The sequence below is a fragment of the Mycolicibacterium komossense genome, assembly GCF_025822605.1.
Lineage (GTDB): Bacteria > Actinomycetota > Actinomycetes > Mycobacteriales > Mycobacteriaceae > Mycobacterium > Mycobacterium komossense.
Genome location: NZ_JACKTY010000020.1, coordinates 281767 through 338219, shown reverse-complemented (window position 1 = coordinate 338219; position 56453 = coordinate 281767). Strand labels below are relative to the sequence as shown.

General features: G+C 66.8%; 58 protein-coding genes (2 of these 58 only partly in view). 28 read left to right on the top strand and 30 right to left on the bottom strand.

Features of this window, described 5'->3' with window-relative positions; translation table 11 throughout:
* Positions 1–341 carry the 3' portion of a hypothetical protein gene (locus tag H7J73_RS09260; RefSeq protein ID WP_264067023.1) on the top strand. The gene continues 106 nt to the left of window position 1, outside the view, so 341 of the gene's 447 nt are visible here — the last part of the coding sequence; its start codon lies off the left edge, out of view; the stop codon is at positions 339–341.
* Here the strand turns inward: H7J73_RS09260 and dinB are convergent.
* Together dinB and H7J73_RS09250 are read right to left on the bottom strand one after the other, a co-directional pair.
* Entirely contained in the window at positions 338–1543 is a 1206-nt protein-coding gene (dinB, locus tag H7J73_RS09255) for a DNA polymerase IV (protein ID WP_264067022.1), read from the bottom strand. The two genes, H7J73_RS09260 and dinB, sit on opposite strands and share 4 nt — an antisense overlap.
* 23 nt (positions 1544–1566) lie before the next feature.
* The gene (locus H7J73_RS09250; RefSeq protein ID WP_264067021.1) at positions 1567–2208 is read right to left on the bottom strand and encodes a TetR/AcrR family transcriptional regulator; all 642 of its coding nucleotides are present in this window, start codon (positions 2206–2208) and stop codon (positions 1567–1569) included.
* A gap of 76 nt (positions 2209–2284) precedes the next feature.
* Here H7J73_RS09250 and H7J73_RS09245 point away from each other — a divergent pair, with 76 nt between their 5' ends.
* On the top strand, positions 2285–3760 hold the full coding sequence (locus tag H7J73_RS09245; protein WP_264067020.1) for a flavin-containing monooxygenase: 1476 nt from the start codon (positions 2285–2287) through the stop codon (positions 3758–3760).
* On the opposite strand, the gene rraA is transcribed toward H7J73_RS09245, so the two are convergent.
* The 4 genes from rraA to H7J73_RS09225 all read right to left on the bottom strand — a co-directional run bounded on the left by rraA (position 3757) and on the right by H7J73_RS09225 (position 6326).
* The gene (rraA, locus tag H7J73_RS09240) at positions 3757–4236 is read right to left on the bottom strand and encodes a ribonuclease E activity regulator RraA (protein ID WP_264067019.1); all 480 of its coding nucleotides are present in this window, start codon (positions 4234–4236) and stop codon (positions 3757–3759) included. The genes H7J73_RS09245 and rraA overlap by 4 nt on opposite strands.
* Positions 4233–4766 (bottom strand): nucleoid-structuring protein H-NS, encoded by a 534-nt coding sequence (locus H7J73_RS09235; protein WP_264067018.1) that lies wholly within the window; start codon positions 4764–4766, stop codon positions 4233–4235. The genes rraA and H7J73_RS09235 overlap by 4 nt, the downstream gene beginning before the upstream one ends.
* A gap of 225 nt (positions 4767–4991) precedes the next feature.
* Positions 4992–5648 (bottom strand): DUF6474 family protein, encoded by a 657-nt coding sequence (locus tag H7J73_RS09230; RefSeq protein ID WP_264067017.1) that lies wholly within the window; start codon positions 5646–5648, stop codon positions 4992–4994.
* A 201-nt stretch (positions 5649–5849) separates the two neighbouring features.
* Positions 5850–6326, bottom strand: a complete 477-nt coding sequence (locus H7J73_RS09225; RefSeq protein WP_264067016.1) for a hypothetical protein — start codon at positions 6324–6326, stop codon at positions 5850–5852.
* Between the two features lie 522 nt (positions 6327–6848).
* On the opposite strand from H7J73_RS09225, the gene H7J73_RS09220 reads away from it, so the two are divergent.
* A complete protein-coding gene (locus tag H7J73_RS09220; protein WP_264067015.1) occupies positions 6849–7340 on the top strand; it encodes an ImmA/IrrE family metallo-endopeptidase in 492 nt (163 codons plus the stop codon).
* Positions 7337–8464, top strand: a complete 1128-nt coding sequence (locus H7J73_RS09215) for a hypothetical protein (RefSeq protein ID WP_264067014.1) — start codon at positions 7337–7339, stop codon at positions 8462–8464. The genes H7J73_RS09220 and H7J73_RS09215 overlap by 4 nt, the downstream gene beginning before the upstream one ends.
* Before the next feature lie 74 nt (positions 8465–8538).
* Here the strand turns inward: H7J73_RS09215 and H7J73_RS09210 are convergent, their stop codons facing one another.
* From H7J73_RS09210 to sodN, 3 genes are all read right to left on the bottom strand, one after another.
* Positions 8539–8937, bottom strand: a complete 399-nt coding sequence (locus H7J73_RS09210; protein WP_264067013.1) for a transcriptional regulator — start codon at positions 8935–8937, stop codon at positions 8539–8541.
* Positions 8938–9472: 535 nt separating this feature from the next.
* Positions 9473–10006 carry a peptidase gene (locus tag H7J73_RS09205; RefSeq protein WP_264067012.1) on the bottom strand — a complete coding sequence of 178 codons (534 nt, stop codon included), beginning with the start codon at positions 10004–10006 and terminating at the stop codon, positions 9473–9475.
* Positions 10007–10186: 180 nt separating this feature from the next.
* Positions 10187–10609 carry a superoxide dismutase, Ni gene (sodN, locus tag H7J73_RS09200; RefSeq protein ID WP_264067115.1) on the bottom strand — a complete coding sequence of 141 codons (423 nt, stop codon included), beginning with the start codon at positions 10607–10609 and terminating at the stop codon, positions 10187–10189.
* 114 nt (positions 10610–10723) lie between these two features.
* Here sodN and H7J73_RS09195 point away from each other — a divergent pair, with 114 nt between their 5' ends.
* The gene (locus tag H7J73_RS09195; protein WP_264067011.1) at positions 10724–11017 is read left to right on the top strand and encodes a S26 family signal peptidase; all 294 of its coding nucleotides are present in this window, start codon (positions 10724–10726) and stop codon (positions 11015–11017) included.
* On the opposite strand, the gene H7J73_RS09190 is transcribed toward H7J73_RS09195, so the two are convergent.
* Positions 11004–11162: a hypothetical protein gene (locus H7J73_RS09190; protein WP_264067010.1), complete on the bottom strand. Its 159-nt coding sequence runs from the start codon at positions 11160–11162 to the stop codon at positions 11004–11006. The two genes, H7J73_RS09195 and H7J73_RS09190, sit on opposite strands and share 14 nt — an antisense overlap.
* A gap of 502 nt (positions 11163–11664) precedes the next feature.
* Here H7J73_RS09190 and H7J73_RS09185 point away from each other — a divergent pair.
* The 3 genes from H7J73_RS09185 (at position 11665) to H7J73_RS09175 (ending at position 14061) form a co-directional block, all read left to right on the top strand.
* The gene (locus H7J73_RS09185; protein ID WP_264067009.1) at positions 11665–12006 is read left to right on the top strand and encodes a rhodanese-like domain-containing protein; all 342 of its coding nucleotides are present in this window, start codon (positions 11665–11667) and stop codon (positions 12004–12006) included.
* 188 nt (positions 12007–12194) lie between these two features.
* Positions 12195–13241, top strand: coding sequence for a DUF4328 domain-containing protein (locus H7J73_RS09180; RefSeq protein WP_264067008.1), 1047 nt, complete (start codon positions 12195–12197; stop codon positions 13239–13241).
* 4 nt (positions 13242–13245) lie between these two features.
* A complete protein-coding gene (locus H7J73_RS09175; RefSeq protein WP_264067007.1) occupies positions 13246–14061 on the top strand; it encodes a glycerophosphodiester phosphodiesterase in 816 nt (271 codons plus the stop codon).
* A 6-nt stretch (positions 14062–14067) separates the two neighbouring features.
* On the opposite strand, the gene H7J73_RS09170 is transcribed toward H7J73_RS09175, so the two are convergent.
* From H7J73_RS09170 to H7J73_RS09145, 5 genes are all read right to left on the bottom strand, one after another.
* Positions 14068–14613, bottom strand: coding sequence for a ferritin (locus H7J73_RS09170; RefSeq protein ID WP_264067006.1), 546 nt, complete (start codon positions 14611–14613; stop codon positions 14068–14070).
* A gap of 128 nt (positions 14614–14741) precedes the next feature.
* A complete protein-coding gene (locus H7J73_RS09165; RefSeq protein WP_264067005.1) occupies positions 14742–15284 on the bottom strand; it encodes a ferritin in 543 nt (180 codons plus the stop codon).
* 39 nt (positions 15285–15323) lie between these two features.
* Complete coding sequence (locus H7J73_RS09160; RefSeq protein ID WP_435405452.1) at positions 15324–16574, bottom strand: LCP family protein; 1251 nt, start codon at positions 16572–16574, stop codon at positions 15324–15326.
* 35 nt (positions 16575–16609) lie between these two features.
* On the bottom strand, positions 16610–17347 hold the full coding sequence (locus H7J73_RS09150) for a CPBP family intramembrane glutamic endopeptidase (RefSeq protein WP_264067114.1): 738 nt from the start codon (positions 17345–17347) through the stop codon (positions 16610–16612).
* Between the two features lie 81 nt (positions 17348–17428).
* A complete protein-coding gene (locus H7J73_RS09145; RefSeq protein ID WP_264067002.1) occupies positions 17429–18199 on the bottom strand; it encodes a DUF2470 domain-containing protein in 771 nt (256 codons plus the stop codon).
* Positions 18200–18377: 178 nt separating this feature from the next.
* Here H7J73_RS09145 and pheA point away from each other — a divergent pair, with 178 nt between their 5' ends.
* On the top strand, positions 18378–19259 hold the full coding sequence (gene pheA, locus H7J73_RS09140; protein WP_264067001.1) for a prephenate dehydratase: 882 nt from the start codon (positions 18378–18380) through the stop codon (positions 19257–19259).
* Positions 19256–19942 (top strand): histidine phosphatase family protein, encoded by a 687-nt coding sequence (locus H7J73_RS09135; protein WP_264067000.1) that lies wholly within the window; start codon positions 19256–19258, stop codon positions 19940–19942. Before pheA ends, H7J73_RS09135 begins: the two co-directional genes overlap by 4 nt.
* On the opposite strand, the gene H7J73_RS09130 is transcribed toward H7J73_RS09135, so the two are convergent.
* From H7J73_RS09130 to H7J73_RS09120, 3 genes are read right to left on the bottom strand one after another with little or no spacing between them, the layout of a single operon-like run.
* The gene (locus H7J73_RS09130; protein ID WP_264066999.1) at positions 19879–20109 is read right to left on the bottom strand and encodes a hypothetical protein; all 231 of its coding nucleotides are present in this window, start codon (positions 20107–20109) and stop codon (positions 19879–19881) included. The two genes, H7J73_RS09135 and H7J73_RS09130, sit on opposite strands and share 64 nt — an antisense overlap.
* 53 nt (positions 20110–20162) lie before the next feature.
* Positions 20163–20513, bottom strand: coding sequence for a metallopeptidase family protein (locus H7J73_RS09125; RefSeq protein ID WP_264066998.1), 351 nt, complete (start codon positions 20511–20513; stop codon positions 20163–20165).
* A gap of 5 nt (positions 20514–20518) precedes the next feature.
* Entirely contained in the window at positions 20519–21997 is a 1479-nt protein-coding gene (locus H7J73_RS09120) for a septum formation family protein (protein WP_264066997.1), read from the bottom strand.
* A 95-nt stretch (positions 21998–22092) separates the two neighbouring features.
* Between H7J73_RS09120 and H7J73_RS09115 the strand changes: the two genes are divergently transcribed.
* Genes H7J73_RS09115 through H7J73_RS09105 form a run of 3 tightly spaced genes read left to right on the top strand, consistent with a single transcriptional unit; the run spans position 22093 to position 24579 of the window.
* The gene (locus H7J73_RS09115) at positions 22093–22512 is read left to right on the top strand and encodes an ankyrin repeat domain-containing protein (protein WP_264066996.1); all 420 of its coding nucleotides are present in this window, start codon (positions 22093–22095) and stop codon (positions 22510–22512) included.
* Positions 22513–22522: 10 nt separating this feature from the next.
* Positions 22523–23776: a serine--tRNA ligase gene (gene serS / locus H7J73_RS09110; protein ID WP_264066995.1), complete on the top strand. Its 1254-nt coding sequence runs from the start codon at positions 22523–22525 to the stop codon at positions 23774–23776.
* Positions 23773–24579: a DUF5718 family protein gene (locus tag H7J73_RS09105; RefSeq protein ID WP_264066994.1), complete on the top strand. Its 807-nt coding sequence runs from the start codon at positions 23773–23775 to the stop codon at positions 24577–24579. The genes serS and H7J73_RS09105 overlap by 4 nt, the downstream gene beginning before the upstream one ends.
* On the opposite strand, the gene H7J73_RS09100 is transcribed toward H7J73_RS09105, so the two are convergent.
* From H7J73_RS09100 to H7J73_RS09070, 7 genes are read right to left on the bottom strand one after another with little or no spacing between them, the layout of a single operon-like run.
* The gene (locus tag H7J73_RS09100) at positions 24558–26555 is read right to left on the bottom strand and encodes an acetoacetate--CoA ligase (RefSeq protein WP_264066993.1); all 1998 of its coding nucleotides are present in this window, start codon (positions 26553–26555) and stop codon (positions 24558–24560) included. The two genes, H7J73_RS09105 and H7J73_RS09100, sit on opposite strands and share 22 nt — an antisense overlap.
* The gene (locus H7J73_RS09095) at positions 26552–28024 is read right to left on the bottom strand and encodes an APC family permease (protein WP_264066992.1); all 1473 of its coding nucleotides are present in this window, start codon (positions 28022–28024) and stop codon (positions 26552–26554) included. Before H7J73_RS09095 ends, H7J73_RS09100 begins: the two co-directional genes overlap by 4 nt.
* Positions 28021–29832, bottom strand: a complete 1812-nt coding sequence (locus H7J73_RS09090) for a hydantoinase B/oxoprolinase family protein (protein WP_264066991.1) — start codon at positions 29830–29832, stop codon at positions 28021–28023. Before H7J73_RS09090 ends, H7J73_RS09095 begins: the two co-directional genes overlap by 4 nt.
* Positions 29829–31913, bottom strand: coding sequence for a hydantoinase/oxoprolinase family protein (locus tag H7J73_RS09085; protein ID WP_264066990.1), 2085 nt, complete (start codon positions 31911–31913; stop codon positions 29829–29831). Before H7J73_RS09085 ends, H7J73_RS09090 begins: the two co-directional genes overlap by 4 nt.
* A 15-nt stretch (positions 31914–31928) precedes the next feature.
* The gene (locus tag H7J73_RS09080) at positions 31929–32306 is read right to left on the bottom strand and encodes a RidA family protein (RefSeq protein ID WP_264066989.1); all 378 of its coding nucleotides are present in this window, start codon (positions 32304–32306) and stop codon (positions 31929–31931) included.
* A 12-nt stretch (positions 32307–32318) separates the two neighbouring features.
* Positions 32319–33629, bottom strand: a complete 1311-nt coding sequence (locus H7J73_RS09075) for an aspartate aminotransferase family protein (RefSeq protein WP_264066988.1) — start codon at positions 33627–33629, stop codon at positions 32319–32321.
* Positions 33626–34312: a GntR family transcriptional regulator gene (locus H7J73_RS09070; RefSeq protein ID WP_264066987.1), complete on the bottom strand. Its 687-nt coding sequence runs from the start codon at positions 34310–34312 to the stop codon at positions 33626–33628. Before H7J73_RS09070 ends, H7J73_RS09075 begins: the two co-directional genes overlap by 4 nt.
* Positions 34313–34475: 163 nt before the next feature.
* On the opposite strand from H7J73_RS09070, the gene H7J73_RS09065 reads away from it, so the two are divergent.
* On the top strand, positions 34476–35336 hold the full coding sequence (locus H7J73_RS09065) for a hypothetical protein (RefSeq protein WP_264066986.1): 861 nt from the start codon (positions 34476–34478) through the stop codon (positions 35334–35336).
* A gap of 35 nt (positions 35337–35371) precedes the next feature.
* Here the strand turns inward: H7J73_RS09065 and H7J73_RS09060 are convergent, their stop codons facing one another.
* Genes H7J73_RS09060 through H7J73_RS09050 form a run of 3 tightly spaced genes read right to left on the bottom strand, consistent with a single transcriptional unit; the run spans position 35372 to position 37973 of the window.
* A complete protein-coding gene (locus H7J73_RS09060; protein ID WP_264066985.1) occupies positions 35372–35710 on the bottom strand; it encodes a hypothetical protein in 339 nt (112 codons plus the stop codon).
* Complete coding sequence (locus tag H7J73_RS09055; protein ID WP_264066984.1) at positions 35707–37257, bottom strand: MBL fold metallo-hydrolase; 1551 nt, start codon at positions 37255–37257, stop codon at positions 35707–35709. The genes H7J73_RS09060 and H7J73_RS09055 overlap by 4 nt, the downstream gene beginning before the upstream one ends.
* Before the next feature lie 38 nt (positions 37258–37295).
* Entirely contained in the window at positions 37296–37973 is a 678-nt protein-coding gene (locus tag H7J73_RS09050; RefSeq protein ID WP_264066983.1) for an aminoglycoside 3'-phosphotransferase, read from the bottom strand.
* 76 nt (positions 37974–38049) lie between these two features.
* On the opposite strand from H7J73_RS09050, the gene H7J73_RS09045 reads away from it, so the two are divergent.
* From H7J73_RS09045 to H7J73_RS09035, 3 genes are read left to right on the top strand one after another with little or no spacing between them, the layout of a single operon-like run.
* Positions 38050–38826, top strand: coding sequence for a lysophospholipid acyltransferase family protein (locus tag H7J73_RS09045; RefSeq protein ID WP_264067113.1), 777 nt, complete (start codon positions 38050–38052; stop codon positions 38824–38826).
* A 5-nt stretch (positions 38827–38831) separates the two neighbouring features.
* Positions 38832–39578, top strand: coding sequence for a lysophospholipid acyltransferase family protein (locus H7J73_RS09040; RefSeq protein ID WP_264066982.1), 747 nt, complete (start codon positions 38832–38834; stop codon positions 39576–39578).
* Positions 39575–40390 carry an HAD family hydrolase gene (locus tag H7J73_RS09035; protein WP_264066981.1) on the top strand — a complete coding sequence of 272 codons (816 nt, stop codon included), beginning with the start codon at positions 39575–39577 and terminating at the stop codon, positions 40388–40390. The genes H7J73_RS09040 and H7J73_RS09035 overlap by 4 nt, the downstream gene beginning before the upstream one ends.
* A gap of 13 nt (positions 40391–40403) precedes the next feature.
* Here H7J73_RS09035 and H7J73_RS09030 read toward each other — a convergent pair whose 3' ends face one another.
* Positions 40404–42002, bottom strand: coding sequence for an N-acetylmuramoyl-L-alanine amidase (locus tag H7J73_RS09030; protein ID WP_264067112.1), 1599 nt, complete (start codon positions 42000–42002; stop codon positions 40404–40406).
* Positions 42003–42260: 258 nt separating this feature from the next.
* Positions 42261–43211, bottom strand: coding sequence for a hypothetical protein (locus H7J73_RS09025; RefSeq protein WP_264066980.1), 951 nt, complete (start codon positions 43209–43211; stop codon positions 42261–42263).
* Positions 43212–43397: 186 nt separating this feature from the next.
* On the opposite strand from H7J73_RS09025, the gene glf reads away from it, so the two are divergent.
* From glf to fadD32, 11 genes are all read left to right on the top strand, one after another.
* On the top strand, positions 43398–44627 hold the full coding sequence (gene glf / locus H7J73_RS09020; RefSeq protein WP_264066979.1) for a UDP-galactopyranose mutase: 1230 nt from the start codon (positions 43398–43400) through the stop codon (positions 44625–44627).
* Positions 44627–46570 carry a glycosyltransferase gene (locus H7J73_RS09015; protein ID WP_264066978.1) on the top strand — a complete coding sequence of 648 codons (1944 nt, stop codon included), beginning with the start codon at positions 44627–44629 and terminating at the stop codon, positions 46568–46570. The genes glf and H7J73_RS09015 overlap by 1 nt, the downstream gene beginning before the upstream one ends.
* A complete protein-coding gene (locus H7J73_RS09010) occupies positions 46563–47102 on the top strand; it encodes a phosphatase PAP2 family protein (protein ID WP_264066977.1) in 540 nt (179 codons plus the stop codon). The genes H7J73_RS09015 and H7J73_RS09010 overlap by 8 nt, the downstream gene beginning before the upstream one ends.
* A gap of 30 nt (positions 47103–47132) precedes the next feature.
* Entirely contained in the window at positions 47133–48047 is a 915-nt protein-coding gene (locus H7J73_RS09005) for a decaprenyl-phosphate phosphoribosyltransferase (RefSeq protein ID WP_264066976.1), read from the top strand.
* A 133-nt stretch (positions 48048–48180) separates the two neighbouring features.
* Positions 48181–50145: a terminal beta-(1->2)-arabinofuranosyltransferase gene (gene aftB / locus H7J73_RS09000; protein WP_264067111.1), complete on the top strand. Its 1965-nt coding sequence runs from the start codon at positions 48181–48183 to the stop codon at positions 50143–50145.
* Between the two features lie 244 nt (positions 50146–50389).
* Complete coding sequence (locus tag H7J73_RS08995; protein ID WP_276031083.1) at positions 50390–51364, top strand: alpha/beta hydrolase; 975 nt, start codon at positions 50390–50392, stop codon at positions 51362–51364.
* A gap of 129 nt (positions 51365–51493) precedes the next feature.
* A complete protein-coding gene (locus tag H7J73_RS08990) occupies positions 51494–52558 on the top strand; it encodes an esterase family protein (protein ID WP_264066975.1) in 1065 nt (354 codons plus the stop codon).
* A 173-nt stretch (positions 52559–52731) separates the two neighbouring features.
* Positions 52732–53595 carry an alpha/beta hydrolase-fold protein gene (locus tag H7J73_RS08985; protein ID WP_435405457.1) on the top strand — a complete coding sequence of 288 codons (864 nt, stop codon included), beginning with the start codon at positions 52732–52734 and terminating at the stop codon, positions 53593–53595.
* 91 nt (positions 53596–53686) lie between these two features.
* A complete protein-coding gene (locus tag H7J73_RS08980; RefSeq protein WP_264066974.1) occupies positions 53687–54208 on the top strand; it encodes a DUF732 domain-containing protein in 522 nt (173 codons plus the stop codon).
* Positions 54208–55245, top strand: coding sequence for a carboxylesterase Culp6 (gene culp6 / locus H7J73_RS08975; RefSeq protein ID WP_264066973.1), 1038 nt, complete (start codon positions 54208–54210; stop codon positions 55243–55245). The genes H7J73_RS08980 and culp6 overlap by 1 nt, the downstream gene beginning before the upstream one ends.
* A gap of 212 nt (positions 55246–55457) precedes the next feature.
* Positions 55458–56453, top strand: the 5' portion of a protein-coding gene (fadD32, locus tag H7J73_RS08970; protein WP_264066972.1) for a long-chain-fatty-acid--AMP ligase FadD32. The gene runs 894 nt beyond the window's last position; 996 of the gene's 1890 nt are visible here — the first part of the coding sequence; the start codon lies at positions 55458–55460; its stop codon lies off the right edge, out of view.

Genomic DNA, 56453 nt, shown 5'->3' with positions numbered 1-56453 from the left:
ACCGGCAGATGGCGACATCGGATAATCACCTTGCCCACCCTTATGTCGACATCGCGCACCGCGCCGCTCTGCTCTATTCGTTCGCGACCATGCTGGTGGCAGTCTTCGTCGAGCTCAGTGGCTGGCCAACCTGGGTCAATCTCACCGCGGCAATGGTATTGGTGTTCTTCTTCGTGATTGCGATCGTCGAGTACATCGTCCACGGTGCGCGCCGCGATACCACGAACCAGTTCGAGCACGCTACGCCCGCACTGACCGCGGGAATGTTCGCCCTGATCGTCGGGGAAGTAGGCGGTTTCGGCGTGCTCCTCGCCGGATTTGTTGCCGGACAGCTCTTTTAGTCCGGCAGCATAGGCATTTCCAGTCCCGGGTCACGGCCGACGAGTACCCCGCGGGTCAGCGCAGCATTGCCGTAGCGGCGGCGGACGTCGTCCATGGCCAGATCGACGGCAGTCGGGTCGCCCCGCGCGTCGAATGGCAGCTCCAATTGTAGGGCTCCCTCGCGGTCGATATTGGACACCGCGAACCCGATCAGGGTGAGGCCACGTTCGGCGAACATCGGGCCCGCCGCGACGATCAGTTCCCGGGCGGTGGCCAGAATCGGCTCGGTGGCCGAGGTGGCCCGCGGCATGGTGTGGCTACGGGTGGCGCGACTGAAATCGTCGAACCGCAACCGCAGCGTGACCGTGCGGCCGGTGCGGTCCGCAGAGCGCATGCGGCGGGTGATCCGGTCGACCAGGTTGATGACGACGATGTCGATCTCGGCGGCCGACATCCGGTTACCCGCTCGGCCCAGGGCGTGCTGCGCTCCCACCGAGCGGCGGCGCGCGCCGGTGACGACGCGGCGCCGGTCGATATTGCGTGAGAGGGCGTAGAGCTGACGGCCCATCGCGCCACCGACCATCGCCGACAGTGTGGTCTCGCCGAGCTCGGCGACCTGCGCGACGGTCTCGATCCCGTGGGCGTGCAGCTTCTCCGCCGTCTTTGCGCCCACCCCCCACAACCGGCGGACGGGCAGGGGATGCAGAAACGCCAGCTCGCGCCCGGGCGGGACGAGCAGCAGCCCGTCGGGTTTGGCTTCTTGGCTGGCGACCTTGGCCAGGAACTTGGTGCGTGCGATGCCAACCGTGATGGGCAGTCCGACCTGCTCGCGCACCCGCTCGCGCAATCCGGCGGCGATCTGCACGGGCTCGCCGGAAACCCGGCGCAGTCCGCTGACGTCGAGGAAGGCTTCGTCGATCGACACCGGCTCGACCAGGGGAGTGGTGTCACCGAAGACCTCGAAGACCGCCTCGCTGGCTCGCGAATATGCCGACATCCGCGGCGGGACCACGATGGCACTCGGGCACAGCTGCAGCGCCTGTCGACCACCCATCGCCGTGCGCACGCCGTACGCCTTGGCTTCGTAGCTGGCCGCGAGCACCACTCCGCCGCCGACGATCACCGGCCGCCCCCGTAGCGTCGGGTCGTCACGCTGCTCGACGGATGCGTAGAACGAATCCAGGTCGGCATGCAGGATCGTAGCCGCGGCTGACACGAACATATGTTCGCATCGAAGTCCGACAGCTACCCGGTTTCGCTGTAGATGCTGGTGACCCAGATATGTACGAGCGTGTCCAGCACGCGGGCGTCGGGCACCGCCGGCTGATCTTCGGCGTAGGCGGCCCACATGACGCGCTCGTTCATCAGATTCAGGGCAGTGGACAACTCGCGAGCGGGCAGAGTCGCCGGTGCGGCACCCGCCGTGCGTTCGACCTCGATGACGGTGGCGATGTGGTCGATCCACTTCTGCATGAAAGTGGACCAGACCGTCCGCACCTCGGCGTTCGACGTTCGGGCGACCTGGGCTGCCAGGGTGACTGCGCGATGTGCGCCGAAGGTCTCGAAGAACAGACTGATCCCGGTGCGCCAGAGGTTTCGCAGTTCGGCGGGTGGGTGCGCGACGAGATCCTGCAGCGCGGAGTCCGCCTCGACGATGACACGCTCCCAGAGCGTCAGCAGTACCGCGTCCTTGGAGGCGAAATAGAAGTAGAACGTCGGCCGCGACAAGCCGGCGCCTTTGGCGAGGTCATCCACCGAGATCTCGGAGAAGGGTCTCTCGCCCATCAGCCGCTCCGCGGTCTCGAGGATGGCGGTCTCGCGGTCCTCGCTCGTCGGCCGCAGCGATCGGCGGCCTCGGGGCGCTCCGGCCCGGCTCAACGCTGTCACTCCAGGTACTTTACAGCTTGTCGAACTTTTCAACACACTGTTGACGGGTTCGACACAGTGTTGATAGCTTTACATCATGACTGAACATGTCGATGTTGTGATCGTGGGAGCGGGTATCTCCGGCATCAGTGCCGCGTGGCACCTGCAGGACCGCTGCCCCGGCAAGAGCTACCTGATCCTGGAGCGCCGCGAGAATCTCGGTGGTACCTGGGACCTGTTCAAATACCCCGGCATTCGGTCCGACTCGGACATGTACACCCTCGGCTTCCGGTTCAAGCCATGGACCAATGAAAAGGCGATCGCCGACGGCCGGTCGATCTGGCAGTACGTGCACGACGCGGCGACCGAGAACGGTATCGACAAGCACATCCGCTTTCGCCACCGCGTTATCTCGGCGGATTGGTCGGACGCGGACAACCAATGGACCGTCAAGGTGGAGCGGGACGGCGAACCTGCCGAGATCACGGCCTCGTTCGTGATGGTGTGCAGCGGTTACTACAACTACGACGAGGGTTTCTCACCGGTGTTCGCCGGAGCGGAGGATTTCACCGGGACGATCATCCACCCGCAACACTGGCCGGAGGATCTCGATTACACCGACAAGAAGATCGTGGTCATCGGCAGCGGGGCCACGGCAGTCACTCTGATTCCCGCACTGGTTGATTCGGGCGCGGGGCACGTGACCATGTTGCAGCGCTCACCGGGCTACATCGGGTCGCTGCCCGACGTCGATCCCTTCGCGGTCCAGACCAACAAGTACCTGCCCACCAAAGTGGCGTTCGTCGCCAACCGGTGGAAGGCAATCCTGTTCTCCACGTTCCAATACCAGTTGGCGCGCCGTTTTCCCGGCTTCATGAAGAAGACGCTGAAGACGATGGCGACTCGGCGACTGCCTGCGGACTTCGACGTCGACAAGCACTTCACCCCGAGTTACAACCCGTGGGACGAGCGACTCTGCCTGGCGCCCAACGGAGATCTGTTCCGCGCTATCCGGCACGGCAAGGCCGACGTCGTGACCGACACCATCGAGCGGTTCACCGAGAGCGGTATCAAGCTCACCTCGGGTGAGGAATTGCCGGCTGACATCATCGTGACGGCCACCGGACTGAACATGCAGCTGTTCGGTGGGGCCTCCATCACCATGAACGGCGAGCCGGTCGATCTCACTCGGTCGATGACCTACAAGGGCCTGATGCTCTCGGGCATCCCGAACGCGTCGATCACCTTCGGTTACACCAACGCCTCCTGGACACTCAAGGCGGATCTGGTGTCCGAATTCGTCTGCCGCTTACTGAATTACATGGACTCGCACGGTTTCGACAGGGTGGTGGCCGAACATCCCGGCGGCTCGGTGGACGAGATGCCGTTCATGGACTTCACCCCCGGTTACTTCCGGCGCGCGATGGATGAGCTCCCGAAGTCGGGCTCAAGGGCGCCGTGGCGCCTCAAACAGAACTATCTGCTCGATCTGCGACTGATTCGGCAGGGCCGCGTTGACGAAGAGTCGCTGCGCTTCACCAAACACCGTGTGGCGAAGCCGGTTAACGCCTAACGCGCAACCACCACGATGCCGTCGTCGTCGCTGTAGGCGATCTCGTCGGGCAGGAACGTGACCCCGCCGAAGGTCACCGCGACATCGCGCTGGCCGGCGCCGGTCTTGGTGCTTTTGCGGGGGTTGGTGCCCAACGCTTTGATGCCGATGTCGAGGGTGCGCAGCGTCGAGGCGTCGCGCACCGCGCCGTGCACGATCAGTCCAGCCCACCCGTTGGAGCGGCCCAGCTCGGCGATGACGTCACCGACCAGGGCGGTGTGCAGCGAGGCGTCGCCGTCGATCACCAGCACCCGGCCGTCACCAGGTTCGGAGAGCACCGATTTCAGCAGAGCGTTGTCCTGGAAGCACCGCACGGTGCTGATCGGTCCGGCGAACATGGCCCGTCCGCCGTACTGGCACAGCTGCAGGTCACAGCTGCGGACCTCCGGACCGATGTCGTCGACGAGGTCCGCCGTTGCGCGCGGGGTGGCAGTCACTCGTCGTCCGCGTTGCGCAACCGGCGCACCAGGTACGTCGCGAGCAGGGCCACCGCAAGGGCCACCGCCAACGGTGTCGCCGCCCGGCGCGAACCGGCAACAGGTGCGGCCACGGGCCGCGCGACGCTGTCACTGGCATGTTCGACAGTGGACTTCGCTTGTGCAGCAGCCGCTTTCGCACCTTCGGCGAGGTTGCCGGCGCCATTGGTGTCGGGCCGTGGGGCCGGCGTCGGCAGGGCGGGCGGTTCAGCAGTCGCAGCCGACGGTGCCGCTGCGCGCGGAGGGGGTGGTGGCGCAGGTGCCTTCTTCGCCGGCGGTTGGGCAGCGGCTGGAGTGGCTTTACTCGCCTTCTTCGCCGGCGCCTTCCTGGGCTCGGCCTTCTTCACTGTTTTCTTGACAGCCTTGGCCGGGGCTTTTTTCGCGGGAACCTTCTTGGCCGGCTCGGCAGTCGTCTCGTCTGCCGGCGGGCGTGCAGGTATCGCAGGTGCGCCCTCGGGACGGTCGTCGGGCTGATCCTGCTGGTCGGCCATGGGGGCTGCTCCTTCGCAGTTCGTCGTCGCGGTTCGGCGTTTCAGCGGTTCGGCGGTTCGGCGGTCGGGCGTTGCAGTGCAGGCGGCTGGCTGGTGCACACCATCATGCCAGCTCGAGGGTCAGCGGCTGCGACCTGTCAGACCGTTACGGTGAGCTCGGCAGCTAACGTCAGCGCTGCCGCGAGTTGGCCCGGCGGAGACGTCGCGACAGTCAGGCCAGCCGGGTCACAGCACGCCGAGGCGCGCCATCAGGTCGGCGTCGACACCGTCGAGTTGCTCGGCGATCGCGGCGTGCGCGGCCCGTCTGCGCGTCGCCGGCATGCTCTCGGCGGCGGTGACCGCGGCGGCGAGGTCGGTCAGCCGCCCGGTCAGCGCTGCCACGAACAGTTTCGTCTCGGGATCTTTGGGCTTCTTATCGGCGACCCCACGCAGGGAGCGTTCGGCACCGGCGATCCGCGCCGACAGCGGCCCGCCATGACCGGAGAACTGGCCGACCTGGCTCAGCGGCACTCCCAGGCGCTCGGCGCGGCGTTCGTCGAGCATCCCCCGTGCTGTCGTCGCCGCCCGGTAGACGATGGGGACCAACACGGGTGCCAGCAAGCGTGACACGGTCATCGCCCGCCTGATGCGCGCGGGCGAGAGAAGTTTGCCATCCCGCGCGGCTTTGAGTTGGGTCTCGGCCACCTTGATCGCGGCCTTATCGCTGTCCTTCTGTGCTTTGAGCTGAGCTTTGACAGTCTTGGTTTCGGCGCGTAACGCGGATTTGATCCGCCGCTTCTCGTTCTTGGCGCCCAGCTTTGCCTCGAGCTTGGCCTTGGCCTTGATGGCCTTTGCCTCAGCGCGACGTGTTGCTCGGCTCTTGCGCTTCGTGAACAGGCCCATCCCGGCCGCCTTCCGGTGCTCTTGTCGACTCGCGCGAGGTACACCCGCGATCGGTGTCGCCAACCCTATCGCCTATCTCGACGGCGGAAATTGCCACCTGGGAATATGCGAGAATGTCCCTACATAAGCGAGGCGCACGCCGCAGTCTCGGACGTGACTGCTGGTGACGCCGCCTAAGGGAGCAGGGCAATAGTGGACGGCTCACGGGTGCGGAGCGCGGCGATCAGCGGTCTGATCGCTTGCGGTTTGCTGGTGGGCGCTGCCGGCGGCTTTGGGGTGTCCGTGGCCACAGCCGGACCCGGCTGGGGCGGTGGTCAGGGCAAGGCCGGCGACGGGCAGGATCGCGGCCCGAAAAATGACAACCCCGGACCCGGCGGTGGCAGTCGGCCCGGCGGGAGGCACGGCCCCGGCGGGGGCAACCCGAACGGTCCGGGAGGCGGCGACGGCGATAGCCACGGGCACGGGGATGGGCACCACGGTCCGCCCGGTCACTGGCCAGGTGGCCACCACGGCGACCCTGGCGGCGGTGATCCCTGTGGCGGCGACGGCGGGCCCGGTGGCGTCGGCGGAGGTAAAGGCTCGGGCGGTAGCAGCGGCAACGGCAAACCGCCGCCCGCGTCGCCACCCAGTGGCGGGAACGGGGGCAGCGGTGGCGGCATACCGTCGACCGGTAAACACTCGCTCCAGCGGCCAACCGCCACCGCATCGGGTGTACCCGTTGGACCTGCTGAGCCTATTGCCGTGGACGGCGGCGGAGCGTTGCTGCCAGCCCTGGCGCCTCTCCCGGTTGCCTTGCCGGTGATCGTGGTGTCGCTGCCGGCCATCAACGTGCCGGTACGAGCCGTTCCGCCGCCACCGGCAGCACCGCCGCCTGCGGCCCGTGCACCGGTCCAGGAGGCACCGACGAGCCGCGTCACCGTGCCGGCTGCAGTGCCCGCCCGGGGCGCGCTGCCGGAGACATTCCGCGCGGGGTATCCCGAATACCTTCGATCAGCGAGAATGGTCGAGGTTGCAGGCTTGGCGGTCCCGGGTGTGGCGGGGATTTTGGCACTAACCGCCGCGGGGGGCTTAGTAGGGTATCGCCAGGCCAAAGCTGGTCTTGCGGTGCGCGCCGGCGGGACCTCGCGGTTCCTCCATTGATCGTGCTGGAGTCGCTGTCTTCGCTACCCGATGAGACAGCACAACGGAGAAGGGGGGGACATGCCAGCTAGCCGAAGCGTGACTCGGGCGGTGAGCGATGTGCTGGAACTGGCGCCCCGCCGAGGCGAAGTCACCCTGCATCGATTGCTGACCGCAGTGAGCGAGAGCCGGGGTCGAGCCATCGAGCTCACGACGGCGGACCTGCCGCCCGGCGTGTGCGGTCAGTGGCGGCAGTACGCCGACCGCGACGTGTTTCTGATCCAGCAGGGGCTGCCGACCTGGGAGCGGACGTTGGCGCACGAACTCGGGCACCTCGTGCTTGGTCACGAGGGTATGCCCGTCGCCCAGGCGGCCATGGACACCGCCGAGTTCGCCAGTGACGACCTGATCGGCTACATGCTCAACCAGCGGACAGGCTGCATGGGTCCCAGCGGCGAAGACGCCGAACAGGAAGCCGAGGATTTCGCGGCGTTGCTGATCTATCGCCTCGGCCGGATGCCATCAGACCGCGCCTCGATTGTGCAGGTCCGCCTGGGAGAGGCATTTGGTTGACCGTCTGGGTGATCGCCGGGCTCCTTGGGATGGCGACCGGAGTGCGCGTCGGCTGGGCACTGGTCAACAAGCAGTCGCTGGTCAGCGCCGCGATGATCATCGCTCTCGGCAGCCTGGCGATTGTCGCGGCACTGAACTGGCAGCCGCTGTCACTGCTGCTTGACACTGCGCTGCACTGGCCGAACATCTCGGTCGGGCTCAGCCAGGTCGCGTTGGTGGCCTGCGCGGCCGGCAGCTGCGTGATGATCACCAGCGTCGCGTCCGCTCGTACGCCGACCGTGGTGCGCCGAATTGCCATGGCACAGTACGGCATTGCCACCGTGATCGCCGTCGTCAGCTTCGCCCTTTTCTTCGCCGGGGGTCAGCAACCGGAGATGTCGGCCGAGCAGTATCTGGCGCGCAACCTGGGCACCTCGAAGACGTCGCTGCCCTGGCTGCTGCCGCTGTTGTACGTGCTGCTCGCGCTGACCCTGGTGACCTGGGCCGGTATGCGGCACTCGAACCGTAGCCGGCGCGGTCGCGCACTTTTCGTCTTCACCGTCGGCATCGTGCTGATCCTGCTCGCCAGCGCGTTCTTCCTGATCCGGGCCACCGGCACCACCCATCTCGTCGGCGTCGGAACGGCTGCGGCCCTGCTCGGCTGCGCGATGGCGGTGGTAGCGGCGGGCTCGCTGTTGCCTACAGTGGAGGACTGGTTCACGGGCCGGCGAGAGCTGCGGCTCATCGAGCCGCTGCTGGCGGAGCTGGAAAAGCGTCAGCCCGATATCGGGATCGGTGTACGCCCGCGCGGTCCGCTGGTGTTCCGGGTCGCCGAGCGGCTGTCACTCATCTCCGACGCCCTTTTTCTGGAGGCGACCGCCACCCAACGGGCGCAGCGCAGCCATGGCGGCGGCCCGGCCGATTTCGACCTCCCGGGCACCTTGACCGATGTCGAGCAGCCCGCCATCTCACCGGACGAGCAGGCACGCAGGATCGCGAAATGGATCTACGCCGGCCGGGATGGCAGACAGCATGCAGCCGAGGGAGATTTCCCGGGTCTGGGATGGCTACGGCAGCCGGACAGCTACTCCGACCGCGAATGGATCATCGCGATCGCACGGCAGTACCGCAAGCTGACGCGTTAATCGTTCACCGGGCGTCGACGGAGGAATCTCCGTTTACCAGCCGTGTGACCTGCTGCGGCGGGCTGACCGCCGGGCTAATCGTCGAGGTGTTCCCGGCGACGCAGCTCTTCGGCCTTCTGGACCAGGTCCTGCTGGGCCTCGACGGACAACCCGACGGTGCGGGCCGCAATGCGACGCACACCCTCGTCACGCATGTTGGCGAGCCACGTCAGCTCCTTGTCGAGCTTCTCGTAGTACTCGTCATCGGTGAAGTAAGCGGGCTTGATCCGGAAGAAGTTGGCAAGCGCCGCCATCGTCGTCGATGACGGGTTGGTCCGGTTGCCCGACCGCAGCTGGGACAGGTACGGAGCCGACATGGTGACGCCCTCTGACTTCAGGGCGGCGATCACCTCGGCGGACGTATGCGGCCCGCGTCCGGGCGGGTACACGGTGTCGAACAGGCGATTCAATCGCGCAGCGAACGTCGTGCTCATGGTTTTGACCTCCACTTGCTGGCAGAGCGAACGTACCCGTAGGCGTATTTGCTGATTATCGTAGCGACTGTTATCGCCACAACCAAGTGCAAACGACTGCGAAATTGACGGCCAACGAGATTTCGGGCCCTGACCGGGCCCGTCGCGGGCACTCCTGCGAAATCCGTAGCATGCGCGTACCTTGCACCAAGGCAAATGTCAGGGGCCTGTGCAACACCGCCGAGAGCCGCCAACCTTGACGGCTGTCCACTGACAAACAGTGCCGTTACCGGGCAACGACCGCCCGAGCTCAGTGTAAACGCGCGTATCTTTGCTGCCGGTGAAACGCCGCAGCGCAATCCGAAGGATGGCTCACCGACTCGTCACAGTGTCGCAGGCGCAGGCATGGCCAACCCTGGCAATGTCGAGTTAAGCCATCAGCGAAACTGTGCCCGCGGTATCCGTAGGTGGCGTGAACCGTACCCGGTCAACACCGGGGGATTCCGACGACCGGCCTGCCGACGGCTGCAATGCAGGCCAGTGGCCCCTCGGGGCCTCAGGCAGCGAGCAGCATCGCCAGGATCGCGGTGTCGGGATGGCTGATCGGGTCGACGCCGACGCGGCTGACCATCGACGTGATTGTCCCGTCGGATTCCGCCTCGACCCACGCCGCACGGTGCTCAAGGCCCAGATGCGGTAGTCCCGGCAGCAGCACGCAGCCCGATGCGGCGCCGGCGCACTCGGGCAGCGAGGGCATGGTCTCTGAGGGCGGATGGAGCATCAGCAGGGCGGGCGGCTGATGGTCGGCGAAATACCCTGCAGAGATTGCCGACTCGCCCACCACGGTGCCCTCGGCCAAGACCAGGCCGACCGTGCCGGGCTCCGGAGCGTCGGGTAGTTCCTCGCGTACGCCGAAAATCGTTGTGGTGGAGAGCAATCCAGGCAGGGATGCGACGCGGACCGCGACGATCAGCAGCTGCGCCCATTCTTTGGTCGAGTCCGGCCACCGACCGGATACCACGAAACCCTTGAGGGCACCTCGGGAATGAAAGGGGGCGAGTCCGATTGCCCGCCCTGACCCTGTTTCCATCTGCCCTCCGCGACTGCTCGGTTCGGACTTGCGTGCGACACGCCTGCGGGCCGTGAGCTCAGGATGGGGCACAACACCGTTGGCACGCAAGAGGACACGAGTGCTAATGGTCCGGACATAGAGCGGGGCGCCGTGCATGACGCACGGCGCCCCGGTATCCGGTCGAGACTCGGTGGCAGATCAGGCAGGCGGATAAACGCCCATGCCCTTGGCCTTTTCGGTCTGCCAGAAGATGTCGGAGATCTCGTCGATGGTCTTCAGCAGCTTCTCGGCGACGGCGATATCGAGCGACTTCTTCACATCGCCTGCGCCATGCACGCCGTCCCAGAACAGCTGGTGCAGGTTGGGGAACTGCTCGAAGTGGTCCTTGGTGAAGAAGTCAGCCCACAGCACGGTCAGGTGGTGCTTGACCTCTTCAGCGCGCTGCTCCTTGATGATGATGGCGCGCGTCTTGAAATGGTCGTCGTCCGAGTCGTGGTATTTCTGAAGCGTCTTGAGGCAGGACAGCGCCTCGATCTTCGCCTGCGCTGGGTCGTAGACACCGCAGTACAGGTCGCAGTGGGCGTGGGCGGGGGTCGCGTTGGAGAAGAGTCGATGCAGCAGCATGGCCCTAAACTACCCCGCCACACGCGGCACGAAAACCTACACTTCCCGGTTGTGCCGTCCCGTTCACCACGTCGTTGGCCAGTACGGCGATTCGCTGTCGTCGAGGATTCGATGCGTCCCACGCTGAATCCGGGCGACGGGCTGCTGGCGTTGCGCGGCGGCCGGGTACGCAGCGGGCAGTTACGGGTGTTCCCTGATCCGACGTTGCCATCTCGGTGGCTGATCAAACGTGTCGGAGAAGTGCGAGGCAGCGGCCGGACCGCGACGTTCGAGGCCTGCTCGGACAATCCGCACGCGCCGGGAGTGGTGGATTCACGGCGATTCGGCTGGATACCCGCCGCCGGCTCGTATCGCGTGGTGTGGACGCTTTCCTACCGCGACGACGGCTCGGTTACGTCAGGATGATGAGCGCGAGCACCCCGAGCAGCAGCAGGGCGATCACGACGGCGCGCAGACCCGCCAGCAGGTAGGACCGGTTGCAGGTCGACGAGGGTACGGACCAGTGCGGTGTCGCCGCAGCGATTCGCGGTCCAGTCGGTTGAATAGCCATCACGCGCTCCCCATCTGCCTAGTCAACACTCGCGACCCCCAGTGAGATGTATCACAACACGCCTAGTGACGGCGATCATAACCCTTCCGGATAGCTGGGGAAAATCGGACCCGTACTGCCCGGTCGGATAGTTTTCGCCGGGCGTGTTTGCATCTCGGAATACCGGGGAATCCGGAGGCGTTGGTGCGGCTTGCGGTCAGTTTTCACGAGGTGACCAGTGCGCGTCGCCCGCGTTGCACGGTCGAGTGTTCGATTTCGCTCCGCTGTCCGTCGCCTTGTTGATCGCGCCCTCACAACGGCCCTCGGTTATCCACAGTCCGCTTCGCCCGCATGCCCCTTCTGCTCGGCTTTGCCCCATCGCCGGGCTCACACCGCCTGTGGATAAACCTGTGGAAACTGTGGATAGTCACGGGATTGCTGGAGCGCACAGCTCATACGTAACCGCCACGTTCACCGCCGTTCATAGTGGAGCGGTCCGCCGTCGCGTGACAGGATCGACAGCATGGATGACGCAGCTGTGCCAGAGGAGCAGGTAGCGGGGATTCCCGTCGAATTCGGCGCGTCGGCGGTTCTGCTCGACGTCCGCGAAGACGACGAGTGGCAGCGCGGTCACGCGCCAGGGGCTCAGCACATCCCCATGGGTGACGTCCCTGCCCGGATGGGTGAGATCGATCCCGAGAAGCCGCTGTACGTCATCTGCCACGCAGGCGGCCGGTCTCTGCGGGTGTCGCAGTATCTGCAGCGCAACGGCTACGAGCCCGTCAATGTCAACGGCGGCATGTTGGCCTGGGCTGGTGCAGGGCGCCCGGTGATCACCGACGGAGGCTCCCCGGGGACCGTCTGACCCCTCCGCCGAGGCTGTTGCCCGCCTCCTGAGCCGTCTCGTTCCTCGCCGCATCGGTCGCCTCGCGCCTTTATTTCTCGGCTCCTCAGCGGAGGAAAGCGCTCCGCATCGGTCGCCTCGCGCCTTTATTTCTCGGCTCCTCAGCGGAGGAAAGCGCTCCGCATCGGTCGCCTCGCTACTCTGGTCGGGTGATCCAGGTGTGTTCGGCGTGCGGCACGCGATGGAACGTGCGTGACAAGCAACGCGCATGGTGCCCGCGGTGCCATGGAACGCTGTTGCCGCCGTCCAACGAAGTGCGCCCCGCCCCTGACCCCAACTGGGGTCGACCGGGTGGTGCGCCCCCGCTGCCGGCCGAACAACGCGGCGGTCAGCGCCCAGACATCCGCCTGCCACCGGGCTACCGGTGGATCGCCGTGCGGCCAGGGGCCGCGCCGGTACCGCACCGTCGGCGCCGCCAACTTGGTCCGACCCCGCGGTATGACGTCATCCCGCGGTGGGGTCTGCGCGACTACATCGATCCCAACGCCGCAGCGCCACCGGCACCCCCGCGAGGCGGCCCCCCGGCGACGGTGGTGCGCCTGGCGTTGGTGACAGCTGCCGCCATCCTGGCTTTCGCGGCGCTGGTGCATGTGCTGCGGTACGTCCTGCTGATCGTCAATCGGACGACCCTGCTGAACCCGTTGCTGGCGGGTGCCGCACTCTGGATCGGCGTTCTGGCCAGCGTGCTGGCCATCTTCGCCGTCATCGGCTGCGCACTGGTCCTGATCAACTGGCTGATCGCCCGGCGGGTGGCGGTCTATACGCATCACCTGGTGACCGAACCCCGACCGACGTGGGCGCTGTGGGTCGGCTGCCTGGTGCCGGTGGTCAACCTGTTCTGGGCGCCTGTGTACGTCATCGAGATGGCGACCATCGAAGGTGTCTACACACGACTGCGTAAGCCCGTCATCGTCTGGTGGGTGCTGTGGGTGCTGAGCACCGTGGTGTCGATCTGGGCGCTGGCGACCAGCTTCACCAATGATGCGCAGGGTATTGCCGACAACACCGTGACGATGACCCTCGCGTACCTGCTCGGCTTGGCGGCAGCGGTCTCACTGGCCCGGGTATACCTCGGATTCGAGCGCAAGCCGGTGGAAAGGCCGGCGCACCGCTGGGTCGTCGTTCCCGCTGACCAGCGGGAAACCCCCGAATCCGGCGCAGCGGTTGAGCGAGAAGGCCAGGAACCGGCAGCATAGGCCTATGAAGTCGGTCGACGGGCACCCCTTCGTCGTAGCCCATCGTGGCGCGTCGGCGGACCGTCCCGAGCACACTCTGGCCGCGTACCAGCTGGCCCTGGAGGAGGGTGCCGACGGTGTCGAGTGCGACGTCCGGCTCACCCGTGACGGTCACCTGGTGTGCGTGCACGACCGGCGTGTCGACCGCACCTCGACGGGCACCGGCTTGGTCAGTGAGATGACGCTGGCCCAACTACGCGAGTTGGACTACGGCTCCTGGCACGGCAGCTGGCGCCCCGACGGGAGTCAGGGCGATACCGGGCTGCTCACCCTCGACGACCTCGTCACGCTGGTGCTGGACTGGAACCGCCCGGTCAAACTCTTCATCGAAACCAAGCATCCCGTCCGCTACGGCGCACTGGTCGAGAGCAAGGTGTTGGCGCTGCTGCATCGCTACGGCATCGCCTCACCGGCGTCGGCGGACCTGTCCCGCGCGGTGGTGATGTCTTTCTCGGCCGCCGCGGTATGGCGGATCAGACGTGCCGCGCCGCTGCTGCCCACTGTCCTGCTGGGCGACACTTCGCGCTACCTCAACGGCAGCGCCGCGACAACCGTCGGGGCCACCGCCGTCGGACCGTCGATCGCCACCCTGCGTGAGCATCCTGAGTTGGTCGACCGCGCAGCCGCACAGGGCAGGGCCCTGTACTGCTGGACGGTCGACCACTACGAGGACGTCGGGTTCTGCCGAGACGTCGGGGTGGCGTGGATCGCCACCAACCATCCCGGCCGGACCAAGGGATGGCTACAGGACGGGCTGACAGGCGCGGGCCGTGACGGCTGACCGGTCCTAGATCGCGCCGCCGGCAGCGCTTGGTGCGGTGGGATCGGCTGCAGCCCCGGTCATTTCGCGGGCGACGAAATCCTCCAGCTCGAACAGGTTGGCACCGGCCCGGTCGGCGATCCGCAACAGGGTGGTCATCGAGGCGACCTCTTCGACCTGCTCCTTGAGGAACCACTGCATGAACTGCTCGCCGAGGAAGTCGTGCTCGTCACGGGCGGCGGCCGCCAGTGCCGTGATCTGCTCGGTGACCGTGCGCTCCTGATCCAGCGCCAGGCTCAGGGCTTCCCGCGGAGAGTCGAAATCGTTGCGCACCGCGTCGATACCGGTGATGTCCACCTTGATGTCGCGGTCGAGTAGATGGCGCACCAACATCATCGCGTGGTTGCGCTCTTCGATGGCCTGCCCGTAGAAATGCGCGGCTAGCTGCGGCAGGTCGTCACCGTCGAAGTGCACGGCGATCGCAATGTATTGCTGCGACGCGGTGAATTCGTGGCGGACCTGCTCCTGCAGCAGGGCCTGGAATTTGGTGTCGGATGCGCCGTGATTAAGCATACGAATGACAATACTGCAGCTCAGAAGGCATGTCATCGAAGGTGATGCTAACTGAGGCGAGCCTGACCGAAGTAGGGTGAATCGTGGCCGCCGCCTTACGGTGACGCCAGACACAGTTTGCTGCGGGCTTAGACGGCACCGCCTGCGACGGCGGGCGCCGTCGCATCGGTGGTCGCTGCGGTGTTGAGTTCGCGGGCGACGAAGTTCTCCAGGTGGAAGAGGTTGTCGCCGGCGCGGTCGACGATCGTCAGCAGGGTGGTCATCGAGGCGACCTCTTCGACCTGCTCCTTGAGGAACCACTGCATGAACTGCTCGCCGAGGTAGTCGCCGCTGTCGCGGGCGGCCCGCGCCAACCGCGTGATCTGCTCGGTCACGCCGCGCTCCTGGTTCAGCGCCAGTTCGACGGGTTGGCGCACCGAATGAAACTCGGTCACCACGGCGGGCACCCCGGGAATGGCGACCTGCACATCCTTGTCCAGTAGATACCGGACGATCATCATGGCGTGATTGCGCTCCTCGAGCGCCTGCCGGTAGAACCGGGTGGCCAGTTGTGGCAGATCCTCGCCGTCGAAGTACACCGCGACGGCGACGTACTGCTGTGAAGCGGCGAATTCGTTGCCGACCTGCTCGATGAGTAGATCTTGGAACGACGGGGAGTCCTCTGAAGTCACGAGGACTCACCTTAGCGATTTCGGGGTCGAAATCGGTGCCTACGGCTGGGCGTCCAGCGCGGCCTGCGGCACCGGTCGGTCGGCGGCCAGTGCCTCGAACAGTTGGCCGGCGGCGGAGTGGTCCCATACGACGACCGAACCCACGTCACCGGTGGTGAATTCGCCGATCGGCACTGTAATGGCGGTGGTGTTTCCGTGCAGGGCCCAACCCAGTCGAGCCAGGTCCCAGACATGGTCGCCGTCGTTCACGGTGAGTGCATCCACGGCGGCATGCGGCACCGAATACCAGTGCCACGGGTTGAGCCAGACCGCCGGACTGGTGGCCCTGCTCAGGAGATCGGCCATGAACCGACGCTGGTTGGTCATCCGGTCGAGATCGGCGCGGGGGGTGGCGCGAGAGCGGACGTACCCCAGCGCGCTGCGCCCGTCCAGCGTCTGGCAGCCGGCGGGCAGGTCGATGCCGGCGAGGGGGTCGTCGATCGGGTCGGCAGGGCATGCGGTCACGCCGCCGAGCGCGTCGACCAGAACGGCGAAACCGTCGAAGCCGACTTCGGCGTAATGGTCGAGCCGCAGTCCCGTCGCTTGTTCGACAGTCCGGGCCAGTAGCGGCGCACCACCGATGGCGAAGGCCGCGTTGATCTTGTCTTCGCCGTGGCCGGGTATCGGCACGTACGAGTCGCGGGGGATGGACACCATCGTGGTGGGGGTGCTGGACCCGACGCCGGGCACGTGCACCAGCAGGATCGTGTCGGTGCGGCCGTTGCCGAGATCGCCGCCGGTGCTCAGCTCGGCTTGCTGCGCTTCGGTCAGGCCGGCCCGGCTGTCGGACCCGACAAGTAGCCAAGTGGTCCCCTGGCCTGCTGCGGGACGGTCCGGATAATCCGCCAGCGCAGCGGTGTGGTGCAGCGAATGCTCGATCCAGTAGGTGGTCCCGGCGAGAGCCAGAACCACCACCAGCAGCATGGTGAACAGGATGCGCAGCACAGGCGGACGGCGTCGCTTGGTGCGGACCGATGGCCGCGGTGGTGCGACGGGTTGGGCAGGAAGCGCCGCGGGCGGCGGCCGACGAGGTGGTGGTGGCCGACGAGGTGGTGGTGGTGGGGGCGGCGGTCGGCGTTGCGGAGGTGGCGGCAGCGGTTGCGCCTGCGGATGCCGTGGCGGGGGTGGCGCCGGCCGGCCGGTCTGTGGCCGGTAGGCCGGATCGCGGCGAATGAACTGCGTCGGCTCCGAGGCTGGCTCGGGCCGACGGGAGCGGGGATCCCCGGGCGGGACCCGCCGATCGTCATTCACCAGGACAATTTACGCGCTGGCCGACAGTGCCAGGCTCACGTCGGCTTGGTCGGTGTCGCCCAGCCCAGGCGCTGCGCCAGCAGCGCGTAGCCGACGAATGCGACGGTGTCGATGACGCCGTGCGCGATGATCAGCGGCCACAGCCGGCCGCTGCGCCGCCAGGTGTAACCGAACACCAGGCCCATTGCCAGATTGCCGACTCCGGCGCCGAACCCTTGATAGAGGTGATAGCTGCCGCGCAGCACGCTCGACCAGATCAGCGCCTTGGTACGACTCACCTGGAGTTGGTCGAGCCGGGTCAGCAGATAGCCGACGACGACGACTTCCTCGGCCCAGCCGTTGGCGAACGCGGACAGGATCAGCACTGGTACCCGCCACCACGAGTCGGTCAGCTCGGTCGGGACGACCTCGGCGCTGAAGCCCAGGTACCGCGCGACGAGGTAGAGGCCGAGGCCGGGGATGCCGATCAGCGCGGCCAGACCCAGGCCGCCGAGGAGGTCTGGTTTCACGCGAAACCGTCGCAAACCGATACGGGCCGGGCTCAACCCGGTGCGCCATAACAGGTAGACGGCGAGCCCGCCCCAGGCGACGAGTTGCACGATGAACGCCAGGTTCAGGCCGAGGTCGATCAGGTCGTAATAGGAGCGGCGCGGATTCAGGGCGACGCGCTGGCCGGCCAGACCGCGCAGCACGAAATCGATCAGCTGCAGCGTCGCCGTCACCGCGCTCATCCCGAACGTGACCGCCAGGACGACGACGATCTCGATGCGCATCGCCCGCCGCTCGGGCGGGGGCAGCCCGCCAGGATGCGGATCGACCGGCCGTGTCACCCCGCCACGGTAGCGGCAGCCCGATCAGGTTCGTCGGGCGCGCAGTCCGTTCACGAACGGGCAGCCCATCAGAATGCGGATCGCCTGGCTCAAACCATGAACGTCGTCGACCGGCTTACCGAAGGGCAGCCGGACGTCGTGATCGCCGTCTTCCCCCTCGACCCGCAGCCGCACCCCGTAACGGTCCAGGCCCAGCGGGCGGACCCGTCCGCGGCGCAGCTGGCCCGGCAGCTTGGAGGCCAGGCGGTCCACCATGTCGTGGTGGTCGGCGTCGATATGGCGCAGCCAGCAGGTCTCCATGGCGCAGAACGGGTCCGGCTGCGCCTCGAGCAGGGTGCTGACGCCCACCGATTCGGCTCCGGTCGCGTCTGCGACCACCACCGATTCGATCTCCAGCCGAAGCAGGGTGTAGTCCGAACCCACTTGCAGCAGAGCGGGATTGGGGTTCTCGATGGCGACGAGGTCGAGCACCTCTCGCACGGAGGACGACGGCACCGGGTAGAGCCGGCCGCGGATCCACACCAGCGAGCGCACGGGTTCCCGCAGGGGCAGCGGCGCATAGTCGGTCAGCTCGAGCACCGCTTGGACGCCGGCATGGCCGGAGCTGACGACAGTGGCGGCGGCCACCCCGATGGACGGCACGGTGATCGCGAACGAACCGTCGGCCAATAGGTGGTGCACAGCGGTGGTCTCGGGCTCCGAACCTTCCAGCGCCAGGATCGCACTGCCGGCACGCACGCAGGCGCTGCGGATCCGCTCAGCTGTCGTGGGTCCGTGCAGCGTCGCCAATGACATAGGAGTGACCTTCCGCCTGATTCGGGTGAGGAGTCTGTAACTGAGGTAAGCCTAACTTAACTAAGTCTGCGTCGGCTGCGCAAGGCGTTCCACTGGACCACTGCCGGGCATCTCTGCATCACTCGTACCTTGTTCTGCATCGGCGTCGTTCTGCATCGGCGTCCGGCTAGGGTTGGCTGTGGTCTCCATCGCCTACCTGGGTCCCCGGGGGACCTTCTCGCAAGCGGCGCTGATCGACATGTCGCGCGCCGGCCTGATCCCCGGCGACATCCGCACCGAGTGCGACGAGAAACCGACCGACAGCACACCGGCCGCGCTGGCGGCAGTGCGCAGCGGCGCTGCCGACTACGCCTGCGTGCCGATCGAGAACTCCATCGACGGGTCGGTCCTGCCGACGCTCGACAGCCTCGCGGTCGACCCCGAACTCCAGATCTTCGCCGAATTGACCCTTGATGTGGCGTTCAGCATCGTCGTCGCACCAGGCACGACAGCTGACGACGTCCGGACAGTCGCCGCCTTCCCGGTCGCGGCGGCCCAGGTGCGGCGCTGGCTGAGCGAGCACCTGCCGCACGCCACCGTCGTGCCGGCGATCTCCAATGCCGGTGCCGCCGAAGACGTCGTGGCCGGCCGGGCCGACGCGGGGGTGAGTACCGCGCTGGCCGCGCAGATCTACGCTCTGCCGACACTCGCGGACGGGGTGGTCGACGAACCCAATGCGCGCACCCGGTTCGTCCTCGTCGGCCGGCCGGCGCCCGCGCCGGCGCGAACCGGAGCCGACCGGACATCGGTGGTGCTGCGCCTGGCCAACGTGCCGGGTGCCCTGGTCGGCGCGCTGAACGAGTTCGCCGTCCGGGATATCGACCTGACCCGCATCGAATCCCGGCCGACCCGCGTCGAGCTGGGCACATACGTCTTTTTCCTCGACTTCGCGGGCCATCTCGACGACGAACCGGTCGCGGAGGCACTCGAGGCGCTCGACCGGCGTTGTACTGCAGTGCGGTATCTCGGATCGTGGCCGATGGATTCGGCCCCAGGCGCGGACGGTGAGGCAAAGTCATGAGCGGGCGGTTGGTACTGGTCCGGCACGGGCAGTCGTACGGCAACGTGGACAAGCGGCTCGACACCCGCCCGCCGGGTGCCGAGTTGACGCCGCAGGGCCGCGAACAGGCCAGGACATTCGCCAGGGGCGTCGCCCAGGCGCCCGGACTGCTGGCCCACTCGGTTGCCACCAGGGCGCTGCAGACGGCTGGGGAGATCGGTGCCGAGCTCAACGTGCCCACCCATGAGCTGGACGGCATCTACGAGGTGCAAGTCGGTGATCTGGACAATCGCAACGACGACGCGGCGGTGGAAGAATTCGATCGTGTCTACCGGCGCTGGCACGACGGCGACCTGGACGTGTCGATGCCGGGCGGGGAGTCCGGGACCGAGGTGCTCGAGCGGTATGTGCCGGTGCTGACCGATCTGCGGATGCGCTATCTCGACGACCATGATTGGACCAGCGATATCGTCGTCGTCAGCCACGGCGCTGCGATCCGGTTGGTCGGCGCGATCCTCGGCGGCGTCGAAGCACATTTCGCGCTGGAGCACCATCTGGCCAACACGGAGTCGGTGGTGCTGGCGCCGATCACCGACGGGCGATGGAGCTGCCTGCACTGGGGCTCGCAGTCGCCGCCGTTCTATCCCGAGCGGGCCGCCGATCCGGTCGAGGACGTGAAGGCCGCATCGGACCCGATGGGCTGAGTGCATTCGCACCCGACGACATCGCAGTCGATGACGAGGGTGTGCACGATCACCTCGGGGGTGGTGCAGTCCTCATCGGTGCACTCGCTGCGCCACAGCGCATGCCGGATGAGAGTGCCGTGGCAGTGTTGCAGCCCTGCCTCGCACTCCCGACACCGCACGCCCATGGGCCGTTCCTACCACTGCCGGCGGACAATCCGGTGGCGCCGCGCCACGGAAGTCAGGCCCAGCCGAGTTCGTGCAGGCGGTCGTCGCCGATACCGAAGTGGTGGGCGATCTCGTGGACCACGGTGATCGTGACCTCTTCGACCACCTGTTCCTCGCTGTCACAGATATCGAGAATCGCGTCACGGTAGATGGTGATCGCGTCCGGCAGTGAACCCGCATAGAAGGAGTCGCGCTCGGTCAGCGCGATGCCTTCGTACAGACCCAGCAGGCTGGGCTCTTCGGGGTGCCGGGCCTCGACCAGGATGACGACATTGTCGATCGCCGCGGCAAGACGCTGCGGAATCTGGTCGAGTGCGTCGGAGACCAGCTCGTCGAACTTCTGCGGGCTCATCTGAACCGCCATGCCGATCAGGCCGGGGGCGGCAGGATGACCGGGCCCGGCGCTGGGCCGGGTATCGGTGCTTCCATCGGCGGTCCGCCGGCGGGCGGCGGTGCATCAGCGGGCGGCGGTGCATCGGCGGGCGGCGGCGCGAGGGGATCCACCGGCGCAGGCGGTGCGCCGGGCGGCAGCGGGTTGAACGTATTGCCCTGCGTCGGAGGCACGCTCTGCCCGGTCGTCGGGGCCACCGAAGTGGTGGCACTGGTGGAGGGCTGGCCCGGCAGATGCTGGTTGCTGCCGGTCTGGCTCGACGACGACGACGACGACGAGGATGAGGACGAGGACGAGGACGAGGATCCGGAACCCGACGAGTCGTACGTCGAGTCGTAGGAGGGCTGCTGCGCAGACGACGGATCGGGCAGCGGGATCGGCGGCATGTTGAGCCGCTCCTGCGGGATGTCCGGCGGTGCGACCGGCGGCTGGCCGTTGATCAGCACCGGGCCCTTGGCGCTGTTGAGCAGGGTGGCCCAGCCGCCGTTACCCAGCGTCGCGCCGATACTGCAGGCCACCTGGTGGCTGCCCGCTGCCCAGCTGGGCAGCGAGATCGTGTTGTAGGTCAATGTCAGCGTCGTGGCCCGCAGCTGGACTGGTGCCAGATAGGCGTCGGTCATCTTGGTGCAGCTGTCCTTGATGAACGCATCCTGGTCTGGTTCCGCGGGCAGACCGCCCGGGAACTTCTCGGCCAGGTTCACCGCGCCGGTGACCTCCATGGCGTGCGGCGCGGCACAGTCCACCGGTGTGTCGGTCGGTTGGTTACTGGCGGGATCGATCCCGACGCAGGTTCCTGCGGGCCACACTTTGGACTGGTCGATATCGGCTACCTTGCCCTTGAACGGCAGCTGCTGGCCGTCGGGGCCGGCCAACTGGAGTCCGCACAGGATCCGCCGTTCGCCGGACTGGCGCCACGCTTTGTCGCCTGACCAGAGCATGCTGACGACGAACCGGCTGTTGGGGTCGAATTTCGGGCCGAGGTACTGCCGCACGGCGGCCTGGCACTGCTCCTGGGTGATCTGCTGGATTCGGGCCGGCGAGGGCGGCGCGGCGTCGGGGCCGTACTCGGCGCCGGGGAAGGTGCGCATGTCCACCGCTTCGGCGACCTCGAAGCGGTGGTCGTCCTTGCAGTCCACGAGTGTGGCGCCGTCGGGGTCCTTACCGGTCCAGTTCAGGCACTTCCCGGCCTCGGCCTGATCGAAGGTCTGGTTGCTGCCACCGCCGGTGCCGACACCCTTTTTGGGCTCCAGATACGCCACCAGACCGCTCTGGGTTCCGTTGACCGGAATCGCGGTGATGATGCCGGCGATCAACAGCCCGCCGAGTGCGGTCAGCAGCAGCGCGCGGCGCGTGGACGTGGCCCGGAGAGTGCGCAGCCAAGAGAACCGTTCAGGCCGGCGCTCGGGCTGGTCGTCGACGGATTCGGCCTTCTCAGGTGCGTCCAACATCGGCTCCATTGTGACAGGCGTGTCCGGTGCTGTGACAAGTGATGCAGTTGTAACGTTACGTGGTTGTGCTGTAGTGGCGCTGGTCCGGAGCTACGTTGGTGCTCATGACGGATCCGGTTGACGATCTGGACGACGAGGTGCTCGGCCTCGCCCAGCGGCTCTTCGAGATGGCCCGGGCCGGGGAGGCGATCTCCCTGGCGGCCTACCTCGACGCCGGAGCGCCCGTCGATCTGACCAACGCCGCGGGGGACACACTGGTCATGCTGGCCGCCTACCACGGTCATGCCGACACCGTCCGGACACTGGCCGACCGCGGCGCCGACGTGAACCGGGTCAACGACCGGGGCCAGTCGCCCCTGGCCGGCGCGGTGTTCAAGGGCGCGGACGACGTGGTCCGAGTGCTGGTCGATGCCGGTGCCGATCCGACCGGCGGGGCACCGAATGCCATCGACACCGCGCGGATGTTCGAGCGCGGCGGCTACCTCGAGATGTTCGGCGAGTCCGGGCCAACCCGAGGTAGGTAGTGTTCTCGCCGTGATCGACCTGAAGTTGCTCAGGGAAGACCCCGATGCTGTCCGCCGCTCGCAGACCAGTCGTGGCGAGGATCCAGCCCTCGTCGATGCGCTGCTGTCCGCCGACACGGCGCGTCGGGCTGCCATCTCCACTGCCGATACCCTGCGCGCCGAGCAGAAGGGCGTGAGCCGCGAGGTCGGCGCCGCCTCGCCTGAGGACAGACCGGCGGTGCTGGCGCGCGCCAAAGAACTCGCGGCCGGCGTCAAGGCGGCCGAGGTTCAGCAGGCTGAGGCCGAGGCGGCGTTCACCGCGGCCCACCTGGCGATCTCCAACGTCATCATCGACGGTGTGCCCGCAGGCGGCGAGGACGATTTCGTCGTCCTGGACACCGTCGGCCACCCGCCGGTGATCGAGAATCCGAAGGATCACCTCGAGCTCGGTGAGGCGCTGCACCTGATCGATATGGAGCGCGGCGCCAAGGTGTCGGGCTCGCGGTTCTACTTCCTGACCGGCCGCGGTGCGCTGCTCCAGCTCGGGCTGCTACAGCTGGCGGTTCGGCTGGCCACTGAAGCCGGCTTCACCCTGATGATCCCGCCAGTGCTGGTTCGGCCCGAGATCATGGCCGGCACAGGCTTTCTCGGTGCCCACGCCGACGAGGTCTACCATCTGGACGACGACGATCTGTACCTGGTCGGGACCTCGGAGGTGCCGCTGGCGGGTTACCACTCCGGTGAAATCCTCGACCTGTCGGCCGGGCCGATGCGCTATGCGGGGTGGTCATCGTGTTTTCGCCGCGAGGCGGGCAGCTACGGCAAGGACACCAGGGGCATCATTCGGGTGCACCAGTTCGACAAGGTCGAAGCCTTCGTCTACTGCAAGCCCGAGGAGGCCCAGGCCGAGCATCAGCGGCTGCTCGGCTGGCAGCGAGAGATGTTGGCCCGCATCGACGTTCCCTACCGGGTCATCGATGTCGCCGCCGGTGATCTCGGGTCGTCGGCGGCCAGGAAGTTCGACTGCGAGGCGTGGGTACCCACCCAGCAGACCTACCGCGAGCTGACCTCGACATCGAACTGCAGCACGTTCCAGGCGCGGCGGCTGGCCACCCGCTACCGCGACGAGAACGGCAAACCGCAGATCGCCGCGACACTGAACGGCACACTCGGCACCACCCGCTGGCTGGTGGCGATTCTGGAGAACCACCAGCAACCCGATGGCAGCGTCAAGGTGCCGGAGGCGCTGGTTCCCTACGTCGGCACGGAGGTGCTGGAGCCATGATCGACATCGACCTCGACGAACTGCATTCGTGGTTCGGCTTCGGAGTTGCCGGTAACTTCGCCGGACATCTCGAACAGGCCGGCGAGGCAGTCGATTTCGTGAACGTCGCATCGGAAGGTGTTGCCCCCAAGGGAATCTTCCCCTGGTACGCGCCCGGATCCGACAGCTTCCTCGGTGAATTCCCGTTGTCCTCCGACGCGATCATCCTGCCCGAGAGCGACGAGCCGCTGAACCTGCAGATCGAGCCAGAGGTCGGGCTGGCCTGCAAGGTTGCGTGGTCCGGTGACACGGTCGCCTCGCTGGAACCGTTCGCGCTCGGCGCCTTCAACGACTGCTCGATCCGCCGCCCCGGTGCGCCGAAGATCAGCCATAAGAAGAACTGGGGACCGGCGTCGAAGGGTGTTGCCCGTGAGTTCTTCGACATCAGCGATCTGACCCCCGACGGCCCGACCGCCACGCTGCGGCTGGTCTGTCATCTCCAGACCGCTGACGGTCAGGTGCACGAATACGGCGTCGACAGCCCGCTACTCGGTTACTCGTACTACGGCGAGGTGCTGCTGGACTGGATCGTCGAGCGGCTGGCCAACCAGAAGGGTTCTGCGGAAACGCCGTTGGAGGATGTCGGTGCGCTGATGGCGGCGGCCGGGCACCCGAAGAACGTGCTGATCGGTATCGGTGCGACGCGCTACACCGCGCTGGGGGAGTCGACGTTCCTGCAGTCCGGTGACGAAGCCATCGTCCGCGTCTACGATACCGAGTCCGACGCCTTCTCCGAGTTGCGTCAGAAAGTGGCCACCCGCTGAGGTGATTGTCCGGCGGTCCTGGCGATCTCGGCGAAATCGTCGAACAATGAGGCATCGTCGACGGCGTCCGGGGACACCACCGCCGCAGCCGCCGCGCCCTGCAGCATCCGTTTGACGGGGACTTCCAGCTTCTTGCCGGTGCGGGTGTGGGGGATGCCGCGGACTGCGATGATGTCGTCGGGGATATGCCGTGGGGAGGCTCGCTGCCCGATGGCGAGCTTCATCTGCGCTATCAGGGATTCGTCGAGATGGCACTGCGGCGCCAATGTCACGAACAGTGGCATCCAGTAGCTGCCGTCGGTCCGATCCACCCCGACCACAAGGGATTCCGTCACCTGCGGGAAGGTCTCGACCGCGGCGTAGATGTCGGCGCTGCCCATCCGGATACCGTTGCGGTTGAGGGTGGCGTCGGAGCGGCCGTGAATGACGACCGAGCCCCGCGCGGTGATGGTCACCCAGTCGCCCTGGCGCCAGGCGTCGGGAAACATGCCGAAGTAGGTGGTGCGGTAGCGCTCGCCGGTGGTGTCGTTCCACAGCCGGATCGGCATGCTCGGCATCGGCCGGGTGATGACGAGTTCGCCGACCTCGCCGGCGGCCACGGGGGTGCCCCGCTCGTCCCAGGACTGTGCGGCGACGGCCAGGCAGCGGGTGGACAGCTCGCCTGCCCAGACCGGCGCGTTCGGCGCGCCACCGGCGAACGCGCTGGCCACATCGGTGCCCCCACTCATCGACCAGACTGGTTTTTTGCCAACGTGTTCCAGGGCCCAGCGGTGCACATCGGGAGCCAGCGGTGAACCGGTACAGCCCAGCGCCCGCAGCGCCGTGAGGTCGAAGTCGGTACCCGGTGTCAGTCCGGCCTTGGCGCTGGCGTGGAGATATCCCGGGCTGGTGCCGAAGAAGGTCACCTGGTGGGCGGCGACCAATCGCCACATGGCGGCGACGTCAGGATAGGTGGGCGACCCGTCGTAGCAGACGATGCTGCCGCCCAACAGAAGGGTGGAGACCTGCAGGTTCCACATCACCCAACTCGTCGAGGTGTACCAGAAGACGCGATCGGAAGCTGTGACATCCCAGTGCAGCGCAAGCTGTTTGAGCATCTCGACGAGGATGCCTCCGTGACTGTGCACCAGGCCCTTGGGAATCCCGGTCGTACCCGAGGTGAACAACACCCACAACGGGTGATCGAAGTCCACGACGAGGGGTGTGACGGGATTCGGCGACGGGACCGTCAGGTCATCCCATTGCAGCACCCGCGTCGCGGGCAGGCGACACCCTTCGCGCCCGACGACAACCGTGGCGATCACGCTGTCGGCCAGCGCTGACGCCAGGGTGTCGATCGCGTCGGCGCGGTCGTGCAGCACGCCGTTGTAGCGGTACCCGGTGGCGGCGATCAACACTGTAGGGCGAAGCTGGGCGAACCGGTCGACGACAGCGGGAGCCGCGTAGTCCAAGCCCACCACCGACCACACCGCCCCCAACGACGCGGCGGCCAGGAAAGCGATGACCGCCTCTGCGCTGTTGGGCAGGTAACCCGCGACGACATCACCGGCGGCGACACCGAGCCCGTCGAGGGCAGTGGCCAACGCGGACACCTTCTGGCGCAACTCATCCCACGTCAGCGTGGTCGTGTTACCGGACTCGTCGACCACGATCACCGCAGGGGTGGCCCGAGATCCGCCGCGTAGCAGATGGTCGGCGAAGTTGATCCGCGCCCCGGAAAACCACTGCGCCCCGGGCAGCGCGTCTACTGACAGGACCTCGTCGTAGCCGCTGACGCAATCCAGATCGAAATACTCCCAGATGGCCGCCCAGAACTCGGCGATCTCTGCGACCGACCACTCCCACAGACCTTGGTAGTCACTGATGTCCAGCCCTCTGGTGACACGGAGGTGGTCGATGAAGGACTCCAGATTGCTCGGTGCCCCGCAGCCCTGCTCCGGTGACCACAGCGGCTGTTCGGCGCCGGCGGTGCTCACGCGGTCACTGCTGCGGCGCGTCGGCTCCGCGGCAGGATCCACACCAGGTACCAGATCCCCCCCAGTCCGATGAAAATCACAGCGGTCCAGGCAGTCTGGTGATTGGCCGACGGGAACGTCAGCGTGCCTACGACGAACAGCTGCCACAGGAAAGCGACAAGAGCGACCGGCTTGGCCCACCGGCCCAGGGAGAACTTCCCGAAGCTCTGCGGCAGCTCGCCTTTGTACGCTTTGTACAGGAAGATCGCCGCCACCAGTGTGTACACCAGGTTGTAGCCCACCGATGCGGTCCCGAAGATGGTGTTCTGCACATTCGCCGAATAGAGCTGCGGCACAGTGAACATGACGATGGCGAACACGCCGACGCAGATCGTCGCCGCAGCGGGGGTCTTACGCGAGTTGACCTTCTTGAACAGCGATGAGCCCGGCGGCAACCCGTCGCGGGCCATGGAGAACAGCAGTCGGGTGGCGCCGGCGGTGATCAGCAACGCGACGGCGAAGAACGTGACCAGCAGCAGCGCGTTGTAGACCTCGGCGACGGTCTGGCCGAACTGGTACTCGACGACGGACAGCGCGGGGGTGGCGGACTGTAGGGTCTCCGCCAGGCCGGGTGAGGCGTAACTGAAGGCGACCACCATGACGATGCCCGAGATCGCGACCGCACCGATCGACCACAGCATCGTGCGGGCGGCGGTGTTGGGGGCGTCCTTGGTCTCCTCGGCCATGTCAGCCGGCAATTCCCAGCCCGCGTAGAGGAATGCGCCGAGCAGGAAGGCCAGCAGGAACGCGTAGCCGTAGGGCTGGCCTTCGGTTCCCGGCGCGGCCTGGAACAGCACCGACACCGGTTGGGGATGCCGAACGACGGCGACGATCAACAGCACGACGGCGGCGACGATGCCGCACAGCACCTCCACGAAGACCGCCACGTTGTTCACCCAGGCAGCGAACCGGGTGCCGACGATCAGCACGGCACAGACGACGGCCGTCAACACGATGCCACCGACGACGTTGGAGTTCCGTGTGGTCTCGATGCCCAGGATGGACAGGAAGTACGGTGTTACCCCGTATATCGTTCCGGCAGAGCCGATCCCGAATCCCATAAAGCCGACGACCCCGGTCATCCAGCCGATTGGCTTGTTCGTCAACCTGCTGGACCACTGGTAGGCGTAACCGGCGATGGGCAGCCTGCCGACCAGATCGGCGAAGATGAGACCGACGAGCAGGGCGCCGACACTCGAGGGCAACCAGGACCAGATCCCCATGGTGCCCGAACTCGCCCAGATCACCGGCAGGGTGATGAAGATGCCGGCCGAGATACCGACCCCGCTGAACGACACCGCGAAGGAGGAGAACTTGCCGAGGGCGCGCGAGAGTTCCTGCTTGTAGCCGAACTGGTTCAGCTGGCCGTCCGCTGCCTCGCTCGAATCAGGTTGAGTGGGTTCGGTATTCGCGGGTTTGGCAGTGGTCATCGCGGACTCCTGGCTCTGAGGGTTCGGGTTGCTTCTTCGTTCACGCGGTAGTGGCCGTCCGCGTCGCGGATGAGTGCGACGCCGTAACTGCCGGCGGCCGAGTCTGCGCTGATCCAGCCTTCGACGACGTCGTCGAGTACCAATGCGGGGTCGCGCAGGTACGGGTCGCCGTACCCGCCGCCGCCGGCTTCCGCCCCGACCACGATGTCGCCGGCTCCCAGTGTGGTGTCGCCGATCGGGTCGAGGTCGACAGAACTCCCGTCGGCGTTATCGCGTCGCAACGTGACCGGACTGCCCGGCGCCCCACCGAGCACACCGAGGGCGGGGTGCTGGGCGAAGTCGGCGAAATAGTAGACCGTCATGTCGGTGTCGGTCGGGCCGAAGGCGACTTCGGTGGCGGGCGCACCGCGGAACTGTCCCGCGCCGCCGCTGTCGGTCAGCAGGCGGATGTGGCTGACCCGCATCGGGAATCGCTGTTCGAGCACCTCGACGCTGTCGCTGTAGACCACCATGGCGGCGTCGGGCATGCAGTAGGTCACCCAGCCGTCGCAGGTGGGTGTGCCCGGTCCGCCGTTCGAGCCGACGACGAGCTGGTTGACGTACGGCCGGTCGGTGTCGTTTCGCCGGTCCACGCCGCTGATCACCGCGAACCCGGCGCCGCAGGCTCCGCCACCCTCGGCGAGACCGTGTCCGAAACCCAGCTGGGCGAAGGCGCGTTGCACCGGATTGATGACGCGCTCAAGCACATTGGTGGTGGCCAGCGAGGTGGACATCGGCTCGGGTGGTATTCCGACGATGCAGCCCTCGCGCAGTTCGACCTCGATCCGCCGGAAGGCGCCGGAGTTGCGGGGCACATCCTCGGGGATGGCGTTGAGGATCCCGATGATGGCACCGCTGGTGGCCGTGGCCTGGGAGAGGTTGAACCCCGCCGGAATACAGTCCGGGTTGTCGCGCAGGTCGACCACGATCTTGCCGTCGGCGGGCTTGATATCGAGCTTCACGGTGATCGGGATGCCCTCGGGCGCGCAGTCGATCGGGTCATGCGTGCTCGAGGCGGTCAGCTGCCGCTCGGGTAGCCGGGCGATCGCGGCCGCCATCGACCGTTCCGAGTAGTTCAGCCACTCGGTGACGAACTGCTGAACTGTCTCGGGGCCGTACTTGTCGACCAGTTCGATGATGCGGCGTTCGCCGACCCTGGCGGCGCCGAGCGTCGCAAGGTAGTCGCCATACCAGATGTCGGGCACCCGGATTCGGCGCCGGCACATCCTGATGATGTCTTCGACGTCGGAGTAGTCCCGCTGGATCGCCACGCAGGGGAAGTTCAGCCCGCCCTCGGCGTAGATGTCCTCGGCGAACGCCATATACGTGGTCGGTTCCGCGTTACCGCAGTCGCCCTGGTGGGCCTTGGCAGCCGCGGTGAACAGATGTTGTCCGCCGTAGAACACCGGTACCAGGATGGTGTGGTCCGCGGTGTGGGTATTGCCGAGGAACGGGTCGTTGTGCAGGTAGGCGTCGCCGGGGGCGAGCTCGGGGTGCAGCCTGGTCATCGATTCGGTCTGCATTCCCGCGCCCAGGACGTGCACCTGCAGCCCTTCGGCGCAGGCCAGAAGCTCGTTGTCGGCGGTCACGATGCAGCAGGAGAAATCGCGGGCCATGTTCAACACCGAGGATCGGCCGGTTCGGAACAGGGTGTTCGTCATCTCGCGCACGATCGTCTCGAACCGACCGGCCAGCACTGGCAGCAGGACCGGGTCGAAATCGATCTTCTCAGTGGGGTTTTCGGTAGGGGTTTCGATGAGCTCCGTCACGAGTTCTCCTTGCTCAGGATGAAGCTGCCGCGGTCGCTGATCTGCAGAGTCCAGCGTGGCGGTACGACGATGGTCGTGGTGGCGAGCTGGACCAGCAGGGGTCCGGCTGTCGACTGTCCCGGGGTGAGATCGCCGCGGTCGAGCACAGGGGTGTCGACGGTGTGGTCGTCGAACACCGCGGCGCGGCGCCGGCCCGGGGCGGGCCGGGTAGGGGGTGCGGCGACGATGTCGGGGTGGTGCAGTATCCCGCGGGCGCGGATCTTCCACGCCAGGAACTCCACTGTCTCCGTCGGATCGGACACGGTGAAGATCCGATGGTGCTCGGCGTCGAACGCGCTGCGCAGTTGTCGCTCGACATCCGGGGCATTGAGCAGCTCGTCGTCGAACGGCACCTCCAGATCCCAAATCTGTTCTGCGTAGCGGGCTTCGACGACGTAGTCCCATTCGAATCCGATGACGCCGGTGCCGTCGAGGCGGTCCCCGAAGGCGCGGGCCCGCGCATCCAGTTCGCGTTTGGCGGCCAGCACGCCGGCGTGGTCGAAAGCGGCCGATGTGGTGGGGTAGCTGCGGGTGAATTCGCGCAGCACGTCGGAGAAGTGTGCCCCGGCCGCGCTGAGCGCACCGGCGGTGGGCGGGATCAGCACCCGGCTGCACCCGATCGCCTCGATGATGGGCACGATCGTCATGCCCGCGGCGCCGCCGCCTGCGACGATGACCGCCTCCCGCGGATCCACCCCCTGGTTGATGGTGATCTCGCGGATGGCGTCGGCCATCCGTTCCCCGGCGACGGTGAGGATCGCCGCGGCGGTGCGAGTCGGGTTCAGCCCGATCTGCTCGCCGAGCTTGCCGACCGCGTCGTGGGCGGCGGCGATGTTCAGCCGGACCCGCCCGCCCAGGAACGATTCCGCGTCGAGGTAGCCGAGCACCGCCGCGGCGTCGGTGACTGTCGGCTCCACGCCACCGAGGCCGTAGCAGGCCGGCCCTGGGTCGGAGCCGGCGCTACGCGGCCCCACCTGCAGCAGACCACCCGCGGCGATTCTGGCGATGGAGCCGCCGCCGGCGCCGACACTGCGGACGTCCAGCGACGCGAGCCCGGTCAGATGACCGGTATGCGTTTCCCCGAGCCAGGTTTCGCGGGTGACTACGGGTCGGCCACCGCGGACCAGGCTGACATCGAAACTGGTCCCGCCGGTGTCGCAGACGACGATGTCGTGCCCGTCCTTGACGTCAGGGCCGACTTCGGCCGCGGAGTACGCGAGGCCGGCCATCGGCGCCAGGGCGGGGCCAGATTTCGCCAGATAGATCGGTCGCTCGATGATGTCCTCGAAGAACAGGACACCGCCCAGCGACGTCGCCGCGACCAGTCGCCCGTGATACCCGACGCTGCGCAACCAGTCCTCGATCGCCTTGAGGTGGCGTTGCATCAGCGGCTTCAGTGAGGCGTCGAGCGAGACCGACGAGGCGCGCCGGAATTCGCGGATGACCGGGTTGAGGCGATGGGACACCGACACTGCGATCTCAGGCAGCCCGGCTTGAATCCGGTGTGCCAGCAGCTCCTCGTGTTCGGGGTTGACGATCGACCAGACCAGCGCAATGGCAACAGCTTCCACGCCGGCGCGCGCGATCTGGGCGACGACGGCGTCGGCGGCCGGCTCCGTCAGCGGCCGCACCACTGCGCCCGTCGCGGCGATGCGCTCGGGCACTTCGAAGGTGAGGTGGCGGGGGATGTACGGTTTCGGGAACGGTGTGGCGAAGTCGTAGGGCCGCAGCCGGCCGCCCTCCTTGCGGACCAGCAGATCGCGAAAACCCTCGGTGACCAGTAACGCGGTTCGCGAGGTGGTGCCCTCCAGGATGGCGTTGGTGGCCCTGGTCGTGGAGTAGACGAACAGCTCGGTTTGCGCCAGGAGTTCCTCGGGGGCCAGCTCCAGCTGCCGCGCGGCATCCGAAAGTGCTTCCCACAGACCACCTTCGGGGGTATCGAAGGTGGTCAGCGCTTTACCGACGGTGATCTGGTCGCCCACCCCCGACACCACCAGGTCGGTACAGGTGCCGCCGATGTCGACGGTGATTCGTACGGGCATCGAGGCCTCCATGGGTTAGTCGGGCAGGAAGGCGACGGCGTCGATCTCGACGCGGGCGCTGAAGAGCAGTTGGGACACCCCGACGGCGGCGCTGGCCGGGGGATGATCGCCGAAGCGTTCAGCTCGCGCTGTGGCGAACTCCGGGTAGTCGTCGAGGCCGACGAGGTAGGCGGTGATCCGGACGGTGTCGGTCAGGGCGCCACCGGCAGTGACCAGCGCTGTTTCGAGGTGATCGAAACAGCGGTGCGTTTGTTCGTAGAGTGTGCCGGTGACGGTGCCAGCCGGGCCGAAACCCACCTGGCCCGAGACGTGTATCCAGCGCCCGGGGCCGCTCACCGCGACGGCGTCGCTGTAACTACCGCCGGTCGCGGCGGCGAATCTGGCTATCGCCATGGTTTTTCCCGTCTAATTGAGAATGTTGAGTTCGTTGGCGACGTCGTCGAGGGCTGTGGTCAGGCGGTGGATGGCGTCGGTGGTGACGTCGTCGTCGACCACGGAGGACAGGGCGAACTCGTTGCCGTCGCCGATCAGCACGCCGCGGCGGATGGCGGCGAGGTGAAACAGCCGCGACATCGCCAGGTCCTGGCGGGGCCCCGTCGGGCTGGGCACCGTCGCGGACAGATAGACGCCGAACGCACTACCGATGCCCGTGGTCACCAGTGGCAGACCGAGTTTCACTGCGGCAGCTTCCAGGGCCGCCCGGATGTTCAGTGCGCGTCGCTCCATCGCCGCGATCACCGATGCCGTCAGATCGCGCACGGCCACCGTGCCGCACGCGGTCCCCAGCACGTTGCCGTTGAACGAGCCGCCGTGATAGACGCGGTCGGTCCGGTTCGGATCCAACCGGCCGACGATGTCGGGCCTGCCGACCACCGCCCCGACGGGTGTTCCGCCGCCGATGAACTTGCCGAGCATTGTCAGGTCGGCTTCGACTCCGAAGTGCTGCGCCGAGCCGCCCTCGGCGAGCCGGAACATCAGGCAGTCGTCGAGGATGAACAACGCTCCGTTGCGATGTGCGAGTTCCTGTGCACCGATCAGGAATTCGCGGTCTGCGGCGGTGACCACGCCGGTGTACATCACCGATTCCAGGATCACGGCGGCGATCTCAGTGCCGTGTTCGGCGAAGGCCCGTTCGAAGCTCGCCAGGTCGTTGAAGACGCCGAGTCTGGCCCGGCCCGGGTCCTCGCCCTGGCCGTGGAGGCCGGCCTCGAGCACGTCGTAGGAGCCGTGATAGCCGGCCCACGTTTTGAGTACCGACTGGCGTCCGGTGAAGGCTCGGGCCAGTTTGACGGCGAGCATGCTCGCTTCGGTGCCGGTGTTGGCGAACCTGACCAGGCCGTGGCTGGGGATGCGGCTCGACAGCAGTTCGGCGAAGGCGATCTGATGTTCCGAGGTGCCGGGCCACGCGGTCCCCGACCGCAGCACCCGCTCGGCCACCTCGACCACAGGGGCATATGCGTGGCCGTGAATGAGGCTGAGCCCGTTGCAGAACAGGTCGATGTACTCGCGGCCGTCCGCATCGAAAAGGTAAGGTCCGCTTCCTCTTTCGAACACCATGGGGTAGGGGGCGAACCAGCCGACGGTCCTGGTGCTGCCGCCGGGGAGGACGGCCTTGGCGCGTTCGGTCAGTGCCCGCGACCGCGGTGTCTCGGCGACGAACCGGTCTTGGAAACGCAACCAGGCTTGGTCGACTGTCGCCTCGATCGACGCGGTCACTGGGTGGCGTCGATTCTCTGGGATCCGGGTGCCCCTGCGGTCTGGAGCCATTCGGGATGATTGTCCAAGGTTAGTCGGGTGCGCCGGATGTGGACGCGGTGCAGGTCGGCAGCGTCTTCGGCGGCCCGGCGCTCACACGCCTCGACCAGGTTGCGGTGCTCGATGTTGGATTGCGGAAGGCTGGCGGGCAGCAGCGAGTAGACACCGCGGAACTGTCGGTTGGCTTCCTTCAGCCGGTGAATCTCGCGTTGGATCCGGGTCATGCCGCTGCGCATCGACATCAGATCGTGGAACTCGGCATCCATCCGCAGGTAGCCGGCGATGTCGCCCTCGGCGGCCAACGCGTCGCCTTCGTCGACGAGCTCACTGAGGCGCTCCAGATCTTCAGCGGTCAAGAAAGGCACGCTCGCGGCGACCGTGATGGGCTCGAGCGCTTCTCGCATGAGGTAAACCTCGCGCAGCTCTTCGGGATTCAACGGGGCCACCCGGGCGCCGACGTCGGGCTCGATGGTGATCAGGCCCTCCGCGGCCAGCAGGTGTAGTGCCTCGCGGGCCGGGATACGGCTGACCGAGAACTCGGCCGCGATGTTCTCCTGGACGATCCGGCGGCCGGGTGCCAACAGCCCCGAGACGATCTGCTCCCGCAGTACGGCGTGGATCTCCTGCGCCTTGGATGGCTTCACTGTATCCAATATGGGCAGTTTCTCGGATTCTCTGGGTTGTTTCTCCTGTGATGGTGCCACGATTGGATACAGTAAGGCCGTTGCACGCAGACCGCAATAGGATGCCGGGAAGACTTCTGCCAAGCTCGGCCGTTCCTGGGCAGCACTTTGTAAGGTGAATCCGGTGGGGACAGAGCCGGTGTCGAGTGAGCTAGCGACCGCAGTGATCTATCTGGCCGACGCGGAAGGCGCCGGCCGTGCGGCCGCACATCTGGCGGCCCCGCTGGCGGGGGTCGTGCTGGTGGTCCTCGGCGTCGTGTATCTGATTCGAGGGGCACGCGCCAAGAGGCGGGCGCCGCTGCACCCGCCGCAACCACCGTGGCCATCGCACCCGCCGCAGCCTCCGTGGCCACCGCCGTGGCAGCCGGAGTATCCGTCCCATCAGGGCTATCAGCCACCACATGGCTATTACCCTCCGCCGCAGCCCTATCCCGCCGGGCCACTGCCGTGGACAGGCGCGCCCCCGACGCGAACGTCAACCCATGGCCGGACCGGGGCGATTTTGCTGGTCATCGGGATACTGCTCCTGGGTGTCACGGTGGTCAGCGCCGCCGGCCGCGTTGTCACAGAGGCGAAATCGGCAATCGAGGTGGGCGAGTGCGCCGATATGGCGGCCGCTGGTACACCGAACGATCTCATCGCCATCGACTGTGCTGACCCCGCGGCCGTCGACGAATTGGCCTCTCGTAGTGAGACAAACGAATGCCCAGACGGTCAGCCGGTTGGCTCCGCGAAGTCGTTGTACGCCAGCATGTCCAACGGGTCGATCGCCTACTGCTTCATCCCGAATCTGAAGCAGGGCCAGTGCTACACGGTCGACACCGGGAGTTGGGTGTTCAAACCCGCCGACTGTTCCGCCGAGTTCGCGGTTCTCGTCGCTAAGCGGGTCGATGGTAAAAGCGACGAATCACTTTGCGGCGCAGACGCGAAGCCCATCGCCTACCCGCAGCCGCCGCGGACGTACTGCGTACAACCGCCATCGTGACGGCGCTCGGCGCAGGTCAGCACACGTCCTGGTGGCTACTTCTCCAACAAACTGTCGAGCACGGCCAGGAATTCCTTGGGTCGTTCGGGGGTGAACGCGGGACTCGGTTTGGCGCCCGCGATCTGGAGTGTCACGAGGGTCGATTTCAGCGGCCGCCGGATGTCGAGCGGTAACCAGCGACGCAGATCCGAGCTGCCCCAGATGCGGAATCGTTGCATGAAGATGCCCAGCGGCTCGGTCTGGTATCCGGTCACCGTCCGCAGCGGGATCACCTTTGCTGTCCCGGACGGAAAATGGTAGCGCCGCAGGGTGATCGCATGCCGGTCCAACTGCACCAGGCCGTCGTCGTACTGCTGCGTGACGGGCTCGCTCACAGCTTGGCCGATCGCAGTTCGTGACCCTTGGATGTCAGGCACCGGCCGTTGTTCAGGTTCCACTGCCAGCCGTGCAGGTTGCACGTCAGCGTCGAGCCGTCGATCACCCCGAACTTCGACAGATCTGCCTTGAGATGCGGGCACCGGCGCTGAATCTCCCAGCCGTCCAGCGTGATCGACGCGGAATCGTCATGCGCCTCGGCGAACCAGCCGTCGGCGTAGGCGATTCGCTCGTCGGTCAGGCATTTGAAGAAGGTGTACAGATACTCGTTGTAACCGCCCACCCGCCACGCGGTGAAGCGGGTGGACAGGAAGATGGTGTTGACCCAGTCCGGCTCGTTGTCACGCACCACGGTGCGCACCAGCTCGGGGGCGATCCCGAAGCCGTAGCGAAACTTCTCGTCCGGGATAGCTTCGCGCACAACCCGTTTCGGGAAGTCCAGCACTACAGTTTCGCTGCCGAGCCGCAGCTCCACCGGATAGCCGATCCCGTCGCAGATCTGGTCGGTCTGGATCATGATCGGTTCGAACAGCGCGCGCAACGGCTCCAGTAGTGGTTCGCCTTCGGCAGGCGCCCAGCCGGCCTTCTCGGCCGCCAGTACCGGTGCCATCCGCTGGGCGTAGGCCTCGATGTATGCCGCCTTGCCGGTGGTGAAGATCGCTTCGACTTCCTCGACCGGCGCCGGGTGAACAAGCGACTTCAGTTCTGCCCCAGCGAAATCGGCCGTCGAACCGGGAATCATCAGCAACCCGCCGTGCTGGCCTCCGGCGCGCATCTGTTCCAGGAACACCATCTGGTCGGGAAAGATGTTGGCCGGGTCGCCGTGGTCGTCGTTCAGATCCCGCAACGCCGGATCCAGGAAGCAGGGCGGCCCGGCCGACGGCACCACCCATGTCGCGCCGACCTGCGCGATGTACTGCCGGCAGCGGTCCATCTGGCGCTGCCGCTTCTGGATGCCGAACGCTTCCTTGGCCCGCGCCGGCATGTCGTAGACCATCGGATACCAGATGGCGCCGGAGTATTGCAGCATGTGCACGTCGACCGGGCCGAATTCCTCGGCCAGCACGTCGAGGTCAACGGGCCGGGCATCGTTCATGTTGAAGGCGACTGTCTCGCCGTCGGTCACCACCAGCCCGGAGTCGCCGATCGGGCCGTCGGCCGGTGCGCGCAGCGCGATGATCATCAGCTCCAGATCGCCCTTGGGCCCGCTGACGGTGTGCCGATGCGAGTCGGTGGTCTCGAAGAACGTATGGAAGCCGAGCTTCTCCAACTCACGACGCAGATCGGGCACCGGGAAATCCGGGAGCAGCACCACGGCGTCTTTGTTGACGTGTCTGCGCAGGTTCTCCGGGTCGAAGTGGTCCTTGTGCAGGTGGGAGACATACAGATAGTCGCAGTCACCCAGGGCGTCCCAGTCCAGCGTGCTGTTATCCGGGAACGGGAACCACGACGCGAAGTACGCGGGGTTCACCCACGGATCGCACAGGATGCTGCCGGCCCGGGTTTCGATCCGGAACCCGGCGTGCCCAACGCTCGTGACCTGCACAGATGACCTTTCCAGACGGTGGAGCTGCCCTACCGAGCTTAGCCGCCGAGGTGGTCGGGGGTCTGCCACGACCGCCGGTAGTAGTCGATGCGTATGGCATCGGGTTCGATGCCATACGCCTCTAGCAGGTCCTCCTCCCGGAGGCCGGGGTAATTCCAGCCGAGCGACAGCGTGGCCACCGCGAGGTCGGCCCACCGGTCGGCGACCCCCAATGCGCCGAGGTCGACGTGCCCGCAGAAGCGGCCGTCCGCGTCGATCAGGGTATTGGGCGCGCAGGCATCGCCGTGACAGACCACCAGCCGGTCCACGGGCGGCGCGTCCTCGAAATCGGTGCGTACCCACGGGCAGGACGCGACGGGTAATCGGTCGTGCAACATCCGGAGGCCGGCTCCGATTGCCCTGGCCGCCTGCTGCGGCCGGGCGACCCAGTGCGGGTGCACCGCAGACTCGCCGGGAAGTCCAGCGGTGTGCAGCCAGTCGCTGCCGTACCCCAGCACCCGTGGCACCGGTGTGTACCGGCTCGCCCAGGCCAAGCGGTCCGCTTCCGCGGCGAATTCACCTGGTCCGGTCTTGACGTACTCGGTGCCGTCCCCGCCGCACTCGATGCGGAAGGTGAGTGCGCCGAGCTCGTTGAGCCAGACCGCACGGACCGGCCGGCCCGCGGCGATCCGCGAAACGACGCCGGGTACTGGCGGTGAACCGGACGGAGAACTCACCCTCGAACTGTCTCAGACGAGGTAACCCAGGCCTTCGCCGCCGGACCCGTACTCGGGAGCACTAGGCTTGGCGCTTGTGGAACCGGTATACGGCACCGTTATCCAGTTGGCGCGGCTGACCTGGTGGGCCCAAGGACTGACCTTCACGGTCTCGGGCGTCGAAAACCTGCCGAAGACCGGCGGCGCCGTCATCGCCATCAACCACACCAGTTATTTCGACTTCACCTTCGCCGGACTTCCCGCCTACCAGCAACATCTGGGTCGAAAAGTGCGGTTCATGGCCAAGAAGGAAGTCTTCGACAACAAGATCACCGGCCCAATCATGCGCAGCCTGCGTCACATCCCCGTCGACCGAGAGCATGGTGCGGAATCGTTCGACGTGGCCTGCCAGCGGCTGAAGGCCGGCGAGTTCGTCGGGGTGTATCCCGAGGCGACGATCAGCCGTAGCTTCGAGATCAAGGAATTCAAGTCCGGTGCGGCCCGGATGGCGATCGCCGCGGGCGTGCCGATCGTCCCGCACATCGTCTGGGGCGCCCAGCGAATCTGGACCAAGGACCATCCGAAGAAGATGTGGCGGCCCAAGGTGCCGATCTTCATCACGGTTGGCGAACCGATCGAGCCGACGCTGCCCGCCGCGGATCTGACCACCCTGCTGCACTCGCGCATGCAACACCTGCTCGAACGAGTGCAGGACGAATACGGCACCCACCCGGCAGGGGAGTTCTGGGTGCCACACCGGCTGGGTGGGGGCGCCCCGTCGCTTGCCGAGGCAGGACGCCTGGACGCCGAAGAGGCCCGCCGCAAGGCGCAGGCCAGGGCGGCCCGACAGGCGGACGGGTCCGGTCCGGGGTAAGTGGCATGGAACCGGTTTTCCGCACCTTGGAGATCGCAGCCGGGGTGGCCGTCAAAGCCACCGGGACCGCGATCACCTTCCACGGGCTGGACACCATTCCGCGTATCGGCGGCGCGGTGATCGCGATCAACCACACCAGTTACGTCGACTTCGTCCCGGCCGCACTCGCCGCCAAACAGCGCGGCCGCCGGATGCGGTTCATGATCAAGTCCGAGATGCAGAAGATCGCACCGGTCAACTTTCTGATCCGGCATTCGAAGACCATCCCGGTGGACCGGTCCGCGGGAGCCGATTCGTACGCCATGGCGGTGACCGAGTTGCGCGACGGCGAGATCGTCGGGGTCTACCCGGAGGCGACCATCAGCCGCAGCTTCGAGCTCAAGGAATTCAAGTCGGGTGCGGCCAGGATGGCGCTCGAGGCGCAGGTGCCGATCATCCCGCTGATCGTCTGGGGCGCCCAGCGCATTTGGACCAAGGATCATCCGAAGAGCCTGGGCCGCAACAAAACCCCGATCGCCGTCGCGGTCGGCGCGCAGATCGTGCCGACGGGTACCGCCGAGCAGGTGGCCGCCGCCATGCGCGCGGAGATGACGGCAGTGCTGGACCGGGTCCAGTCGCAGTACCCGCATCCCGAGGGGGCGTACTGGGTGCCGAAACGGCTCGGCGGCGGTGCCCCGAGCCCGGTGGAAGCGAGGGCGCTCGACGAGGCCGAACTGGCCGAGCGGGCGCGTCGACGAATGGAGAACAGGTGACATTGCCCGCGTTGATCGCCAGCGATGTCGACGGCACCCTGCTCGACGAGGACGAGGTGGTCACACCGCGCACCCGCGACGCCGTCCGGGCGGCGGTGGCCTCCGGCGCCCAGTTCGTCTTGGCCACGGGCCGGCCGCCGCGCTGGATCAAACCGATCGTCGACGCATTGGGGTTGGCGCCGATGGCGGTCTGCGCCAACGGCGCCGTACTCTACGATCCGGCCACCGATCGGATCATCTCAGCCCGGACACTGTCCACGGAAGCGCTTGCCGCACTGGCCGATATCGCGACGCGCGCCATTCCCGGCGCCGGCCTGGCCGTCGAGCGCGTCGGGCGCAGCGCTCACGACTCCGCCACCCCGCAGTTCGTCAGCTCCCCGGGTTATGAGCATGCGTGGCTCAACCCGGACAACACCGAGGTGTCGATCGAGGATCTGCTGTCGGCCCCCGCGGTGAAACTGTTGGTCCGCAAGGCCGGCGCCGCCAGTTCAACGATGGCGGCGGAACTGGCCAAGCACCTGGGGGCCCATGGCGATATCACCTACAGCACCAACAACGGCCTGATCGAGATCGTGCCGCGGGGTATCAGCAAGGCGACGGGCATCGCGGAGGTCGCGGATCCGCTGGGGATCACCGCGGCCGACGTCATCGCGTTCGGCGATATGCCCAACGATGTGCCGATGCTGCGCTGGGCGGGGCACGGTGTGGCGATGGGCAATGCCCATCCTGATGCGGTGGCGGCGGCCGACGAGGTGACCGCACCCAACAGCGACGACGGGCTGGCCCGGGTGCTCGAACGCTGGTGGTGGTAAGCGCTTCTGAGGGTCAGGCGGCCTTGTCGATCGGCGTGAAGCGCTCCAACTGGATGGGGGGCCCGTTCGGCGGCGGTGGCGGCAGTTCCTGCGCGACGCCGTCAACCACCCTGGTCACCATGCCGGTCTCGCGATCGAAGTTCAGCGTGCCGTGCTGGAAGTTCTGCACCACCCACTGCGGCTCTTGGATCTCGCCGCTGGTCGGCAGGCCGAGCAGCCCGCGCTCGTAGCCCAGGGAGGCCCACGCGTCGTAGATCGAGCCGGTGACCGGTTCGGCGCCACTACCGGGCGACCAGTAGATGGCTCCGTGGTCGAAGGTCACGTAGCGGGTGTCGCTGTCAGTGGCCGCTTCGGGTGCGCGGGGCGCGCCGAGCGGACTGTTTCCGGCGCCGAGGGCCTGCCATTTGGCGTAGATGGCGCCACCTCGCAACCGGTCCTCGAGGGTGAGCGGTTTCGGTGGCTCGTTGAAACGTGCTGCGATCTCCCGGATTTCGGGCATCGCTGCGTAGGCCTGGGCGCCGGGGCAGTCCGTGTTGCCGACGTCGCGATGGGTGAAGATCGTCGGAAGGGTCGGGGTGGTGCCGCGCGGGAAGTGCGTGTAGATCGTGCCAGCCGACGTCAGTACGACGGTGCCCAGCGGGTCGACGTGATCCAGCCCGAGCCGCCACCCGATCAGGCGCCCGACGGTGCGCAGCTGGATATCGGTCGGTCGGACGTCATCGAAATTGCCGAGCATGGCCACACCCCAGGTGTCCCAGTTGAACCCGCCGGTGTGTGATCCCTCGACCGGGCGGTCGATCCCGCCGGCACGGCCCTCGAAAACCTGTCCGTACTTGTCCACCAGGGCGTTGTAGGCGATGTCGCACCAGCCCAGTGTTCTGGTGTGGTAGGCGTAGATCGCCCGGACGATGGCCGCGGAATCCTCCGGCGCGTAGTCGTTGCTGCCCGCCGTGTGGTGCACGATCGCGGCCTTGACGCCGTCGTCATAAACCGGGTTACCGCATTTCATCGACTCGTCGGCACCCCACTGGGCGCGCGAGATGATGTTGGGCGCCTGCCCGGGGGCCAACACCCCGCTGGGAGGCTGCCACTGTACGTCGACGGGCGCCTTGGGCGGTGTGATGAGCACGGCCGAGAGATTTTGTGCGAGCGATCGTTCGGTGGTCGCGGGGACGTAACCCAACTTGTCCGGCTGGCCACCGGTCGGTGGTGCGACGGTGACGGGCGCGCCGGTCGGGCGGGTGACCGCGATCTGCACTGCCGTCGTGATGCCGACGAATACCGGCTCGGTGCCTTTCGGGCCGTGGGCCGCGCCGGGCCCGTCGTCGTCGCCATTGGACTCGACGGTCTCGGCTTCGTACCAGGGTCCCCAGCTGCCGTCGCTGCGTTTGGCGCGGATCCGTGCCGACGTGCCGGTCAGATCGTCACCGGTCAGGGCGACCATCGAGAACGGGGTCTGCTGGGAGACCTCGCGAAGCGTGACTCCGCCGCCCAGTCCGGTCAGCGGTTGTTCGGCCAGTCGGGTGTCCGCGGCGCGGGGATGGTCGGCGTCGGGGGGTGTGCCCTCCAGTGCCCACGGCAGTAGAACGACGGTTGCCGCGATCGCGGTCAGAAGGATCGTCGGCGTCGGGCGCGAACGCCCCCTGCTCCGGCGCTGGGGCTGGGGCTGGGGACGAATCCCGCGACGGAATCGCGCAATCGGACCGAACGGCACGGGCTGATGTTACGTATGTGTCAGTTGATGCCAGTGTTTCGACACGATACGGATGTGAAGAAAGTGAAACCTGCAACGGCACCGCAGGGCGGTTGGGCTCGATCGCGAGGGGGGACGGGGATCAGCCCACCCTGCGGTGCCGTCTTGTAGCAGGTCTTACCCGGCCGCAGCCGGCGCGGCAGGTGCCGCCGCGGCGGCCGCAGGTGCCGCTGATTGGATGGCGCCCATGATCGAGGGCATCAGCACGCCCTTGAGCAGGTCGATCGCCTGGCCCGCGCCGAGCTGCTGAGCAGCGCTGCTGAGATCGCTGACGATGCCGCCGGAGGCCGGCGCAGGTGTGCCCAGCCCCAGTGACGGATCGCCGAGGATCGGATAGGTGCCCGCCATCGGGTCCAGGCCGGTCGGGGAGCTGATCGGCTGTTCGTTCGCTAACCCGAGTCCGAGGCCCGGGGTGGTGCCCACTGCGCCGGGAACCGTCAGGTCGGGCGTCGTGAGGCCGGGTGTGGTGAGGCCGGGTGTCGTGAGGCCGGGTGTGGTGAGGCCGGGTGTGGTGAGGCCGGGTGTCGTGAGGCCGGGTGTGGTCAGACCGGGTGTGGTCAGGCCGGGTGTGGTCAGGCCGGGCGTGGTCAGACCGGGTGTCGTCGCGCTAGGCAGCGTCAGCGCCGGATTGGTGAGCGCCGGATTGGTCAGGCCGGGCGTCGTCAGGCCGGGCGTGGTCAGACCGGGTGTCGTCAGGCCAGGGCTGGTCAGGCCGGGGCTGTTCAGCCCAGGGGCGGCCAACGCCGGATTGGTCAGGCCGGGCACACCCAGCCCCGGTGTGGTCAGGGCCGGTCCCGCGCTGATCGGCTGCGCACCGGCCGGGCTCAGGCCGGTCGGCAGTGGCGGCAGGCTGACGCCGAACTGCGACAGGCCCTGCGAGAGTGCGGACAACAGCTCGTTGGGCAGGTCGGTGACCACCGCCGCCTGGGTGAAATCGACGCTCTGTGGTGCGGGCTTGGCGTCTGCGGCCAGCTCAGACACAGCGACCACGGCAAATGGACTTGCGACTGCCAGGGCGGCGACTGCGCTCATGGCTGTCGAGAGCTTGCGTCTCCGTCGGTTAGGCACGGAAGTCTCCTCAATATCTGACTACGTGTGATGGATGGCTATGTGGAGATAGGTACGTGTCCGATGGTACGGGTGTGACTGGTGTGTCTAGAGGTACGAGACCGAATCGTGAGGGAATCGCGACCTTGATCCACTAGAGGCTCTGCGAGGAGGGTCCGGCCACCGGGTCGGATACCCTAGCTGCCGATGACTTCACCTACTCCCCGGGTCGCTGCGCTCCAGCCCGCCGGCCGTTTTGACCTGATCATCGTCGGGTCCGGATTCTTCGGCTTGACGATCGCTGAGCGCGCCGCCACACAGCTCGGCAAGCGCGTTCTCGTGCTGGACCGGCGACCGCATATCGGCGGCAATGCCTACTCCGAGCCTGAACCGCAGACCGGCATCGAGATCCACAAATACGGCGCCCACCTGTTCCACACCTCCAATAAGCGGGTGTGGGACTACGTCCGTCAGTTCACTGAATTCACCGGCTACCAGCACCGCGTCTTCGCGATGCACAACGGCCAGTCCTATCAGTTCCCGTTGGGCCTTGGCTTGGTGTCCCAGTTCTTCGGGAGGTACTTCACGCCGGACGAAGCCCGGGCCTTGATCGCCGAGCAGGCCGCCGAGTTCAACAGCGCGCAAGCGCAGAACTTCGAGGAGAAGGCGATCAGCCTGATCGGGCGCCCGCTGTATGAGGCGTTCGTGAAGCACTACACCGCCAAGCAGTGGGAGACCGACCCGCAGGACCTGCCTGCCGCGAACATCACCCGACTGCCCGTGCGCTACACGTTCGACAACCGCTACTTCAACGACACGTACGAGGGTCTGCCCGTCGACGGGTACACCGCCTGGCTGGAGAACATGGCCGCAGACTCTCGCATCGAGGTGCGGTTGGACACGGACTGGTTCGACGTGCGCGACGAAGTTCGCGCGGCCAGTCCCGACGCCCCCGTGGTGTACACCGGCCCGCTGGACCGTTACTTCGACTACTCGGCCGGCCGACTCGGCTGGCGCACGCTCGACTTCGAGACCGAGGTCCTGAGTGACTGCGGTGACTTTCAGGGCACACCCGTCATGAACTACAACGACGCCGACGTGCCCTACACCCGGATCCACGAGTTCCGGCACTTCCACCCCGAACGGGCCTACCCGACTGACAAGACCGTCATCATGCGTGAGTACGGGCGGTTCGCGAAGGACGACGACGAGCCCTACTACCCGATCAACACCCCAGAGGACCGAGCCATGGTCATCGCCTACCGCGAACTGGCCAAGGCCGAAGCCGCGTCGGCGAAGGTGCTGTTCGGCGGACGGCTGGGCACCTATCAGTACCTCGACATGCACATGGCGATTGCCAGTGCACTGAACATGTTCGACAACACGCTGGCGCCGCACCTGCGCGACGGTGCGCCGCTCGAAGAAAGCAGCACATGATGAGTGACATCCCATCCGGCGCCCTCGACGCCAGCGAAACCCGCGCCGTCAGCCTGCTGTCCCGCATCATCCTGCCGCGACCGGGTGAACCGCTGGACGTCCGCAAGCTCTATATAGAGGAATCGGAGACCAACGCCCGCCGCGCGCACCCGCCGACGCGCACCACACTCGAGATCGGCGCCGAGTCCGAGGTGTCCTTCGCGACCTACTTCAACGCGTTCCCGGCCAGCTATTGGCGGCGCTGGTCGATCCTCGAATCGGTGGTGCTGCGCGTCGAGCTGACCGGCAGCGCCCGCATCGACGTCTACCGCTCCAAGGCCACCGGCGCCCGGATCACGGTGGGCGGTACCGAGGCGTCGAGCATCGACCAGAACACCCCCGCTGTCACGGAGTTCGAGATCGGCCTCGACCCGTTCGAGGACGGCGGCTGGATTTGGTTCGACATCACCACCGACACCCAGGTGACCGTGCACAGTGCCGGCTGGTACGCGCCGATCCCCGCGCCCGGCCGGGCCAACGTCGCCGTCGGGATTCCCACCTTCAACCGGCCGTCGGACGCCGTCAACGCGTTGGCGGCCCTGACCTCGGATCCGCTGGTCGACGAAGTGATCACCGCGGTGATCGTCTCGGACCAGGGCACCAGCAAGGCCAAGGACAATCCCGGGTTCGCCGCGGCGGCCGCAGCGCTGGGCGACCGGCTCACTATTCACAACCAGCCCAACCTCGGCGGCTCCGGCGGCTACAGCCGGGTGATGTACGAGGCGCTGAAGAACACCGACTGTGACCAGATCCTGTTCATGGATGACGACATCCGCGTCGAGCCCGACTCGATCCTGCGGGCGCTGGCGCTGAACCGGTTCGCGAAGGTGCCGACGCTCGTCGGCGGTCAGATGCTCAATCTGCAGGAGCCGTCGCATCTGCATGTCATGGGCGAGATGGTCAACCAGGCGAACTTCATGTGGAGCGGCGCCGTCAACACCGAGTACGACCACAACTTCGCGAAGTACCCGCTCAACGACGAAGAACACGAGCGCAGCCGGCTGCTGCACCGCCGGATCGACGTCGACTTCAACGGCTGGTGGATGTGCATGATCCCGCGGCAGGTCGCCGAGGAGCTCGGCCAGCCGGTGCCGTTGTTCATCAAGTGGGACGACGTCGAGTACGGGCTGCGGGCCGGGGAGCGCGGCTACCCGACCGTCACCCTGCCGGGCGCGGCGATCTGGCATATGGCGTGGAGCGACAAGGACGACGCCATCGACTGGCAGGCGTACTTCCATCTGCGCAACCGGCTGGTGGTGGCCGCCTTGCACTGGGACAGCAGTGCCACCGGCCTGGTCGCCAGCCATCTCAAGGCGACGATCAAACACCTTCTCTGCCTTGAGTATTCGACAGTTGCCATCCAGAACCGGGCGATGGATGACTTCCTCGCTGGGCCTGAGCACATCTTTTCGATCCTGGAGTCCGCACTGCCAGAGGTGCGCAAGATGCGCTCCCAGTTCCCCGACGCAGTGGTGCTGCCCAGTGCGACCGCGCTCCCGGCTCCGTCGGACAAGCGCTGGCGCAAGAAGGTCTCGATCCCCGTCGGGCCGCTGGCGATCTCGTGGCGCCTTGGCCGCGGCGTCCTGCACCAGCTCACGGCGCACGATCCCGCGCACCACCAGCGCCCGCAGATCAACGTCGCCACCCAGGACGCGCGGTGGTTCTCCCTGTCGCGGGTCGACGGTGTCACGGTGACCACTGCCGATGGCCGTGGCGTGGTGTTCCGCCAGCGTGACCGGACCAAGATGTTCGAGCTGCTGCGCGAATCGCTGAAACGCCAGGCTCTGCTGGTCCGTAAGTTCAACCGGATGCGCAAGGTCTACCGGGGCGCGCTACCGGTGCTGAGCAGCCAGCAGAAGTGGGAAACCGTGCTGCTGGAATCGTCGGATCGCACCAATGCCTGAGCCGGGTTCGCCCGGCGGTGAAGTCGCGCTGCTGGTCTCGGTGCAGTCAGCTCTGGTCGGCAGGCCCGGCGTACTGCCGGTCGCCCGCGCGATGTCGTACTTCGGCGAGCACAGCCTCGGCTGGCTAGCCGTGTCCGCGCTCGGCGCCCTGCGGCAGCCGCACCGGCGCAGGCAGTGGATCGTGGCCGGGGTTGGAACCTTCACGGCGCACGCTGCTGCCGTGCTGATCAAGCGAGTCGTCCGCAGGCCCCGTCCGCATGATCCGGCGGTCATCGTCAACGTCGGAGTACCGAGCAAGCTCAGCTTCCCGTCGGCGCACGCCACCTCGACCACCGCAGCGGCGATTCTGATCGGACAGGCCACCGGACGGCCGCTGCCGGTCGTGCTGGTCCCGCCCATGGCGTTGTCACGAATGGTGCTCGGCGTGCACTATCCCAGTGACGTCGCTGCCGGTGTGGTGGTCGGCGCGGTGGTCGCGAAGGGAATCGCGGCGCTCGCCTCCCGGGTTGGCGGCCGGGGCGTAGGACACTGATGACGGTCGCCCGTGACAAAGGAGCCTTGAGTGAGTGAGGAAGCGGCGCCGGTCCTCGGGCCCCCGAAGAATCTGCCGGTCGGCATCATCAAGGCGCTGCGCCCACGACAGTGGGTGAAGAACCTGCTGGTCTTCGCCGCGCCACTGGCCGCGCTGGGCAGCGACATCGGCTACGACTACGGCCAGGTCCTGCTCAAGGTCAGCATCGCGTTCGTGGTGTTCTGTCTGGCCGCGTCGTGTGTGTACCTGATCAACGACGCCCGCGACGTCGAAGCCGACCGGGCGCACCCGACGAAGCGGTACCGGCCCATCGCGGCCGGTGTCGTGCCGGAGTCGCTGGCCTACGTGCTGGCCGTTGTGCTCGGCGTGGCATCGCTGGCGATTTCCTGGTTCGTCACCCCCAACCTCACTGTGGTGATGGCGATCTACATCGCGATCCAGTTGGCCTACTGCTTCGGCCTCAAGCACCAGGCCGTGCTCGACATCTGCATCGTCTCCTCCGGCTTCCTGATCCGCGCGATCGCCGGCGGTGTCGCGGCGAATATCCCGCTGTCGCAATGGTTCCTGTTGGTGATGGCCTTCGGAGCGCTGTTCATGGCGGCGGGCAAGCGCTATGCCGAACTCCAGCTCGCCGAGCGCACCGGCGCCAAGATCCGCAAATCGCTGGAGAGCTATACCAGCAGCTACCTGCGGTTCGTCTGGACGTTGTCGGCCACGGCGGTGGTCATCTGCTACAGCCTGTTTGCGTTCGAGCGCGACGACGCCGGCGGCTCGTGGTGGGCGGTGACGATCGTGCCCTTCACCATCGCGATCCTGCGCTACGCCGTCGACATCGACGGCGGCCTGGCCGGTGAACCCGAGGAGATCGTCCTGCGGGACCGGGTGTTGCAGCTGCTGGGAGTCGTTCTGCTGGGAACCGTCGGTGCCGCGGTCTACTTCGGCTGACCTGCCCACTGGGGTAATTCCCAAGTCCGGCCCGACCGCGCCGGTGATCCGCCGTGCGCCCGTCAGTGGCCAGCCGCCCGGCCCACCCACGCCGGCGGCCGGGCCGCCCCCTCGTCGTCCGCGGTCGTCGGCGTTGGGGCCGGCGTTCCCGTTCTCTCTGTCGGCGCGGCTGAGCCTGTGGCTCGGCGTGATCGTGGTCGGGGCGCTGTTCGGGTGGGGTGCCTGGCAGCGACGGTGGATCGCCGACGACGGCCTCATCGTGCTGCGCACGGTGCGCAATCTGCTGGCCGGAAACGGCCCGGTGTTCAACAAGGGCGAGCGGGTCGAGGCCAACACCTCGACGGTATGGAGCTACCTGGCCTATCTCGGCGGCTGGGTGGGCGGCCCGGCTCGGCTGGAGTACGTGGTTCTCGTCCTGGCGCTGAGTCTCAGCGTCATTGGCATCATCCTGCTGATGCTCGGCGCCGCCCGGCTGTACGCACCCAGCCTGCAGGGCAGGCGTGCGCTGCTGCTCCCGGCCGGCGCCCTGGTCTACATCGCGATTCCACCGGCCCGGGATTTCGCGACGTCGGGCCTGGAGAACGGCCTGGTGTGCGCCTACCTCGGCCTGCTGTGGTGGATGCTGGTCTGCTGGTCGCAGGGTCCGCGCATCGACGAAATCCGCAGGGGCACAACCGCCGATGCCCACGGCGTCGGGCGCTGGTTCACTGCCGCGCTCGCCTTCGTCGCCGGACTGAGCGTCCTGGTTCGCCCCGAACTCGCCCTGATCGGCGGCCTGGCGCTGGTGATGATGCTGATCGCAGCACGCGGCTGGCGCAGACGGGTGCTGATCGTGGTGGCCGGCGGACTGCTGCCGGTGGGCTATCAGATTTTCCGGATGGGCTACTACGGCCTGATCGTGCCGGGTACGGCCGTCGCCAAAGATGCTACGGGCGCGAAGTGGTCGCAGGGCATGATCTATCTGACCAATTTCAACGCCCCGTATCTGCTGTGGGTCCCGGCGGCTCTGCTGGTCGGTCTCGGACTGGTCCTGGTCGCGACGCGGGCGCGCCCGTGGTGGCTGCACCATGGCGTACCGACTGGCCGCGGCAGGCTTGCCCGGACCATCCAGAGCCCGCCCGCCATCGTAATTTTCTTCGTCGTCAGTGGGCTGCTCCAGGGCATTTACTGGATCCGCCAGGGCGGGGACTTTATGCACGGCCGGGTTTTGCTGGCACCCGTGTTTTGCATGCTTGCGCCGGTGGCCGTCATCCCCATCTTGGCGCCCGACGGAACGCGATTCTCCCGTAGGACCGGCTACGTCCTGGCCGGCGCGACGGCGGCGCTGTGGGTGGCGATCGCCGGCTGGTCGGTCTGGGCGGCCAACTCCCCGGGACTGGGGTCCGACGGCACCAAGGTGAGCTATTCCGGGATCGTCGACGAGCGCCGGTTCTACTCGCAGGCCACCGGCCACGCGCATCCGCTGACCGCCGCCGACTACCTGGACTACCCCCGGATGCGGGCCGTGCTGGTCGCGCTGAACAACACCCCCGACGGGGCGCTGCTGCTGCCGTCCGGCAACTACGACCAGTGGGATGTGGTGCCGGCCTACCCACCCCCGCTGCCGCCGCCTGGTGTTCCGGCACCGACCCACTACATCGGCCCGCACACAGTCTTTTTCACCAATCTCGGCATGCTCGGCATGAATGTCGGGCTCGATGTCAGAGTGATCGACCAGATCGGTCTGGCAAACCCGCTGGCGGCACATACGGCCCGTCTTGACGATGGCCGGATCGGCCACGACAAGAACCTCTTCCCGGACTGGGCCGTCGCCGAGGGGCCGTTCTTCAAGGAGCATCCTTATGTCCCGCCCTATCTGGACGAGGGCTGGATCAAAGAGGCCGAGGCGGCACTCAAATGCCCTGCCACCGACGCTCTGCTGTCGGCTATGCGCGGCCCGGTGACCCCGCGCAGATTCCTGTCCAGCCTGTTGCACGCCTACGAATTCACCAAATACCGGATCGATCGGGTGCCTGAATACGAATTGATCCGCTGCGGGCTGCCGGAACCGGCACCGTCCGAGACCCCTTACACTGGCTTACCGGCAACGGGACCCTAGCGATACTCAGCGTTAGCTGACGGGGCTTCCGATCGGTAACGCTGCAGACATGCCGAAGCGATACCCAGTCAGGTGTGTGCACTCACGCACCGAACCGCGAGCTGTGCCACGGATGTCTTCTTCCGAAAAGAAGCCGCGACACTAACGAACGGATGGTTGGGTACACGTGAGGAGCACCACGGCCGCGCGGGCCGCTACGCGGGGACGTCTGTCCCGCCGGCTGACCGCCACGGTCGCCGCGGTACTGACGCTGCCCGCGTTGGTCGCCCTCGGCGGGCTGCCCGGGGTGACCCCGACCGCGGGCGCGTTCTCCCACGACGGTCTGCCCGTCGAGTACCTCAGCGTCTACTCGCCCTCGATGGGGCGCAACATCCAGGTGCAGTTCCAGAGCCCCGGTTTGGCCTCCGGAGCACCGACCGTCCCCAGCAAGGCTGTCTACCTACTCGACGGACTGCGGGCGCAGGACGACTACAGCGGCTGGGACGTCAACACCGCGGCGTTCGACTGGTTCTTCGGCTCCGGTATCGCCACCGTGATGCCCGTCGGCGGCCAGTCCAGCTTCTACAGCGACTGGTATTCACCGTCGAATTTCAACAAGCAGCCCTATACCTATAAATGGGAGACGTTTCTCACCAGTGAGCTTCCGCAGTTCCTGGCCGCCAACAAGCAGGTGTCACCCACCGGCAACGGAGTCGTCGGGCTGTCCATGTCGGGCGGGGCCGCGCTGATCCTGTCGGCTTACCACCCGGCGCAGTTCGTCTACGCCGGGTCGCTGTCCGGCTTCCTGAACCCGTCGGCGCCGGACATGGCGCAGGCGATCCGGGTTGCCATGATCGATGCCGGCGGCTACAACGCCGACAACATGTGGGGACCGCCGTGGGATCCGGCATGGAAGCGCAACGACCCCGTCCGGCAGGTGCAGACGATCGTGAACAACGGTACCCGGCTGTGGATCTCCTGCGCCCCGGGCGGGCCGACATCTGATCCGGTGCCGCCGGCGCCGGACGCCGATCCGAACCAGGCCGTCGACGGCGCCAACTCCGGAGCCCTCGAAGCGCTCGCGATCGGGAGCAACAAGCTGTTCCAGGAGAGGTATCTGCAGGCCGGAGGCAAGAACGCGACGTTCACCTTCCCGGCCTCGGGTGACCATTCCTGGGCGTACTGGGGTGAGCAGTTACAAGCACTCAAACCTGACCTGATCGCCACGGTGAACAGGTAGTTAAGGGCCGGTTGGTGACGTTTTGGAGACGAAGTGAAAAACGAACGATCACAAAAGTTGTGGTTGACTACACGGGCACGCAGCTGTGTCTCTGCCGTGCGGCATACAAATGATGGGAATGGTAGCTCTATGAAGTTGGTCGAGAAAATGCGCGGCGTTTGGGGGCGCCGCCTAGTGGTTGCGGCCGCTGCGGCGGCCGTCCTGCCCGGCCTGATCGGTGTCTCTGGGAACACCGCAACTGCAGGGGCGTTCTCCCGTCCCGGCCTCCCGGTCGAGTACCTGATGGTGCCTTCGGCGGGGATGGGTCGCGATATCAAGGTCCAGTTCCAGAGCGGCGGCCCGAACTCGCCCGCCGTCTACATGCTTGACGGTCTGCGTGCGCAGGACGACTTCAACGGCTGGGACATCAACACCGCGGCGTTCGAGTGGTACTACGGCTCGGGCATCTCGATGGTGATGCCGGTCGGCGGTCAGTCCAGCTTCTACAGCGATTGGTACAAGCCCGCGTGCGGCAAGGCCGGTTGCACCACCTATAAGTGGGAGACGTTCCTGACCTCCGAGCTGCCCGCCTTCCTGGCGTCGCAGAAGGGTGTCGACTCCAGCCGGACCGCTGCTGTCGGCCTCTCGATGGCCGGTTCGGCCGCTCTGACGCTGGCGATCTGGCACCCGGGGCAGTTCCAGTACGCCGCCTCGTTGTCTGGCTTCCTGAACCTGTCCGAGGGCTGGTGGCCGTTCCTGGTCAACATCTCGATGGGTGACGCCGGCGGCTTCAAGGCCGACGACATGTGGGGCTCGACCGGCTCCGACGGCAACGCCTGGAAGCGCAACGACCCGCTGGTCAACATCAACACGTTGATCGCCAACAACACCCGGATCTGGATCTACTGCGGTAGCGGTACCCCGTCCGATCTCAGCGCGGGCGCGAGCTCGGGCAACCTGTTCAACGCGAAGTTCCTCGAAGGCCTGACCTTGCGTACCAACAAGACCTTCAAGGACACCTACATCGCCAACGGCGGCACCAACGGTGTCTTCAACTTCCCGGCAGACGGTGTGCACGACTGGCCGTACTGGGGTCAGCAGCTGCAACAGATGAAGCCCGACATGCAGCGTGTGCTGGGTGCGGTGCCGTTCGATCCCGCAGCAGCTGCGGCTTCTGCGACTCCTGCCGACGCCTCGGCGCAGGCCGGCGGCTAGGACTTCTCGACGCTTTGACGACGACGGCGGCGCCTCCCGATGGGGGCGCCGCCGTTGTTCGTCAGCGGCTCTTTATCGTGATGTGATTCACTACCTGCGGACGGGGCCGAACCATTCAGACCAGCGAGGGGATCTGCCAGGTGAGTAACAGGCTGCTGTCGAACGTGGCGCGGATGATGTGCACCGTGCTGTTGGTCGGCACCATGTGGAGTGTCGCCGTGGCTCCCGCGCAGGCGGCCGAAGTCGAGTACCTGCAGGTGCCGTCGGCGGCGATGGGCCGGGATATCCCGGTGGCGTTCCAGGGCGGCGGTCCGCACGCGGTGTTCCTGCTGGATGCGTTCAACGCGGGTCCGGACGTGAGCAACTGGGTGACGGCAGGCAACGCGATGAACACCCTCGCCGGCAAAGGCATCTCGGTGGTCGCCCCGGCCAGCGGTGCTTTCAGCCTGTACACGAACTGGGAGCAGGACGGCTCCAAGCAGTGGGAGACGTTCCTGTCCTCGGAGCTGCCGGACTGGCTGGCCGCCAACAAGGGCCTGGCGCCGGGCGGGCATGCGATCGTCGGTGCCGCTCAGGGCGGCACCGGGGCGGTGACGCTGGCTGAGTTCTACCCGAACCGGTTCCGCTACGCCGGGTCCATGTCGGGGTTCCTGTATCCGTCGAACACCTTCCTCAACGGCGCGCTGCACGACGGGATGATGCAGTACGGCGGCGTGGACACGAACCTGATGTGGGGTCCGCCGCAGTTCGGCCGGTGGAAGTGGCATGACCCGAACGTGCACTCGCAGCTGCTGGTCGATAACAACACCCGGTTGTGGATCTACAGTCCGCAGACTCTGACCTGCAGTGATCCGGCGGCGATGATCGGCTACTGCGATCAGGCCCAGGGCAGCAACCGAACGTTCTACACGTCGTACCGCTCCAACGGCGGTTCCAATGGGCACTTCGACTTCCCGACCGGCGGCCAGCACGACTGGGGCTCCTGGTCGGCGCAGCTGGGCGCGATGTCCGGCGACCTGGCCGCCGCCATCGCCTGACCGGGTCAGTCGAACCGCGGCCGGCGAGCGACCGATGCGGGGCGCTTTTCTCCGCTGAGGAGCGAGCGATTGGACCCGGTACCGTGAAGGAGTGCTGCACTCGGACCGATCGTCGCTGCGCGGGCTACCCCGCAGGGCGCCGGTACCGCCCCTGCTTCTGGGGTGTCTGGTCGGGGCCGCGGCTGCCGTGCTGTTGAGCGGCTGTGGGTCAGGTGAAGACGTGACGACCACCGCCGCGCCGCCCAGCGGTGACAACGCTCAGGCAGATCCCGGTCAGCCCAATCCGGCAGGTCCCTCCGGCGGCCCCGGGACCATCAACTTCAACGTGACATCCGAACAGCGGGCCTATCTCGATGCGTTGTTCAGCGCCGGGGTGCACCGGTCCAACGACCTGATGGCTCTGTCGATCGGTTCCTACGTCTGCCAGGCCCGGGCCGCCGGCCAGAGCGACCAGGGGGTGTGGGATTTCGTTTTCCCGCTGGTTCGTGGTGATGTCCACGATATGAATCCGTCCGCGGCCATGACCTCCATGGCCGCGCAGGTGCGCGATGCGACCGCCCAGTACATCCGCATTGCCACCGAACAACTCTGCTCTGGAGAACACAGCCCCTGATGAGTAGGAAACCCCGGAACTCCCGGTCCCGGTCAGCACAACGTCGCCGCCACCGCATCCTCGGCCTGGTCGCCGCTGCCGCGGTGGCCGTCGTGGTCGCTCTGATCGTCGCCGTCGTCGTGGTGATCGTCCGGCGCCCCGAGTCGTCGCCGACGGCCATTCCGCCGACCGCGCTGCCGCCGACGTCGGCCACCACCACACCGGGCAGTAAGCCGCGCCCTGCGTTCCAGGACGCCAGCTGCCCCGACGTCATGATGGTGGTGATTCCGGGCACGTGGGAGTCCTCACCGACCGACGACCCGTTCAACCCGACGCAGTTCCCGCTGTCACTGCTGGGCAATGTGACCCGGCCGCTGGCCGCCCAGTACGGCGCCGACCGCGTGCAGATCTACACCGTGCCCTACACGGCGCAGTTCCATAACCCGTTCTCCGCCGACAACCAGATGTCCTACAACGACAGCCGTGCCGAGGGGACCAGGACGACGGTCAAGGCGATGACCGATATGAACAACAAGTGCCCGCTGACAAGCTATGTGCTGCTTGGCTTCTCACAGGGCGCGATCATCGCGGGCGATATTGCTAGCGACGTGGGCAATGGGCGGGGTCCTGTCGACCAGGATCTGATCCTCGGTACGACGTTGATCGCCGACGGTCGCAGGCAGACCGGCGTGGGCCAGGATATCGGCCCGAATCCACCGGGCCAGGGCGCCGAGATCACGCTGGCGGAAGTGCCGACGCTGTCGGCGCTGGGCCTGACGATGACGGGTCCGCGGCCGGGCGGTTTCGGCTCCCTCAACGACCGGACCAACCAGATCTGCGGGACCGGCGACCTGATCTGCGCCTCACCGCAGGAGGCGTTCAGCATCACCCAGCTGCCCCAGACGCTCGAAGTACTCGCCGGTGGTGCCGGGCAACCCGTGCACGCGCTGTACAACACCCCGCAGTTCTGGAATCTGGACGGCCAGCCGGCCACGGTGTGGTCGGTCGGGTGGGCGAAGGGCCTGATCGACAACGCCCCGCATCCCAAGCACGGCTAGTCCCTTCGACAAAGCCCGATTTGGCCGTCGCCGCGACGCCCCGTAACATTAAGAGGAAAATAAGAGCCGGATAGGTCAGCCGTTACGGACAGGTGATCCGACGGGTAACACCTCGGCCTCTGTAGCATCTGTGAGGTTTGGGGCTAGTGACCGGCGGCTGAAGTCGAGGGAGCCGCCAAGGCTGCCCGACAGGTGCTTCGACAGGAGATGGCATGCCGTTCCATAACCCCTTCATCAAGAATGGACGGATCACCTTTCCCGAAAGCGCGAGCGTTGTTCGTCACGTAGAGCGCTGGGCCAAGGTTCGCGGTGACAAGCTGGCCTACCGGTTCTTGGATTTCTCCACCGAGCGCGATGGTGTCGCCCGTGATCTGCGCTGGGCCGAATTCAGCGTTCGCAACCGCGCCATCGGCGCCCGTCTGCAGCAGGTCACCGCACCAGGCGATCGCGTCGCGATCTTGTGCCCGCAGAACCTCGAGTACCTCAAGGCCATGTTCGGCACCCTGTACGCAGGCCGGATCGCTGTTCCCCTGTTCGACCCGAGTGAACCCGGTCACGTCGGCCGCCTGCACGCCGTCCTTGACGACTGCCGGCCCGCGGCGATCCTGACCACGACGGAAGCCGCCGAAGGCGTGCGCAAGTTCTTCCGCAGCCGCCCCGCCAAGGACCGGCCCCGCGTCATCGCCGTCGACGCCATCCCCGATGAGGTCGGCGCGACGTGGGTGGAACCGGAGGCGACTGTCGACACGGTTGCCTATCTGCAATACACCTCTGGGTCGACTCGCATCCCGACCGGCGTTGAGATCACCCACCTCAATATGGCGACCAACATCGTCCAGGTCATCGAGGCGCTGGAAGGCGAGGAGGGCGATCGGGGTGTGACCTGGCTGCCGTTCTTCCACGATATGGGCCTGATCACCGTGATGTTGCCGCCGATGATCGGCCACTACGTGGTGTTCATGACGCCGGCCGCCTTCGTCCGCCGCCCGGAGCGTTGGATGCGGGAGATGTCGGCCAAACCTGACGACACCGGCGGTGTGGTGTCGGTGGCCCCGAACTTCGCCTTCGAGCACGCGGCCGCGCGCGGGGTACCCAAGGACGGCGACGAGCCACTGGACCTGTCCAGGGTCAAGGCCGTCCTCAACGGCAGCGAGCCCGTGTCGGCGGCGTCGATGCGTAAATTCAACGACGCGTTCGGTCCGTACGGG

Excerpts from the sequence above, each read along its gene's own strand:
- dinB (WP_264067022.1), bottom strand. The coding sequence starts at position 1,543 with ATGTTCGTGTCAGCCGCGGCTACGATCCTGCATGCCGACCTGGATTCG.
- H7J73_RS09245 (WP_264067020.1), top strand. The coding sequence starts at position 2,285 with ATGACTGAACATGTCGATGTTGTGATCGTGGGAGCGGGTATCTCCGGC.
- H7J73_RS09235 (WP_264067018.1), bottom strand. The coding sequence starts at position 4,766 with ATGGCCGACCAGCAGGATCAGCCCGACGACCGTCCCGAGGGCGCACCT.
- H7J73_RS09230 (WP_264067017.1), bottom strand. The coding sequence starts at position 5,648 with ATGGGCCTGTTCACGAAGCGCAAGAGCCGAGCAACACGTCGCGCTGAG.
- H7J73_RS09220 (WP_264067015.1), top strand. The coding sequence starts at position 6,849 with ATGCCAGCTAGCCGAAGCGTGACTCGGGCGGTGAGCGATGTGCTGGAA.
- H7J73_RS09210 (WP_264067013.1), bottom strand. The coding sequence starts at position 8,937 with ATGAGCACGACGTTCGCTGCGCGATTGAATCGCCTGTTCGACACCGTG.
- H7J73_RS09205 (WP_264067012.1), bottom strand. The coding sequence starts at position 10,006 with ATGGAAACAGGGTCAGGGCGGGCAATCGGACTCGCCCCCTTTCATTCC.
- H7J73_RS09195 (WP_264067011.1), top strand. The coding sequence starts at position 10,724 with ATGCGTCCCACGCTGAATCCGGGCGACGGGCTGCTGGCGTTGCGCGGC.
- H7J73_RS09190 (WP_264067010.1), bottom strand. The coding sequence starts at position 11,162 with ATGGCTATTCAACCGACTGGACCGCGAATCGCTGCGGCGACACCGCAC.
- H7J73_RS09185 (WP_264067009.1), top strand. The coding sequence starts at position 11,665 with ATGGATGACGCAGCTGTGCCAGAGGAGCAGGTAGCGGGGATTCCCGTC.
- H7J73_RS09175 (WP_264067007.1), top strand. The coding sequence starts at position 13,246 with ATGAAGTCGGTCGACGGGCACCCCTTCGTCGTAGCCCATCGTGGCGCG.
- H7J73_RS09170 (WP_264067006.1), bottom strand. The coding sequence starts at position 14,613 with ATGCTTAATCACGGCGCATCCGACACCAAATTCCAGGCCCTGCTGCAG.
- H7J73_RS09150 (WP_264067114.1), bottom strand. The coding sequence starts at position 17,347 with ATGCGCATCGAGATCGTCGTCGTCCTGGCGGTCACGTTCGGGATGAGC.
- H7J73_RS09145 (WP_264067002.1), bottom strand. The coding sequence starts at position 18,199 with ATGTCATTGGCGACGCTGCACGGACCCACGACAGCTGAGCGGATCCGC.
- H7J73_RS09135 (WP_264067000.1), top strand. The coding sequence starts at position 19,256 with ATGAGCGGGCGGTTGGTACTGGTCCGGCACGGGCAGTCGTACGGCAAC.
- H7J73_RS09130 (WP_264066999.1), bottom strand. The coding sequence starts at position 20,109 with ATGGGCGTGCGGTGTCGGGAGTGCGAGGCAGGGCTGCAACACTGCCAC.
- H7J73_RS09125 (WP_264066998.1), bottom strand. The coding sequence starts at position 20,513 with ATGGCGGTTCAGATGAGCCCGCAGAAGTTCGACGAGCTGGTCTCCGAC.
- H7J73_RS09120 (WP_264066997.1), bottom strand. The coding sequence starts at position 21,997 with ATGGAGCCGATGTTGGACGCACCTGAGAAGGCCGAATCCGTCGACGAC.
- H7J73_RS09115 (WP_264066996.1), top strand. The coding sequence starts at position 22,093 with ATGACGGATCCGGTTGACGATCTGGACGACGAGGTGCTCGGCCTCGCC.
- H7J73_RS09105 (WP_264066994.1), top strand. The coding sequence starts at position 23,773 with ATGATCGACATCGACCTCGACGAACTGCATTCGTGGTTCGGCTTCGGA.
- H7J73_RS09095 (WP_264066992.1), bottom strand. The coding sequence starts at position 28,024 with ATGACCACTGCCAAACCCGCGAATACCGAACCCACTCAACCTGATTCG.
- H7J73_RS09085 (WP_264066990.1), bottom strand. The coding sequence starts at position 31,913 with ATGCCCGTACGAATCACCGTCGACATCGGCGGCACCTGTACCGACCTG.
- H7J73_RS09080 (WP_264066989.1), bottom strand. The coding sequence starts at position 32,306 with ATGGCGATAGCCAGATTCGCCGCCGCGACCGGCGGTAGTTACAGCGAC.
- H7J73_RS09040 (WP_264066982.1), top strand. The coding sequence starts at position 38,832 with ATGGAACCGGTTTTCCGCACCTTGGAGATCGCAGCCGGGGTGGCCGTC.
- glf (WP_264066979.1), top strand. The coding sequence starts at position 43,398 with ATGACTTCACCTACTCCCCGGGTCGCTGCGCTCCAGCCCGCCGGCCGT.
- H7J73_RS09015 (WP_264066978.1), top strand. The coding sequence starts at position 44,627 with ATGAGTGACATCCCATCCGGCGCCCTCGACGCCAGCGAAACCCGCGCC.
- H7J73_RS09010 (WP_264066977.1), top strand. The coding sequence starts at position 46,563 with ATGCCTGAGCCGGGTTCGCCCGGCGGTGAAGTCGCGCTGCTGGTCTCG.
- H7J73_RS08990 (WP_264066975.1), top strand. The coding sequence starts at position 51,494 with ATGAAGTTGGTCGAGAAAATGCGCGGCGTTTGGGGGCGCCGCCTAGTG.
- H7J73_RS08985 (WP_435405457.1), top strand. The coding sequence starts at position 52,732 with ATGATGTGCACCGTGCTGTTGGTCGGCACCATGTGGAGTGTCGCCGTG.
- culp6 (WP_264066973.1), top strand. The coding sequence starts at position 54,208 with ATGAGTAGGAAACCCCGGAACTCCCGGTCCCGGTCAGCACAACGTCGC.